General features: G+C 47.2%; 62 protein-coding genes (1 of these 62 cut by a window edge). 44 read left to right on the forward strand and 18 right to left on the reverse strand.

Going from position 1 to position 56496, the window contains the following annotated elements:
- Window positions 1-5: 5 nt before the first annotated feature.
- Complete coding sequence (locus ACZ44I_RS03320; RefSeq protein WP_464548777.1) at window positions 6-377, reverse strand: asparagine synthase-related protein; 372 nt, start codon at window positions 375-377, stop codon at window positions 6-8.
- 50 nt (window positions 378-427) lie between these two features.
- Window positions 428-1543 carry a glycosyltransferase gene (locus ACZ44I_RS03325; RefSeq protein ID WP_464576575.1) on the reverse strand — a complete coding sequence of 372 codons (1116 nt, stop codon included), beginning with the start codon at window positions 1541-1543 and terminating at the stop codon, window positions 428-430.
- A 134-nt stretch (window positions 1544-1677) separates the two neighbouring features.
- Between ACZ44I_RS03325 and ACZ44I_RS03330 the strand changes: the two genes are divergently transcribed.
- The 5 genes from ACZ44I_RS03330 (at window position 1678) to ACZ44I_RS03350 (ending at window position 5494) form a co-directional block, all read left to right on the forward strand.
- Entirely contained in the window at window positions 1678-4308 is a 2631-nt protein-coding gene (locus ACZ44I_RS03330) for an oligosaccharyl transferase, archaeosortase A system-associated (protein ID WP_464548774.1), read from the forward strand.
- Between the two features lie 176 nt (window positions 4309-4484).
- Complete coding sequence (locus ACZ44I_RS03335; RefSeq protein ID WP_464548772.1) at window positions 4485-4730, forward strand: DUF4258 domain-containing protein; 246 nt, start codon at window positions 4485-4487, stop codon at window positions 4728-4730.
- Complete coding sequence (locus ACZ44I_RS03340) at window positions 4727-4927, forward strand: DUF2283 domain-containing protein (RefSeq protein WP_464548770.1); 201 nt, start codon at window positions 4727-4729, stop codon at window positions 4925-4927. Before ACZ44I_RS03335 ends, ACZ44I_RS03340 begins: the two co-directional genes overlap by 4 nt.
- Before the next feature lie 144 nt (window positions 4928-5071).
- On the forward strand, window positions 5072-5263 hold the full coding sequence (locus ACZ44I_RS03345) for a type II toxin-antitoxin system Phd/YefM family antitoxin (protein WP_464548769.1): 192 nt from the start codon (window positions 5072-5074) through the stop codon (window positions 5261-5263).
- 6 nt (window positions 5264-5269) lie between these two features.
- A complete protein-coding gene (locus ACZ44I_RS03350; protein WP_464548767.1) occupies window positions 5270-5494 on the forward strand; it encodes a type II toxin-antitoxin system RelE family toxin in 225 nt (74 codons plus the stop codon).
- Window positions 5495-5497: 3 nt separating this feature from the next.
- Here the strand turns inward: ACZ44I_RS03350 and ACZ44I_RS03355 are convergent, their stop codons facing one another.
- The gene (locus ACZ44I_RS03355) at window positions 5498-5692 is read right to left on the reverse strand and encodes a hypothetical protein (RefSeq protein WP_464548765.1); all 195 of its coding nucleotides are present in this window, start codon (window positions 5690-5692) and stop codon (window positions 5498-5500) included.
- A gap of 8 nt (window positions 5693-5700) precedes the next feature.
- Window positions 5701-6135: a nucleotidyltransferase domain-containing protein gene (locus ACZ44I_RS03360; protein ID WP_464548763.1), complete on the reverse strand. Its 435-nt coding sequence runs from the start codon at window positions 6133-6135 to the stop codon at window positions 5701-5703.
- Between the two features lie 97 nt (window positions 6136-6232).
- Here ACZ44I_RS03360 and ACZ44I_RS03365 point away from each other — a divergent pair, with 97 nt between their 5' ends.
- From ACZ44I_RS03365 to ACZ44I_RS03490, 26 genes are all read left to right on the forward strand, one after another.
- Window positions 6233-6595 (forward strand): hypothetical protein, encoded by a 363-nt coding sequence (locus tag ACZ44I_RS03365; protein WP_464548761.1) that lies wholly within the window; start codon window positions 6233-6235, stop codon window positions 6593-6595.
- A 133-nt stretch (window positions 6596-6728) separates the two neighbouring features.
- Window positions 6729-7379 (forward strand): acylphosphatase, encoded by a 651-nt coding sequence (locus ACZ44I_RS03370; RefSeq protein ID WP_464548760.1) that lies wholly within the window; start codon window positions 6729-6731, stop codon window positions 7377-7379.
- Window positions 7380-8034: 655 nt separating this feature from the next.
- The gene (locus ACZ44I_RS03375) at window positions 8035-9861 is read left to right on the forward strand and encodes an ABC transporter ATP-binding protein (RefSeq protein ID WP_464548758.1); all 1827 of its coding nucleotides are present in this window, start codon (window positions 8035-8037) and stop codon (window positions 9859-9861) included.
- 186 nt (window positions 9862-10047) lie between these two features.
- Window positions 10048-11520: a sugar phosphate nucleotidyltransferase gene (locus ACZ44I_RS03380; RefSeq protein ID WP_464548756.1), complete on the forward strand. Its 1473-nt coding sequence runs from the start codon at window positions 10048-10050 to the stop codon at window positions 11518-11520.
- A gap of 79 nt (window positions 11521-11599) precedes the next feature.
- Window positions 11600-12646 carry a GDP-mannose 4,6-dehydratase gene (gmd, locus tag ACZ44I_RS03385; RefSeq protein ID WP_464548754.1) on the forward strand — a complete coding sequence of 349 codons (1047 nt, stop codon included), beginning with the start codon at window positions 11600-11602 and terminating at the stop codon, window positions 12644-12646.
- A 17-nt stretch (window positions 12647-12663) separates the two neighbouring features.
- On the forward strand, window positions 12664-13764 hold the full coding sequence (locus ACZ44I_RS03390) for a hypothetical protein (RefSeq protein WP_464548752.1): 1101 nt from the start codon (window positions 12664-12666) through the stop codon (window positions 13762-13764).
- 124 nt (window positions 13765-13888) lie between these two features.
- Window positions 13889-14839, forward strand: a complete 951-nt coding sequence (locus tag ACZ44I_RS03395; RefSeq protein ID WP_464548750.1) for a GDP-L-fucose synthase family protein — start codon at window positions 13889-13891, stop codon at window positions 14837-14839.
- Entirely contained in the window at window positions 14836-15015 is a 180-nt protein-coding gene (locus ACZ44I_RS03400) for a hypothetical protein (RefSeq protein WP_464548748.1), read from the forward strand. Before ACZ44I_RS03395 ends, ACZ44I_RS03400 begins: the two co-directional genes overlap by 4 nt.
- A gap of 99 nt (window positions 15016-15114) precedes the next feature.
- On the forward strand, window positions 15115-16527 hold the full coding sequence (locus ACZ44I_RS03405) for an AAA family ATPase (RefSeq protein ID WP_464548747.1): 1413 nt from the start codon (window positions 15115-15117) through the stop codon (window positions 16525-16527).
- Between the two features lie 370 nt (window positions 16528-16897).
- A complete protein-coding gene (locus tag ACZ44I_RS03410; RefSeq protein WP_464548745.1) occupies window positions 16898-17188 on the forward strand; it encodes a hypothetical protein in 291 nt (96 codons plus the stop codon).
- Between the two features lie 442 nt (window positions 17189-17630).
- Complete coding sequence (gene pseB, locus ACZ44I_RS03415; protein ID WP_464548743.1) at window positions 17631-18632, forward strand: UDP-N-acetylglucosamine 4,6-dehydratase (inverting); 1002 nt, start codon at window positions 17631-17633, stop codon at window positions 18630-18632.
- Window positions 18633-18718: 86 nt separating this feature from the next.
- Window positions 18719-19402 carry a pseudaminic acid cytidylyltransferase gene (gene pseF / locus ACZ44I_RS03420; protein ID WP_464548741.1) on the forward strand — a complete coding sequence of 228 codons (684 nt, stop codon included), beginning with the start codon at window positions 18719-18721 and terminating at the stop codon, window positions 19400-19402.
- A gap of 8 nt (window positions 19403-19410) precedes the next feature.
- Window positions 19411-20346 (forward strand): SDR family oxidoreductase, encoded by a 936-nt coding sequence (locus ACZ44I_RS03425; RefSeq protein WP_464548739.1) that lies wholly within the window; start codon window positions 19411-19413, stop codon window positions 20344-20346.
- Window positions 20347-20386: 40 nt separating this feature from the next.
- Window positions 20387-21463, forward strand: a complete 1077-nt coding sequence (locus tag ACZ44I_RS03430; protein WP_464548737.1) for an N-acetylneuraminate synthase family protein — start codon at window positions 20387-20389, stop codon at window positions 21461-21463.
- Window positions 21456-22001, forward strand: a complete 546-nt coding sequence (locus ACZ44I_RS03435) for a GNAT family N-acetyltransferase (RefSeq protein ID WP_464548735.1) — start codon at window positions 21456-21458, stop codon at window positions 21999-22001. Before ACZ44I_RS03430 ends, ACZ44I_RS03435 begins: the two co-directional genes overlap by 8 nt.
- A gap of 43 nt (window positions 22002-22044) precedes the next feature.
- Entirely contained in the window at window positions 22045-22746 is a 702-nt protein-coding gene (locus ACZ44I_RS03440) for a formyl transferase (RefSeq protein ID WP_464548734.1), read from the forward strand.
- Window positions 22739-23428: a PIG-L deacetylase family protein gene (locus ACZ44I_RS03445; RefSeq protein ID WP_464548733.1), complete on the forward strand. Its 690-nt coding sequence runs from the start codon at window positions 22739-22741 to the stop codon at window positions 23426-23428. Before ACZ44I_RS03440 ends, ACZ44I_RS03445 begins: the two co-directional genes overlap by 8 nt.
- A 21-nt stretch (window positions 23429-23449) precedes the next feature.
- Window positions 23450-24574 (forward strand): class I SAM-dependent methyltransferase, encoded by a 1125-nt coding sequence (locus ACZ44I_RS03450; protein ID WP_464548731.1) that lies wholly within the window; start codon window positions 23450-23452, stop codon window positions 24572-24574.
- Between the two features lie 37 nt (window positions 24575-24611).
- Window positions 24612-25190: an N-acetylneuraminate synthase family protein gene (locus ACZ44I_RS03455; RefSeq protein ID WP_464548729.1), complete on the forward strand. Its 579-nt coding sequence runs from the start codon at window positions 24612-24614 to the stop codon at window positions 25188-25190.
- Window positions 25191-25362: 172 nt separating this feature from the next.
- A complete protein-coding gene (locus tag ACZ44I_RS03460) occupies window positions 25363-26919 on the forward strand; it encodes a hypothetical protein (RefSeq protein WP_464548727.1) in 1557 nt (518 codons plus the stop codon).
- 116 nt (window positions 26920-27035) lie between these two features.
- Window positions 27036-27818 carry a glucose-1-phosphate cytidylyltransferase gene (gene rfbF, locus ACZ44I_RS03465; RefSeq protein ID WP_464548725.1) on the forward strand — a complete coding sequence of 261 codons (783 nt, stop codon included), beginning with the start codon at window positions 27036-27038 and terminating at the stop codon, window positions 27816-27818.
- A 3-nt stretch (window positions 27819-27821) separates the two neighbouring features.
- Complete coding sequence (locus ACZ44I_RS03470; protein WP_464548723.1) at window positions 27822-28847, forward strand: radical SAM/SPASM domain-containing protein; 1026 nt, start codon at window positions 27822-27824, stop codon at window positions 28845-28847.
- Window positions 28844-29803 (forward strand): hypothetical protein, encoded by a 960-nt coding sequence (locus tag ACZ44I_RS03475; protein WP_464548722.1) that lies wholly within the window; start codon window positions 28844-28846, stop codon window positions 29801-29803. The genes ACZ44I_RS03470 and ACZ44I_RS03475 overlap by 4 nt, the downstream gene beginning before the upstream one ends.
- A gap of 93 nt (window positions 29804-29896) precedes the next feature.
- A complete protein-coding gene (locus ACZ44I_RS03480) occupies window positions 29897-30676 on the forward strand; it encodes a class I SAM-dependent methyltransferase (protein ID WP_464548720.1) in 780 nt (259 codons plus the stop codon).
- Window positions 30677-30709: 33 nt separating this feature from the next.
- Window positions 30710-31837: a glycosyltransferase family 4 protein gene (locus ACZ44I_RS03485; RefSeq protein ID WP_464548719.1), complete on the forward strand. Its 1128-nt coding sequence runs from the start codon at window positions 30710-30712 to the stop codon at window positions 31835-31837.
- A 93-nt stretch (window positions 31838-31930) separates the two neighbouring features.
- Window positions 31931-32851, forward strand: coding sequence for a glycosyltransferase family 2 protein (locus ACZ44I_RS03490; RefSeq protein ID WP_464548717.1), 921 nt, complete (start codon window positions 31931-31933; stop codon window positions 32849-32851).
- Between the two features lie 32 nt (window positions 32852-32883).
- Here the strand turns inward: ACZ44I_RS03490 and ACZ44I_RS03495 are convergent, their stop codons facing one another.
- The 4 genes from ACZ44I_RS03495 to ACZ44I_RS03510 form a co-directional block, all read right to left on the reverse strand.
- On the reverse strand, window positions 32884-33978 hold the full coding sequence (locus tag ACZ44I_RS03495) for a DNA topoisomerase IV subunit A (protein ID WP_464551660.1): 1095 nt from the start codon (window positions 33976-33978) through the stop codon (window positions 32884-32886).
- A gap of 218 nt (window positions 33979-34196) precedes the next feature.
- Window positions 34197-34412: a type II toxin-antitoxin system HicA family toxin gene (locus tag ACZ44I_RS03500; RefSeq protein WP_464548715.1), complete on the reverse strand. Its 216-nt coding sequence runs from the start codon at window positions 34410-34412 to the stop codon at window positions 34197-34199.
- A 6-nt stretch (window positions 34413-34418) separates the two neighbouring features.
- Window positions 34419-34637, reverse strand: a complete 219-nt coding sequence (locus ACZ44I_RS03505; protein WP_464548713.1) for a type II toxin-antitoxin system HicB family antitoxin — start codon at window positions 34635-34637, stop codon at window positions 34419-34421.
- A gap of 129 nt (window positions 34638-34766) precedes the next feature.
- Window positions 34767-35033 (reverse strand): hypothetical protein, encoded by a 267-nt coding sequence (locus ACZ44I_RS03510; protein ID WP_464548711.1) that lies wholly within the window; start codon window positions 35031-35033, stop codon window positions 34767-34769.
- 206 nt (window positions 35034-35239) lie between these two features.
- On the opposite strand from ACZ44I_RS03510, the gene ACZ44I_RS03515 reads away from it, so the two are divergent.
- The 5 genes from ACZ44I_RS03515 (at window position 35240) to ACZ44I_RS03535 (ending at window position 38948) form a co-directional block, all read left to right on the forward strand.
- On the forward strand, window positions 35240-35452 hold the full coding sequence (locus ACZ44I_RS03515) for an antitoxin VapB family protein (RefSeq protein ID WP_464548709.1): 213 nt from the start codon (window positions 35240-35242) through the stop codon (window positions 35450-35452).
- Window positions 35449-35844: a type II toxin-antitoxin system VapC family toxin gene (locus ACZ44I_RS03520; RefSeq protein WP_464548707.1), complete on the forward strand. Its 396-nt coding sequence runs from the start codon at window positions 35449-35451 to the stop codon at window positions 35842-35844. The genes ACZ44I_RS03515 and ACZ44I_RS03520 overlap by 4 nt, the downstream gene beginning before the upstream one ends.
- Window positions 35845-36233: 389 nt before the next feature.
- On the forward strand, window positions 36234-37652 hold the full coding sequence (locus ACZ44I_RS03525) for an RNA-guided endonuclease InsQ/TnpB family protein (protein WP_464548705.1): 1419 nt from the start codon (window positions 36234-36236) through the stop codon (window positions 37650-37652).
- A 200-nt stretch (window positions 37653-37852) separates the two neighbouring features.
- The gene (locus ACZ44I_RS03530; protein ID WP_464548703.1) at window positions 37853-38086 is read left to right on the forward strand and encodes a hypothetical protein; all 234 of its coding nucleotides are present in this window, start codon (window positions 37853-37855) and stop codon (window positions 38084-38086) included.
- A 217-nt stretch (window positions 38087-38303) separates the two neighbouring features.
- Window positions 38304-38948 carry an acylphosphatase gene (locus tag ACZ44I_RS03535; protein ID WP_464548701.1) on the forward strand — a complete coding sequence of 215 codons (645 nt, stop codon included), beginning with the start codon at window positions 38304-38306 and terminating at the stop codon, window positions 38946-38948.
- A gap of 52 nt (window positions 38949-39000) precedes the next feature.
- On the opposite strand, the gene ACZ44I_RS03540 is transcribed toward ACZ44I_RS03535, so the two are convergent.
- Genes ACZ44I_RS03540 through ACZ44I_RS03550 form a run of 3 tightly spaced genes read right to left on the reverse strand, consistent with a single transcriptional unit; the run spans window position 39001 to window position 42336 of the window.
- Window positions 39001-40803, reverse strand: coding sequence for a DNA topoisomerase VI subunit B (locus ACZ44I_RS03540; protein ID WP_464551659.1), 1803 nt, complete (start codon window positions 40801-40803; stop codon window positions 39001-39003).
- The gene (hisS, locus tag ACZ44I_RS03545) at window positions 40790-42013 is read right to left on the reverse strand and encodes a histidine--tRNA ligase (RefSeq protein WP_464548700.1); all 1224 of its coding nucleotides are present in this window, start codon (window positions 42011-42013) and stop codon (window positions 40790-40792) included. The genes ACZ44I_RS03540 and hisS overlap by 14 nt, the downstream gene beginning before the upstream one ends.
- A 14-nt stretch (window positions 42014-42027) precedes the next feature.
- Window positions 42028-42336: an ABC transporter permease gene (locus ACZ44I_RS03550; RefSeq protein ID WP_464548698.1), complete on the reverse strand. Its 309-nt coding sequence runs from the start codon at window positions 42334-42336 to the stop codon at window positions 42028-42030.
- A 43-nt stretch (window positions 42337-42379) separates the two neighbouring features.
- Between ACZ44I_RS03550 and larB the strand changes: the two genes are divergently transcribed.
- The 3 genes from larB to ACZ44I_RS03565 are packed head-to-tail and all read left to right on the forward strand — an operon-like array spanning window position 42380 to window position 44038.
- Window positions 42380-43150, forward strand: coding sequence for a nickel pincer cofactor biosynthesis protein LarB (gene larB, locus ACZ44I_RS03555; RefSeq protein ID WP_464548696.1), 771 nt, complete (start codon window positions 42380-42382; stop codon window positions 43148-43150).
- Window positions 43147-43653: a nicotinamide-nucleotide adenylyltransferase gene (locus ACZ44I_RS03560; RefSeq protein WP_464548695.1), complete on the forward strand. Its 507-nt coding sequence runs from the start codon at window positions 43147-43149 to the stop codon at window positions 43651-43653. The genes larB and ACZ44I_RS03560 overlap by 4 nt, the downstream gene beginning before the upstream one ends.
- Before the next feature lie 31 nt (window positions 43654-43684).
- The gene (locus tag ACZ44I_RS03565; protein WP_464548693.1) at window positions 43685-44038 is read left to right on the forward strand and encodes a hypothetical protein; all 354 of its coding nucleotides are present in this window, start codon (window positions 43685-43687) and stop codon (window positions 44036-44038) included.
- A gap of 724 nt (window positions 44039-44762) precedes the next feature.
- Here ACZ44I_RS03565 and ACZ44I_RS03570 read toward each other — a convergent pair.
- Complete coding sequence (locus ACZ44I_RS03570) at window positions 44763-45362, reverse strand: ATP-binding protein (protein ID WP_464548691.1); 600 nt, start codon at window positions 45360-45362, stop codon at window positions 44763-44765.
- A 35-nt stretch (window positions 45363-45397) separates the two neighbouring features.
- On the opposite strand from ACZ44I_RS03570, the gene ACZ44I_RS03575 reads away from it, so the two are divergent.
- Window positions 45398-46816, forward strand: coding sequence for an RNA-guided endonuclease InsQ/TnpB family protein (locus ACZ44I_RS03575; protein ID WP_464576578.1), 1419 nt, complete (start codon window positions 45398-45400; stop codon window positions 46814-46816).
- On the opposite strand, the gene ACZ44I_RS03580 is transcribed toward ACZ44I_RS03575, so the two are convergent.
- The 3 genes from ACZ44I_RS03580 to ACZ44I_RS03590 all read right to left on the reverse strand — a co-directional run bounded on the left by ACZ44I_RS03580 (window position 46794) and on the right by ACZ44I_RS03590 (window position 49070).
- The gene (locus ACZ44I_RS03580) at window positions 46794-47207 is read right to left on the reverse strand and encodes an ATP-binding protein (RefSeq protein ID WP_464548688.1); all 414 of its coding nucleotides are present in this window, start codon (window positions 47205-47207) and stop codon (window positions 46794-46796) included. The two genes, ACZ44I_RS03575 and ACZ44I_RS03580, sit on opposite strands and share 23 nt — an antisense overlap.
- A 269-nt stretch (window positions 47208-47476) precedes the next feature.
- Window positions 47477-47797 (reverse strand): hypothetical protein, encoded by a 321-nt coding sequence (locus ACZ44I_RS03585; protein ID WP_464548686.1) that lies wholly within the window; start codon window positions 47795-47797, stop codon window positions 47477-47479.
- Window positions 47798-47903: 106 nt separating this feature from the next.
- Window positions 47904-49070: a redox-regulated ATPase YchF gene (locus tag ACZ44I_RS03590; RefSeq protein ID WP_464551658.1), complete on the reverse strand. Its 1167-nt coding sequence runs from the start codon at window positions 49068-49070 to the stop codon at window positions 47904-47906.
- Window positions 49071-49107: 37 nt separating this feature from the next.
- Here ACZ44I_RS03590 and ACZ44I_RS03595 point away from each other — a divergent pair, with 37 nt between their 5' ends.
- Together ACZ44I_RS03595 and ACZ44I_RS03600 are read left to right on the forward strand one after the other, a co-directional pair.
- Complete coding sequence (locus ACZ44I_RS03595; protein WP_464548684.1) at window positions 49108-49698, forward strand: pyruvate kinase alpha/beta domain-containing protein; 591 nt, start codon at window positions 49108-49110, stop codon at window positions 49696-49698.
- Between the two features lie 3 nt (window positions 49699-49701).
- The gene (locus ACZ44I_RS03600) at window positions 49702-50535 is read left to right on the forward strand and encodes a DUF7847 domain-containing protein (protein ID WP_464548682.1); all 834 of its coding nucleotides are present in this window, start codon (window positions 49702-49704) and stop codon (window positions 50533-50535) included.
- Between the two features lie 330 nt (window positions 50536-50865).
- Here ACZ44I_RS03600 and ACZ44I_RS03605 read toward each other — a convergent pair whose 3' ends face one another.
- A complete protein-coding gene (locus tag ACZ44I_RS03605; RefSeq protein WP_464548680.1) occupies window positions 50866-52065 on the reverse strand; it encodes a TIGR00297 family protein in 1200 nt (399 codons plus the stop codon).
- 100 nt (window positions 52066-52165) lie between these two features.
- Here ACZ44I_RS03605 and ACZ44I_RS03610 point away from each other — a divergent pair, with 100 nt between their 5' ends.
- Window positions 52166-54763: a valine--tRNA ligase gene (locus ACZ44I_RS03610; protein WP_464548678.1), complete on the forward strand. Its 2598-nt coding sequence runs from the start codon at window positions 52166-52168 to the stop codon at window positions 54761-54763.
- On the opposite strand, the gene tmk is transcribed toward ACZ44I_RS03610, so the two are convergent.
- Both tmk and ACZ44I_RS03620 read right to left on the reverse strand, forming a co-directional pair.
- The gene (tmk, locus tag ACZ44I_RS03615; protein WP_464576616.1) at window positions 54720-55343 is read right to left on the reverse strand and encodes a dTMP kinase; all 624 of its coding nucleotides are present in this window, start codon (window positions 55341-55343) and stop codon (window positions 54720-54722) included. The genes ACZ44I_RS03610 and tmk overlap by 44 nt on opposite strands.
- Window positions 55331-56002: a HisA/HisF-related TIM barrel protein gene (locus ACZ44I_RS03620; RefSeq protein ID WP_464548677.1), complete on the reverse strand. Its 672-nt coding sequence runs from the start codon at window positions 56000-56002 to the stop codon at window positions 55331-55333. The genes tmk and ACZ44I_RS03620 overlap by 13 nt, the downstream gene beginning before the upstream one ends.
- A 43-nt stretch (window positions 56003-56045) precedes the next feature.
- Between ACZ44I_RS03620 and ACZ44I_RS03625 the strand changes: the two genes are divergently transcribed.
- Window positions 56046-56496, forward strand: the 5' portion of a protein-coding gene (locus ACZ44I_RS03625) for a (5-formylfuran-3-yl)methyl phosphate synthase (protein ID WP_464548675.1). It continues 242 nt past the right edge of the window; only the first 451 of its 693 coding nucleotides appear in the window; the start codon lies at window positions 56046-56048; the stop codon falls past the right edge of the window.

The following is a 56496-nucleotide window of genomic DNA, read 5'->3' on the forward strand; positions in this document are numbered from 1 at the left end:
GCGTGTTAATCATGCGGGTACATGTCAATACACTGCCTGAGCCAGAGTTCGGTGCAGATGATCCGCCAGAGTTCGCCTGAATAGGATGAACGTCCATCAACGAAGTCACAGTAGCTTGCATGTACTTCATCTGCATTCCAGTAGGGGCGTGATCTGAATGAGGGGGAGGTGAGGATCTTTAAAATTTCAGGCTGCATTGCCCCCCTCATCCAGACTTCCTCCGGTGTTGAGAAGCCACGTTTGTCCATCCGGCACCTGATCGCCTCAGGCAGAAGTCCTTTTGTTGCCTTTCTCAGGATATATTTTGTAATGCCCCCCCTGATCTTCTGATCTTCAGGAATTGATGCGAGGAATTCGACAAGGCGGTAGTCGAGCAACTGGATCCTAGAATTGTTGAGATAGTCATCTCACTCTCCTCTCAAAACGGTTATTGTTTCTTTGATGTACTCTCCCATACCCGCATATCTTTCCCCAGATTCAAGAGTCCTCTGAGGAGGTATGCCTGGTTTGTTGCAAAGGATGTAATGAGATTGCTCTTCCAGAAGAGGCTGATTGCGATAAAGACAGCGATCAAGGAGATTGCAACAAGCGGGTTCATAAGGAAGAGGCCTATGATAAAAAAGGTAGATCCTGTGAAGAAGAGCGCAGGGGTCAGAAGATACATGAAGATCCTGAGTGGATAAAAGAAGCGTGAGAATGGCCGCTTCTGTTTCAGGAGATCCATATTATCAATTGTCGCTTCGATCAGGTGCGTTGCCCTTCGTGTCTTCTGACGATACTGGCTCCGGAAGTCGTCAGGAATCGTCTCATAAACAACTGCTTCTGTTTCATAGACGGCTCTGTACCCCTGGCGTATTGCTTCCAGTCCGGTATTTGCATCGTCTGCACCTCTTCTCTCATCTATACGGGGCACCAGGTCTTTCTTCAGGGCTATCAGGGCACCATTTAAGGTATAGGTCGAATCCACTGCACTCTCCCAGGCACACATCCGTCCATAGAAGTTCCTGTATGTTCCCTCTATCTTTGATGTCCGGTATGCATCACCCGGAACCGGCCTGAGATCACCACAGACTGCTGCGATCGTCTCATCACTCATGAGACGTGCGATCAGTATGCTGAGGGCGTGTTTCTCGAATATGACATCCGCATCTGTTGTCACCAGAATCTGGTGGCGTGCTGCCTGTATTGCCCTGTTGATCGTCCTGTTCGCTCCCATGCGGCTCTCATTTCTGAGGATTCTGTATTCGATCTCTTCCTCCCTGCATGCTTCTTCTGCTAATGCGGCTGTGTCATCAGATGAACAGTCGTCGACAAGGATTAATTCGTAGCTTTCGAGAGGATAATCTGATGCCCTGATGTTGGCAATCCTCTTCCTGATGACTGCTGCTTCATTATAGGCGGGGATCAGGATACTGATATCGGGGAGTTTTCCTCTCTCCGGGATGGGTTTACATCTCTTCCCGAGATGAATTCCAAAAAGAAAAATGAGATACGGAATAGCCGCAATGAGGATGAGAAAAAGACCTGTGAGCAGCAGAATCATGATCATATTCTTTCCGGTGTGATATTAAGGATATGGAAAGCAAAGACGAAAACCGGATTTGAGGTGGAATTGGTCGATACATTCGCTAATGATATCATATCTATTTATTATTCTGGGATGCATAGATTGATCTGATGCCACAGGAGTTAAATAATAATTTCAAACAACAACAGATGATCAGGTATTCTTTCATTGCCATCTGTCTGATTGCCTTCTCTCTCTTTATATTCTGGTCGCGAACACTGCCGGTTGCTGCAATCGTCACGGCTGACTGGGTGAATCTGCTTGGAAACGATCCCTGGTATAGTCTCCGGCAGATAGAACAGATCGTGACACATTTCCCATCATACTCGTGGTTTGACCCGATGACGCAGTTCCCAAATGGTCAGCAGGTTGCCTGGGGCCCTCTCTACCCGATAATGGCTGCCTTCCTCTGTATCCTGATGGGTGCATCCACCCGTCCTGAGATGATGTATGCTGCATCATTCCTCTCCCCACTGATGGCTGCTGCAATGGTTCCGGTGATGTATGGGCTTGGCGCAAAGCTTGTTGACTGGAAGACGGGACTTGTGTCTGCTGGTTTTATCTCAATTGTGGGGGGCCAGTATGCGTACCGCTCACTCTTTGGCTTTGTGGATCACCATATTGCAGAGACACTTTTTTCAGCGCTTTTCTGCTTGTGTTTTATCATAGCGTTGATGAAGCTGAAGGAGAGCGGGGTGCGCCTTACAGATCTAAAGAGCCTGAAGAATCCGGTTCTGATCTACCCGGTGCTTGCGGGTTTTGCGTTTCTTCTTGGCTTTTACAATATGTCGACAATGGTGCTCTTTGCTTTTATTGTCGCGGTATATACAACCATTCAGGCTGTTATAAACCATATCCGAAAAGAATCATCTGACTATTGTATCATTACGAATATCGTCACATTTCTTGTGGTGATTGTAGGGGTCATCCCCTTTGGTATTCAATTTTCGGGTCTCTCATTAATTACCTATACAGCAGGACATATTGTTGCATTTTTCCTTCTGATTGTCGGATCCCTTCTCCTTTTTGCGATATCCAGACTCCTTTCTGACCGCGAATGGTATTATTATCCATTATCGCTTCTTGGGGTTTTTGTCATTGCATTGGTGATCGGTTTACTTGCTCTGCCCGATCTTGTCCGTGGATATCTCGGACATTTTTCACATGTTTTTGGTATGGGGGCAGAAGTCCTGACAATCCAGGAGGCGATGCCCTGGCAGTTTGCAAATGCTGTCTCTGTCTTTTCATGGGGCTGGATCCTTGTCGCTGTTGGTATTCTGTATCTTCTGTATCGTATCTGGAAACAGAATGATGCTCCGGCACTTTTTACCTTAATCTGGTTTGCCCTGATCTTCCTTGCAACCACCCGGCAGGTTCGCTTTGAGTACTATCTGGCTGCAAATATCGCACTGATGGCCGCTCTTGCAGTCGGTGCTGCCATGCAGATCGGTGGGCGTGATCTCCTCAGGCTCACTGGATTAGAGAAGTTCCTGACACCAAAAGAGCAGGCTATACCCCCTGAGGTATCTCCTGAGGTTTCTGTGGATGGGAGAAAGAAAGGGAAGAAACAGAAGAAGCCACAGAAGATAGTCCCCAAAGCAGAAAGTACAAGCCCTCTCCGCTCCGGTCTTCTTGTTGGAACGATTATTATTGCCCTTCTTTTTACATGGTCGGGGGTATCTGCCAATATTAATCTTGGTTCAAATATCGGGGGAGGCATGAATTCTGACTGGAAAGCTGCCCTCACCTGGCTTGGCGAGGACTCACCTGACCCGGGGGTTGATTATTGTGCAACCTTTGCTGCATCGGATCGTGAAACATTCGAGTATCCTCCTGAAGCATATGGAGTGATCTCGTGGTGGGATTATGGCCACTGGATCACTTTTGTCTCAAAACGGATACCACATGCAAACCCCTTCCAGGCAGGTGCGGGCACAGCAGCTGACTTCTTCATCGAGACAGATGCTGATGCGGCATCTGCGCAGCTTGATGAACTCGGAATCCGGTACATCATCACCGACATCGAGATGACAACCGGCAAGTTCTGGGCGATGACAACCTGGCATGATCCGGTGAATGCGACTGCCCCATTCCAGAAGCGGATGCTCTATCAGGAGTCTGAGGGCTCATACTCACAGGTACAGCTCCAGCGGGAGAGCTATTTCCAGACGATGATCCAGCGGCTCCATGTCTTTGACGGATCAGCGGTTACTCCAAATGAGATACTGGTTGTACAGTCTGCACCGGCATCTTCGCTTGGGCTTGGTGCGGGCTCAACACCTGTGATCATCGGTATTGGTGAGACGAAGTCGGTCGATGAGGCATGGGCCTACATCGCCGAGTTTGAGAAGACAGCAGCTCCAAACCACAGTGCGGAGATCCTCACCCCCGAGATGTTTGTTTCTTCAACCGAGCTTGACGCCCTCCAGCGGTTCCGGCTTGTCTATGAATCACCCACAAATGTCCTGAGCGGCGGCGATATCCGCTACGTGAAGATCTTCGAGTTTGTTCCCGGTGCAACAGTGCAGGGTGAGGGAATGATCGAGGTGCCGATCAAGACAAACACCGGAAGGACATTCACGTACCGCCAGGAGAGCCGGGACGGAGTCTTTGTGCTGCCATATCCGACCGAGGCCGGGCCAAATGATGTGGTTGTTGCGACAGGGCCGTACCGGATTGTAGAGACGGGGCAGGAGATTTCTGTGCCGTACCAGGCGGTGATGGAAGGGATGAGGATCTGAAAGAGGGGCTCTCCCAATTTTTTCAGGGTAAGAAAGGTGGTTAGGTTTATCCGTCCTCGATTCTACGATATTGTCAATGGAGGCTTATGATGATCTGTGCGTGGATCGATGAATGGCACTGATCGAGAAGGAAATGGGAACCGTTATACATATCATAAAAATCGCTATTGTTTATTATGGTTGACAACCAGATATTCTCAAAGCATGCTAAATCCATGATGCATGAGCGGATGATTCAAGAAGAATGGGTGTTGAATACCTTACTCTTTCCCGATAGAGTTGAAGAAAGAAGGGAGGATGAGGTGCATTATCTTAAAGAGATTCCAAATGCAAAGGGAAAAGTACTTCGGGTCATTATAAATCCTAAGTTATCTCCCCATCGTGTTATTACACTATTCTTTGACAGGAGGGATGCGCAATGAAAGTAACAATCGACAAAGAGGCTGATGCTATATATATGCGACTGTCTGATGCCATCATTAAGGATTCAGAAGAGATCAAGCCGGGTGTCATCCTCGATTACGATGATGAGAATAATCTGATCGGAATAGAGATCCTCAATATCTCTGAGCGTGTGCCTTCCGCCACACTAGCATCGGTTCAGCTGGAAACTGCATAAATCTACCCCTCTCTTCTCTTTACTGGGAGTGGTTGGATGCAGGTAGAAGTTGATTTACTGTGTTCATGATGGGTATGTCACCCCTCAGATTCCTGCGGAATGTGGCGATTGTCAGCACTTATATAATTCCCGAATCCTACTTACATGAAGAGGGAAACAACGATGGGTGCAGTCAAAGAACAGTTTATTGTTGATGAGCGGGGAGATCGTATTGCAGTCATCCTGCCTCTTGAAGAGTACGAGCAGTTGCAGGAAGATCTCCACGATCTTGCTGTGGTGGCAGAGAGAAGAACTGAATCGACAATCACACTTGAAGAACTGAAAAAGCGGCTCTGAATCGTAATGGGACTGTATGAAATTCTCTTAAAGAAAAGTGTTGAGAAAGATATAGCGAGTGTACCACGCAAGAGTATATCACGAATCCTGAATGCGATCGAAGACCTTAAGCGAAACCCGATGCCACACAGTTCCCGCAAGCTCAGCGGTTCGGTATCCCTTTATCGGATCCGGGTTGGTGAGTATCGCATACTTTATGAAGTATGTCCTGAAAGAAACAGGTTACTATAGTCTTTATCCGTCATCGCCGCACTGCATACCGCGATTTCTGATGCAAGCTTCGATGCGTTTGTATATCCCATCTTTCATCAGGCCCATGTCAAGAAAATCTTCAAAGGATCTTGGCAGATGTTTCTTCACAAGCAGTACGCTCCCCTCCATTTCGATGAGTTTTGTCCGTATCAGTGTGTCCCTGACAGTACCACTCATTTCTCCCCTCATACCATCGCCTCTTTTCCGATATAGTCGTAGAAACGGTGTTTGAAGATATCAAATTCTTTGATCGTGTGATACGCTATGTCATATACAAAACGCATATCCTTTGCATAGAGGAGGCGGCCTTTGATAACCTCAATTCTGATGTAGAGCGGGAGGTGTGAAAAGATCTGGATATCAAACCGCGAATCAGAGAGCTCTTTTATACATGCAAACCGGAATCGTTCGGCCTGATTTGTATCTCCATCATACCAGAGGCAGAGATCGATATCCGAATCATCCCTTGCCTGCCCTGCTACAACTGATCCATAGAGGAAGATGAACCTGACGCGATCAAAGCCATCGATAGCTTCTATGCGTTTGACAGCTTCGCGTGCCTGGTCTTCTGTGGGGGGGGCATGTCCGATCTCATATGTACAATGGGCATTCATCATCATATGTATTGGTTTTGGATGGGTGGTGGATATGTTGGAGAAGACTTTGGAATGAATCGAAGAGTACTCATATGATACAATCCCAGTTCTGGTACCAGACATGCAGCAGATTAATCATCAGAATTATGATCTCGTCTTCAAAGAGGCCTTCTCTCTCTTTGAGATCCGCTTCCTGGACTTTCTTGGGATTGATCTTCCACATATCACCGGGTTTATGGAGACGGAAATTCCAGAGGTGGAGACACATGATGACATGATGGATCTCACCTTCCGGCTGGAAGATAACACCATCCTCCATCTGGAAGAAGAGACTCACCTATCACGGGATGATCTCGTCCGTTTTGCACATTATGATCTCCGGCTCTACAACCGGTGTAAGACGATGATCCATACGATTGTGCTGACCCCCTTCACCGGGTCGAAGGGTGTACAAAGTATAAATACCGGGAGTTTACGATCATAGCAGCAGAAAGCCAACGACTTTATTCGTGGGAGTATGTCAGATGAAGACGTGGTCAATAACGTGCTGGCCGTGATGTGAAGCCATCTTGTGTGTGATAGAAAAGCCTTTGAGTTATGAAAACTCAATGCTGATTATGGATTCTCATACCTTCTCCAGATATTCAATACAGGTTTCAGGAGCGGTACAGAGGGTTGGCTATCGGCATATTGTTCAGAATATTGCCCGAAAATTACATATTACCGGGTATATCGAGAACCTTGAAGGATATGATGTGCATATCATAGCAGAGGGGCGTGTAGACGATCTTGATGCATTTATCCAGGCTATCAGGAATGTGGAATATCCGGTAGAAATTGAAGAGATTTGTACCGTGAAGGAAGATTATAAAGGAGAATATTCTTATTTCACGGTAATCAGAGGCTCTCCGGAAGAAGAACTTGCAGAGAGATTTGATACTGCAATTGCTATCTTTTCACGGATGGAGAGGAAACAGGATATCTCCCTTGAGAAGCACGATACATCCATTTCATTGCAGGGAAAGACGATCGATCTGCAGGAGAAGACGATCGGCTTACAAGAAAAGACGATTGGCCTTCAGGAGAAGACGAACAGCCTACAAGAAAAGACGATCGGTCTGCAGATAGAGACGCTCACCGAAGTGAAAGGAATGAGAAGTGATCTCGATAACCATCTCAATAAGGAGATCTCTGAGATGCGTATGGAATTAAAGGAGATCAGGACGGCATTGATAAATTATGGAATTATGAATGCGGCAAAGTCCTGAGAATAATACAATAATCTCTCACCTTATCTCTCCAGGCGAAAAACACTCCTCAATGCCCCTGCCTTTTCCTGCTCCAGTGAAGGGGATCCTCATGGCCAACCGAACGGGGCTCGCCGCCCCGCCGAGAGGATGGAAGCGTTCCCGCGCCCCAACTCCTGTTATTGGGTCTCTCCCTAACCAACTACAGTTTCTCATTCACTGTCGCTTGTGTGCAAAGGGATCTGCTGTGAGGATGACACCACAATATCCAGCTGACATTTGCTCAAGAATCAAAGAATTTGGTGATCAGAAATTTGGAGAAGAGTCGATATATTGAGGTTGCCAGAAAACTCGGCAGACCAATTCCCGAGGAAATTACCGATCCGTCGCACGCAGAGAATGCCGGAATCTAATCCTTGACAATCTAATCCCCTCATCAGATTTCCTGAGTATAGGGCCGGACTGTTTTGCTCGCAATACTATCGCAGGCTAGCCTGTCACCTGAGGAATTCCGGAAATTGTTATATAAGAACCAGCATTGAAGCTTCTTTTCGGATTCGGTAAAGATTGTGCACCCTGCCCGGATCCGGATGATTGATCAGACTCTCTCTTCCATTCAATCGAATACTACATACGTCTGTCCGTCAAACACTGAGGAATTAATCGGGGATCATCCGTGTCGACCATCAGAAATGCAATCAACATCCTCTACTACCTCTTCGCCCCCTTCAAAAAGATGCTTGCACTGTATCTTCTGGCAGTCATCGCACTGGCGGGACTGGAAGTATTCCGGGTCTCACTCGTCTACCCGATCATCAATTACGGGCTAGATGTTGAGAACCAGCACCGGCTGCTTGATACGTTCTTTGATCTGATCCTTCCATCATCGGTGCATCCTTTCCTTGCATCGGCACTGCTGCTCCTTTTAACAACCGCATTCATCGCCGTATTTTATGGGGTCGTTGCCTACTCGGGGGCCTATGTCTTTGCAGCGGTGCGGGATTCGCTTGACCGGCGGATCTTCTATCGCCTGATGGGTAATGATTACAGTTATTTTGCAGCAAAGAAACAGGGGGATCTGCTGTATATCGGGCAGGGGGCGGTGACAGAGTCCGGCCTGGCGATTAACCAGTTCATGGAGTTTGTCAAGAACTCCCTGATGGCACTGCTGTACTTCCTGTTTATCATCTATCTCTCCTTCTGGCTCTCGATAGCACTGGTGATTCTCGGAGTGATCTATGCATATCTTATCAGGCAGCAGCTCTTTACCCGTCTCTACCGGAACAGTTCAGCATTGAATACCGCACTTATGCAGAAGTCGGTTGCCTACCAGGAGTTCATCTCCGGGATCAAGACGATCTTTATCACGGGATCGCATTCTTTCTGGGCTGAAAAATATGATGCTGCTGTTTCAAAGCTCAGGCAGGCATACACCTTTGTGACAGCCCTTGGAAAGCTTCCATCCATCATCAATGATTTTCTGATGTTCTCGGTGATTGCAATTGGTGCTCTTGTCCTCTATATCTCAACAGGCGGGGATTTCCTCTCGTATATTGGTCTCTTTGGAACATTCATGCTCGCGTTATATCGCCTCGTGCCAACAGCAAGCCAGGCACAGACTAATCTCACCTCAATGGTTCAGTACCTGCCTGCCCTTGAGCTCGTGCATGCTGAACTCATTCAGGAAGAGAGTGAGCGGGAGAAGAAGAGGGGGCGGGGCGGTGGCCTCCCCTTCTCTTTTGAGAGATCGATTGCATTTGAAGGGGTAACATTCCGGTACCCGGATGCGGCCGGGGATACGATTTGTGATCTCTCGTTTGCAATTGAAAAGAATACCTCGGTTGCCATCGTCGGAGACTCCGGATCCGGCAAGACCACGATCGCCAACCTCCTTGCTCTCCTGTACTCTCCTGATTCCGGCAGGATCGCAATTGACGGGGTGGATATCAACGAATTCGACCCCACAAGCTATCTCCGGTCACTCGGGTACATCGGCCAGGAGACCTTCATCTACAATGATTCGATCAAGGAGAATATCCGGTTTGGCCTCGACTGCACCGATGAGGAGATCATCGCAGCAGCAAAACGTGCCGATGCACATGAATTCATCATGCGATCTGATCATGGCTATGATACGATCATCGGCGACCAGGGGATGAAGCTCTCCGGCGGTCAGCGGCAGCGGGTCGCGATCGCCCGGATCATTCTGCGGGAACCGGAGATCCTGCTGCTGGATGAAGCCACGAGCTCGCTTGATAATATCTCCGAGAAGCGGATCATCGAATCTGTCAAGCGGCTTTCTGAGAATATGACGGTGATCACGATCGCCCACCGTTTATCGACGATCCAGGATGCCCATGTCATCCATGTTCTGAAGGCAGGAAGGATTGTGGAGAGCGGGAGTCATGAGGAGTTGTTGGAGATGAAGGGGGAGTATTATCGGTTGTACCTGGGGCAGGAGGAGAAGGAGAGTGGGGAAGAGTCTGGGGATGAAGAGGAGTGATCGGAGAGGTTCTTTGTGTGGTGTTTTCTGGGGATACAGAATCTTATCAAAGCACTTATCCTCCTCTTTGCCCATAGTATGTGAGTGAGATTATCAGCGTATGATTCTGTATGGTTGTGATGGATGTGATGCTTGTGATGGGTGTGTTTGTTTGTTGCTCATAGGGATCCAGAGTTGTATTATCTCATGAAAACCCTCATCCTCGCCGGTGGTAGCGGCACCCGCCTCTTCCCCCTCTCCCGCGAGCAGTTCCCCAAACAGTTCATCAGGCTCTTCAACGGGGAGTCTCTCTTCCAGAAGACGGTGAAGCGGCAGCTGCTTCTCTCTGCGGCAACAGACATCACCATCATCACAAACCGCGATCACCAGTTCCTGATCCGCGATCAGCTCGCCGATATCGGGTGCGACTGCCCGGTTCTCACCGAACCTGTGGGGAAGAATACGCTCCCTGCGATCTACTACGGAGTGAAGGTGCTTGTTGAGAGTTGTAGAGACGCAACTGATGATCGTATCGCGGTCGTCTCCTCCGATCACCTGATCGAACCCGATGATGCGTTCCTTGCTGCTTTCCATGCAGCCGCCCGCCTGGCAGATCGGTATCTTGTCGTCTTCGGGGTGCGTCCGGGATCCCCTCATACCGGGTACGGGTACATCCGCCCCGGCTCCCCGCTTGGTGATGACGGGTATCTCGTCGATTCCTTTGTAGAGAAGCCGGATCGTGAGACTGCCGGGGAGTACTGTGCCTCGGGATACCTCTGGAACAGCGGGATGTTCGTCTTCACCCCCTCCCTCTTCCTCTCCGAGGCAGAGAAGTATGCCGGCGAGGTTGTTTCTGCTTTTTCAGATCTTTTGGTTGATGAGGCATATGCGAAGGTACCGAAGATCTCAATCGACTACGGCATCATGGAGAAGACAGATCGTGCCGCAGTTGTTCCCTTCTCATCAGGATGGAATGATCTCGGCACCTTCGATGCCCTCTATGACGCGTTCCCAAAGAATGGAGATCAGAATGCTGTCCGGGGCGAGCATCTCGGGATCAAGTCAGAACGGAACCTGATCATCGGCAACCGGCTGATCGCGACCGTCGGCATCTCCAATCTTGCGATCATCGAGACAAAAGACGCAATCCTCGTTGCCGCCCGCGACCAGGCACAACATGTCGGTGATATCGCAAAAGAGCTGAAGGAGCAGGGGGACGAGCGTGCCCTCCACCACATGCAGGTTCACCGCCCCTGGGGGTCCTATACGACGCTCGAAGATGGGGATGCCGAACATGCTCACGAAGCCAGCAGGAGTGGCGGCGGCACAGGCGACAGCAGAATCGAGGGGAATTCCGCCGGGACACCCGTTAGCAAAGGCGACAGCGGTGGTACCTACAAGATCAAGCGTGTCTCGGTTCAGCCGGGTCGCCGCCTCTCGCTCCAGATGCACCATCACCGGAGCGAGCACTGGGTCGTCGTCAAGGGAACCGCCGAGGTGACGATCGGCACAGAGACTTTCCTCCTGAAGAACGGCGAATCCACCTATGTCCCTGCAGGCACGGTGCACCGGCTCGCCAATCCGGGGCTCCTGCCACTTGAATTGATCGAGGTGCAGATCGGGGAGTATACGGGTGAAGACGATATTGTCAGGTTTGAGGATGATTTTGATAGGGTGTAAGATTATATCTTTAGCATAGGGATCTCATGATCTTACCTCTGCATAATTTCCATTACCAATACTGCATTGAGGAATAATAATGACAAAAAAAGCATTTATCACCGGCATCACCGGTCAGGACGGCTCATATCTCGCAGAACTCCTTTTGCACAAGGGATATGAGGTGCATGGCCTGGTTCGGCGATCATCGACATTCAACACGAGCAGGATCGATCCGATCTATGTGGATCCGCATGATCCGGACGCCCGCCTCTTCCTCCATTTTGGGGATCTTGCCGATTCAGAACAGATCTCAAATATCATCTATAATATCAGGCCCGATGAGGTCTATCATCTCGGCGCCCAGAGCCATGTCCGGGTGAGTTTTGATACCCCTGAGTATACCGGTAATGTCACCGGACTCGGCACCACCCGTCTCCTCGAAGTGCTCAGGCGGAGCAACAATGATGTCCGGTTCTACCAGGCATCCTCAAGTGAGATGTTTGGATCAGCAAAACCCCCGCAGGGTGAGGAGACACCTCTCTGCCCCCGGAGCCCCTATGCCTGCGCCAAGGTCTATGCGTACTGGATGGCGAAGAATTACCGGGAGGGGTACAATATGTTTGCCTGCAACGGAATCCTCTTCAACCATGAATCCCCTCGCCGTGGCGAGACTTTTGTTACAAGGAAGATCACCCGTGCGATCGCAAAAATCCTTGCTGGCAAAGAACAGTACCTCTACCTCGGAAACCTTGATGCCCGTCGTGACTGGGGTTTTGCGCCGGAATATGTCGAGTGCATGTGGCGGATGCTCCAGCAGGATCATCCAGATGATTATGTCGTCGGCACAGGCGAGACCCATTCGGTACATGAATTCCTTCATGAGTCATTTGCCTATGCCGGGTTGGATGTGGAGGAGCATGTCAGGATCGATCCCCGGTACTTCCGGCCGACCGAGGTCGAGGTGCTGATTGCCGATCCCAAAAAGAGCGAGACGAAACTTGGCTGGAAGCCGAAGGTGACATTCCCGGCCCTTGTCCGGATCATGGTCGACTCGGATCTCCGGGCTGCCGGGCTTGAGCCGATCGGGGAGGGCGACGAGATGATTGCCAGGTTCTTCCCCGAGAAGTGGTGGCGGGCTGACTGAGATCGCATGAAGATTGCATGAAAGCACCTTCGATCTGCTACTTTGTGAGCGATTACGGGATGGGGCATGCAGCCCGGAGCATCGCCGTCATCCGGCGGATACTGGCAAAATGGCCTGATGCCAGGATTACGGTAAAGACTGATGGTCCACATGATTTTATGCAGACGTCCCTGCCATCATGTACCCATAGCAGAACGAAAAATGATATCGGTGTCGTGCTCGATACAGAACGGCCAACCGTCAACAGGGAGGAGACAGCAGTCCTCTTATCTGACTGGATCCGATCCTGGGATGCGTATATCAGCCGGGAGCAGGAGTTCTGCAGAAGTGAGGGGATCAATTGCATCATCTCGGATATTGTCCCACAGGCATTCCCTGTTGCCAGCAGGCTTGGGATCCCCGGGATTGCGATCTCAAACTTCAGCTGGCACTTTATCTTCAGTTCACTCTTTGGAGAGACTCCTGAAGTGAAAACACTCCATGGTGCCTATGCTCTTGCCGATACTGCACTGATGCTCCCTTTTCATGAGCCGATGGAGATCTTCCCGGTAAGAAAGGAGATCGGGCTCATCTCCCGTGAGGTGACGATCTCCTCAGATCAGATCCGTGAGCAGCTTGGCATTGGCCCCGATGAACCGCTCATCTACCTCAGCACCGGGGGCCGCCTCCACCCGGCTGTCCTTAAGACTGTACAGGACGCCATTGATGCCGGAATCCGGGTGCTCGTCTCCTCACATGCTGCGAGCGGACTTCGCGGTGTTTGTGTAATCCCAAACGATGAGATGGAGACACAGAACTATCTGGCAGCATGCAACCTGATCGTCACCAAATGCGGATACAGCACCATCTCCGAGGCGGTTTTCGCCCGCGTCCCCCTTCTGCTCTACAGAAGAGAGGGTTTTTCTGAAGATCCGGCCCTCATATCGGCGGTGGCAGCTCGCGGCTATGGCCGGGAGATTCTTTGGGAGGAACTCTGTGCTGGTACCTGGTGGCGGGAGTGTATCGGATCAGATAAATATGGATGGATGCAAACTAACGGTAATGAGACGTCCTCATCAGGGATTCCTGCATCCGGTGCAGATGATGTTATTTCAGTACTACATGATTTCTTCGAGTAGGTTGTTTTAGGTTGAGATGTCAGAAACCGGGAGGAAGAAGATGATGGTAAGAGAATTCGGGTTAGAGGATGCCGGTGGAACCATCAGGGGATAGTATGATTGTGGTTATGATTGGGGTTGCAAGATGACATTCTGGGAAGGTAAACAGATCCTCCTCACCGGTGGCGCCGGATTCCTCGGCAGCTATGTTGTTGAGCAGCTTGGAAAACACGGTGTGTCGAGGGATCAGATACAGATCCCCCGGAGCAGGGAGACTGATCTCCGGATCTTTGAGAACTGTGTTGATGTTGTGTCCGGGTGTGATATCGTCATCCATCTTGCCGCAAAAGTTGGCGGCATCGGCTTCAACCAGGAGAACCCTGCCACCCTCTTCTATGATAACGCGATGATGGGCATCCAGCTGATTGAGGCGGCACGGCAGGCAGGCGTCTCGAAGTTTGTCACCGTTGGGACAGTCTGTGCATACCCGAAGTTCACACCTGTTCCCTTCAGCGAAGATGATCTCTGGGACGGCTATCCCGAGGAGACGAATGCCCCGTATGGACTTGCAAAGAAGATGCTCCTTGTGCAGTCCCAGGCATACCGGCAGCAGTATGGATTCAATGCGATCTATCTCCTGCCGGTGAACCTGTATGGGCCCGGCGACAACTTCGATCCCGCAAGCTCGCACGTGATCCCGGCCCTCATAAAGAAATTTGTTGAAGCAGAACAGGATGGACGTGACGAGGTCGAAGTCTGGGGCACCGGGGCGGCCTCCCGGGAGTTCATCTATGCAGCAGATGCCGCCCGTGGGATTGTCCTGGCAGCAGAACAGTATAACAAGCCTGACCCGGTGAACATCGGATCCGGGATGGAGATCTCAATCCGGGATCTTGTCGACCTGATCGTCGAAGCCACCGGCTACTCCGGCCAGGTCCGCTGGGATGCCACCAAGCCGGACGGCCAGCCCCGGCGGTGCCTGGATACGAGCCGGGCAAAACAGGAGTTTGGGTTTGCAGCTGAGATGGCGTTTCCGGAAGGTATTCGGAGGACTATTGAGTGGTACCGGGAGCAGCTGGCGGGGAAGATGGTTTGAGCTTCCTAACATTTGGTGGCAACTACACATACGATCAGATCACCGGGGTCGCCGAGCGTGTCAACACACATGCTTTCATCACCTCCCTCCGTGACGGCTACGACTCAATCGTCGGCGACCTGGGGGTGACGCTCTCCGGAGGGGAGAAGCAGCGGATTGTGTCAATGTCGGTTTAATTTCCCCACTGTCGTCGGTTCATCATTCTCCCTCACCCCCCAATTCACTTTCACGACGCACGGTTCATCCATTATTACCTGGACAGCGTTCTTTATGGTATGAAATCAGAAAGCAGTTCGCAGATTGTCTCACGTAACTTCACCTTTTCCGAAAAACCGCTCTTTAAGGACGCCGATATCCTCGAATGCGACCACATCCCCGACCAGGTGCTCTTCCGCGATGCCGAGCTCGAGGAGCTGGCATTCCTGATCAGGCCGGGGCTCCGGGGGCAGCGGCCGGCGAACATCCTCTGCCGGGGGCTCCCCGCCACCGGGAAGACGACCTGTATCCATCACCTCTTTGCCGAACTCAGGGAGGTCTCACATACCCTGATCCCGGTGTACGTGAACTGCCAGCAGAACAGATCAGCATTTGCAGTCTTCTCAATAATCTACCGGGAACTGGTCGGCCATGCCCCCCCGAGCTCCGGCATCCCGCTCAGGCGGCTGATGGATGCTGTTGCAAAGGCGCTTCAATCAAAGAAGGCGATCCTCCTGGTCTGCCTTGACGATATCCACCACCTGATCCATGAAGGAACCGATACCCAGATCCTCTCCTCGCTCCTTCGGATCTATCTCGACTATCCCGGCTGCCGGGCCTCGGTCATCCTGGTGGAGAGCGATCTCGCACTCGATATCTCCCGCAGGCTGGATCCATCGGTCTTCTCAAGCCTCTGCTCAGAAGAGGTCTTCTTCGCCCCCTATTCAGCCGCCCAGATCCGGGGCATCCTGAGGGAGAGAGCACGGCAGGCGGTCTATCCGGCGGTGATCTCACCGGAGATCCTTGATCTGATCACTGATATGACGGCATCAACAGGGACGGGGGATCTCCGGGTGGGGATTGATCTCCTGAAACGCTCCATCCTCAGGGCAGAGCGAACCGGGCGGCCGGCCGTCACCGAAGAGGATGTTGCCGCCGCCTTTGGGGATGCCCGCACAACCCACCTCCGGGGCCTCGTCTCGGTCCTCACCGAAAAGGAGCGGAGGCTCCTCTCGGTGATTGCCGGGATGGTCGAGGAGGGAGAAGAGGCTGGCAGGAAGGAGTATGGGGAGCCGGTGCCCCCGACCTCGGGGAGGCTCTATTCCCGGCTCCTTGAGGTGATGGCAGCCGAGCAGTCGGAGGAGCAAGAGCGAGCCATGGAGCAGGGAGCGATGGGGCAGGTAGTCATGGAGCAGCGAGACGGAGAGCCGGTGGCATGTGCCGAGCCCGAACCGGGATATTCCACTGACAAAGGTCCAAACGGAGAGGTTGGAAAGGATGGAAAAGATGGCCGGAGGGAGGATGAACTCCATCATCCCGCCCCCCGGCTCCCCGCACCCACCATCTCCTATACCTCCTTCTACGAGCAGCTCAGATCGCTTGCCACCTATGCTCTCATCAGGATCTCGGTTAGGCAGGCGAAGGGGAGGACGAGCGAGATCACGCTCCGGTACCCGGCGGCTGATGTGAAGAGGATCTGTGAGGGGAGGTGAGGGGGGTGGGACGAAGGCTCTATGCCACCCTCTTCATCATCTCTTTCAACTCCACTGATGAGGCTGTTGCACGAACTCCTCACACATGAACGATCAAATTAATGCTTCAATATTATATTTATTATGTATGGAAACAACAAACCATTATGCCTGAGAACTATAATCACAGATATTTTCCCCCCACACAGAAGCTTCTCCTTCCGGTCGATATGATGGATTGGCTCGATGACAATGATGAAGTCTTTATTTATCACGAGCTCTTGCAAAACCTCGATCTCAGCACATTCTATACGAAGTATCGGGAGGACGGGATAGTATCCGTAATCCCCTGTAAATTTAATTAAGGCTCTCTCCATGGAGAGAACAGAAGATGAGCGATATTTCAAAGGACTGTATGTATCCCCATGAACTGCAACGGATCTGTTGGGGCCACAGCACATTGGTACCATGCATTGCTGGTTTAGTCGCTGCATGGGCAGACGCGCACCTGAAAGAAAGAGGTGAGTGGATGACCAAAGAGGCGGTAGCAAAACAGATTATGGGTGCTAAACTGGTCACGGAGGCAGGAAAGAAGCTGTATGGAATGAGAAAGTATATGATCGAATCAATATATGGGATTATCAAAGAGAACCGGAAGTTTTGTGCGTTTCTTACCTGTTGATTGGATGGTGTCAATTGTGAATGGACACTTGTGAATCTGGTGCACAATATAAAACTGGGTATCAGGAAAGGGATAGGATCGTTCTTGAACCAAAGACATTCTGGATTGAACCAAAGACATCCTGGAGGTGGCGTAGCGATAGCTGGGTTATAGGGGATAATTTCAGAGAATGTGGATTAATGTGGATTGTGTGGCAGAGATATAGAGATCCTTTTAGTGGAAAAAACCTGTATTGAGAGGGATTGAGGTGTGAACCAGGAGAGCAAATTGAGATAGTGTTGAATGTCACACTGACGATAAAGGTGATGAGGGGTGAATATTGTTCTCAGAAATGATGATTTGAGGATGGGGATACAGCCTCTATTTTCCCTCAAGAATTATTGTTAAGGAGATACAATGATAGAAGTAACCTGTATCTCAATTATAACTGGATGTAATACTCATGTTCACCAACAAATCAATCCTCATCACCGGGGGCACCGGCTCCTTCGGCAAGCAGTTCACCAAGACTATTCTTGAGCGATATGATCCAAAGAAGGTGATCATCTTCTCCCGTGACGAGCTGAAGCAGTTCGAGATGAGTCAGGTCTTCGACCAGGACTGCATGCGCTACTTCATCGGCGATGTCCGGGATCGCGACCGCCTGACAATGGCGATGCGGGGAGTGGATTATGTCATTCACGCTGCCGCCCTGAAGCAGGTGCCTGCGGCTGAGTATAACCCCATGGAGTGCATCAAGACAAATGTCTATGGTGCGGAGAATGTGATCCACGCGGCGCTTGCCAATCAGGTGCTGAAGGTGATAGCGCTCTCGACCGATAAGGCGGCAAACCCGATTAATCTCTATGGCGCAAGCAAGCTCGCCTCGGATAAGCTCTTTGTAGCGGCAAATAATATCGCCGGACAGGATCCGACCCGGTTCTCGGTGGTGCGCTATGGAAATGTGGTTGGATCACGGGGATCGGTCGTGCCGTTCTTCAAGAATCTCATCCAGAATGGCACAGATCATCTCCCAATTACTGATGAGCGAATGACCCGGTTCTGGATCACGCTTCAGCAGGGGGTGGATTTTGTACTGAAGGGCTTTGAGCGGATGCAGGGAGGGGAGCTCTTTGTGCCGAAGATTCCATCAGTTCGGATTGTTGATCTGGCGACTGCCATGGCACCGGATCTCCCCAAGCGGATCATCGGGATCCGGCCCGGGGAGAAACTGCATGAGGTGATGTGCCCCGGGGATGATTCGCATCTCACGCTTGGGTTTGATGATCACTATGTGATCCGGCCAACAATCCAGTACTCCTACAAGGTTGATTTTACGACAAACAAGCTGGGAGAGACAGGCAGTCCGGTTGATCAGGACTTTGAGTACAATTCAGGGAAGAATCCGCATTTCCTCACGATTGATGAGATTAAGCATATCAATCATATCTCAGGGTTAGAATGATCCCATACGGACGGCATTAATAAAGATGAATGTGATTATATGTTATTAATATAAAAATAAATTATTTATTTGGTTCAGGTGCAAATATGAGACTTGCAGTAATCCCCGCTCGAGGAGGTAGTAAACGAATACCTCATAAAAATATTAAAGATTTTTGTGGTAAACCGATACTTGCCTGGTCAATTGAAGCTGCACTGGGTAGTGGTTGTTTTGATAAGGTAATTGTATCCACAGATGATATTAAAATTGCTGAAGTAGCTCGTAAATATGGAGCCGAAGTTCCGTTTTATCGCCCACCTGAATTATCAAACGATTATATTGGGACGATCCCCGTCATTCACCATGCAATTGATTGGTATTTGGAACACGGTATAGAATTTGAACAGGTGTGTTGTATTTATGCAACGGCCCCCTTTGTTACCTCACTAGATCTTCGAGAGGGGCTAGCCCTGTTACAGAGCAATGCATGTGATTATGTTTTTTCTGTTACAAGTTTTCCATTTCCTATTCAACGAGCTATCAAAATAAATGATAATAATAGAGTTGAAATGTTTCAACCTGAACATTTTAATACCCGTTCACAGGATCTTGAGGAGGCATATCATGATGCTGGACAGTTCTACTGGGGTAACGCACAAGCTTGGAGGGATGAAAGGATTGTATTTTCAGAAAGAGCTATCCCGTATATTTTGCCTCGTTATAGGGTGCAGGATATAGATACACTAGAGGATTGGTTGCAAGCAGAACGTTTATTTGCGGCATATCATTAGTTTTGGCGATGAACTTATTCAACGTGAGAAAAACAATGAAATTATTCATTACAGGGATAGCAGGATTACTGGGAGGAAATATTGCATATTTGCTCTCTGGATGTCATCTTATTGAAGGAATTGATCGCAATCAAATCGACATTCCATCAGTCCATATTCATAAGATTGATCTACGCAATTTTGAAAAATTAGCAGAAATTATCAAAACATGTAAACCTGATGCTGTTATTCATTGTGCAGCGGCAACTAATGTTGACTGGTGTGAAGAAAATCCTGATGAAGCATTTGTTTTGAATACGGTTATTACGAAAGAATTAGCAACAATTTGTAATAATTATAATATTCAGCTAGTATTTATCTCGTCTGATGCGGTCTTTGATGGTTTTTCGGAGGATCTGTATATTGAAACTGATCCAGTTAATCCATTGAATATTTATGGTAAAACCAAGGTTGAAGCTGAGAATGAAGTCCTCAAATATCAACATAATTTGGTTATAAGAACGAATATATATGGTTATAATATGCGTCAAAAATTGAGTATTGGGGAATGGATACTTAATTCCTTAAAAAATGATGAAATCCTGACTTTATTTAATGATGTGTATTTCTCTCCGATTCTTGTGAATGATTTAACTTTTATAATCGAAAAAATGGTTGAAAAGAAAGTTCATGGGCTTTATCATGTGTGTGGAACAGGATCAATTTCTAAATACGAATTCGGAAAAAACCTACAGAAAACCTTTGATATTCAAACTGGAGAGATTATTATGGGTTCGGTTGAGGATTTTGCCTTTAAGGCATGTAGGTCGAAGCATATGGGTATGAGTAATGAAAAGGTAAAAAAAAGCCTGAATATATCAATTCGATCCCCATTAGAAAGTCTTCAGGAATTTAAACGCCTTTATGATTCTGAATACGAAAAAACAATAAAATGTCAACCATGATCCGTTATGATGAATACTATTGGGAGAATATAGTGATATTATGAATCAACCTGTAATTACGCTTGGTAATAAAAAAATATCTCATAATACTCCTCCGTACTTTATTGCTGATATTGCAGCAAATCACGATGGAGATCTGGATAGGGCTTTGAAACTTATTGAACTGGCCAAAGAGGCTGGTGCAGATTGTGCAAAATTTCAAAATTTTTCAGCTCCAACAATTGTGAGTAAAAGAGGTTTTGAATCAATTGGAAAAAAGCTCTCTCATCAGTCTTCCTGGAATAAATCTGTGTATAATGTGTATCAGGATGCGAGCATACCTATTGAATGGACACCTTTATTAAAAGATAAATGTGATGATGTTGGAATTGAGTATCTTACTACACCCTATGATCATCATTCAGTAGATGCCACAGATCCATTTCTCAATGGCTATAAAATTGGATCAGGGGATATTTCATGGATAGATTTTCTCGAGTACGTTGCAACAAAAAATAAACCCGTTCTTCTCGCAACTGGGGCTTCAGCGATTGATGATGTTGTCCGTGCAGTAAATAGCATTTTAGCTGTTAACCCTTTATTAATTCTTATGCAGTGTAATACAAACTATACTGCAAATCCAGAAAACTACAAATATGTTAATTTAAATGTGCTGAAACAGTATCGAATATTATATCCTCAATGTATACTTGGTTTATCTGATCATACCTTTGGACATGCCACTGTATTGGGGGCAATTACTCTTGGTGCTCGTGTTATCGAAAAACATTTTACTGACGATAATTCACGTACAGGTCCTGATCATAAATTTTCAATGAATCCAGCTACCTGGCGGGATATGGTAGACAGGTCGACAGAGTTATTTATGTCACTTGGGGATGGTAATAAAAAAATTGAAGATAATGAACAAGAATCGTTCATTGTCCAGAGGAGGGGTTTGTATTATAAACAGAACCTTGAGGAGGGTCATATCCTCTCATCAAATGATGTAATTCCACTTCGACCATTCAAAGAAGAAGGAATACATCCTTATCAATTAAATGATATTGTTGGTAAAAAACTCAATCAGAGAGTATATGAAGATCAATATATCACTTGGAGTGAATTAGATGATTAAGGGAGAGAAAATTTATCTTGAAGCAATTGAAAGGGATGATTTACTTCAGTTAAAAGAATGGAGGAATCTTCCTGAAATTAAGATGAATTGCCGGGAATACCGGGAAATTAACACTTCAATGCAAGAGATTTGGTATGAATCGAGAGTTTTAAACGATCCATCAACTATAATGTTTTCCATAAAGAATATTGAATCCCAGGAGTTGTTGGGCAGTTGTGGATTATGTTATATTAATTGGGTTCATCGACATGCAGAAATATACCTTATCATCGGTTGGAATGGATCATATATTGATGATTGTGGCTATGCACAAGAATCAAGTAAATTATTATTAGATTATGGTTTTAATGAACTTGGTTTAAATAAAATTTGGGTTGAAGTTTTTGATTTCGATAATAAAAAAAAGAGATTTTTTACTGAAGCAGGTTTTAAAATAGATGGAACTTTAAGAGATCATCATTACTTTGAAGGTTTATGGTATAATTCTATAATATTTTCTTTATTAAGCAAGGAGTGGGTAAGTAATAGTTTAGTATGATTTTTATTTTAATCGATAAAATGATTAGATTGGGAGTATATACATGAATAGTGATTTAAAAAATAATAATATTGTTGTCGCGTCACCTCATTCTCGTAATGATATTCTGGAAAACAACCTCCGTGATTATTTGAAGAACTATTATATAATCCGTCTACGAACTCCTGAAGAGTTAACAATAGAGAAAATTAAAAGAATAAATCCAAAATTCCTTTTTTTTCCTCATTGGTCATGGAAAATCCCTGAGGATATCTATAATGAATATGAATGTGTAATTTTTCATCCAACTGATCTCCCATACGGTCGTGGTGGAACCCCAATACAAAATCTCATTTTATATGGCCATCAAAATACGCAAATATCCGCATTAAAATGTATCGAAGAATATGATGCCGGTCCGATTTATTGTAAATGTCCTCTTTCCCTCCACGGTACTGTTGAAGATATCCTTCAACGTGCTTCATCGATTATTGAAAAAATGATTATATATATTATACGTCATCATCCTCGGCCAGTAGAACAAAATGGAAAACCAGTAATCTTTAAACGTCGAAATCCAAGTGAAGGTAATCTATCAGAATTAGATGAATTAAATCTGGTCTATGATTATATTAGAATGCTTGATGGAGATGGTTATCCAAAAGCCTTTTTAGAAACAAGTTTTTTCCATTTCGAATTTTTTGATGCAACAATGTCTGAGAATGAGATTAGCGCCAAGGTTTACATCAGGAGGAAAGATGACTAAAACGATTGCAGTTATAGCTGCTCATCCAGATGATGAAGTCCTTGGGTGTGGTGGAACCCTTGCCCGATTGGCAATTAATCATAATATTGTAATTCTTTTTATTTCGGAAGGGGAAACAGCACGAGATAGATTTTATAGCGATGTAAATATTGATCGTCTTGCTGCGCGTAATGCTGCTTCAGAAAAAGCCTGCAAGATTCTTGGATGTAGTTCTGTCACAGCATTAAATTTTCCTGATAATCGATTGGATAGCTTTGATCGCCTTGATATTATCAAACATATCGAGGAATTTATTGCTCAGCATAGCCCTTCAATGGTTTTTACACACCATGCCGGAGATGTCAATATCGATCATCGGATTGTGCATGATGCGGTGATTGCGGCATGCCGCCCCCAACCGGGGTGCCCAGTGAAAGAGTTGCTCTTCTTTGAAGTGCCATCATCAACAGAATGGAGACCCTCCTGTTCTGATCAGATGTTTGCCCCGGATGTATTCTATGATATAACTGGCACTCTTCCCACAAAACTGGATGCTTTGCAGGCATATGAAAAGGAATTACGGCCATTTCCCCACCCCCGCTCTCTAAAGGCTGTCGAGGCCCTTGCCACCTGGAGAGGTGCAACTGTCGGAGTAGAAGCTGCTGAGGCATTTATGATAGGGCGGATTGTATATAAATTATGAAACATTCGATGGAGAATCATTATGAAAAAACAATGGGTTAGGACAACACCCTTTGAACCATCTAATTCGAATCAAGATGAATCATGGGTATATTTGGATTCTGAAAGTGAACAAAAATTTGATGTTAATGTACAGTTTAATAAACCAATTGATATTACTTCTTTAAAGATTAATATTTTAAAGACGTTCTCTGAAAATGTAAATCAAATAAGAATAACGAGATCCTCTCTTTTTGGTGATAAAACTGATATGTATCAGGTTGAATTTTGCCCAATTTGTAATTCTTGTGTTTCTAATTCTCGAGAAAAAATGAATATCTATGGAGCTGTTTATGTCCAATGTTCAATATGTCACCATATTTTCCTCAAGGAAAGACCGTCAAAAGCGGAGTTAGATGATTTCTATTCCAAGGATCTGCATTACCAGAGGACTTATTCAGATAAAAAAACATTAGAAACTCGAATTGCTCAGGTTGCACAACCAAAAGCAATTTGGGCAATACAACAATTCGAAAGAATTTATGGAAGAAAACCAAGCTCTATTTTAGATGTTGGAGCTGGAAGTGGTCATTTTGTTCAGGCATGTCGAAACTTGGGTCTCAAAGCTGAAGGAGTTGAGATTAGTGAACCTGGCAGGATGTTTTGCAAAGAAAACTTTGGGTTTGATTTGATCAATGTTGATTTTCTTGAGAAATATAATATATTTTACGATTATGAACTAATTACCTTTTGGGGAGTCATTGAACATGTGCCAAATCCATTAGATATGCTAAAAACCGCTTCCATGCTACTATCTGGTAAAGAGGGACTGTGTATTGCAGAAGTACCTCGATGGAATAGTTTTAGCACTACAGTTCAGAGTGTTTTTTCTGATAGTATTATTCGGCATCTGGATCCACTGGGTCATATTCATTGTTTTACCGATTCGTCTTTATCAACAGCATTTGTAGACAGCAATTTTGATATTATTGCCGCATGGTATTTTGGCATGGATGCTTATGAATTAGTTACTCAATTGACTCATAAGTTGGGTGATGATTCTGTAATACAATCCCTGCGTGAATTCATCCCACTATTTCAAAACACATTGGATATGGCTCGATTGTCAGATGAAATGGTAATAGTGGGAAAGTCAAGGTTTAATTAGTTAACGCATGTTTTAGATCTAATAAGATGGTAAATGTATGTATTCATCAATCGCAGAACTCGATGAGGCGGTCCGCACCGCCCGCGATGCCGGGTGCCAGGACATAATCCTCCTCAAGTGCACGAGCACCTACCCCGCAACCCCCGAAAATAGCAATATCCTCACCATACCGCACATGCGCGAGCTCTTCGGCTGCGAGGTCGGGCTCTCCGATCACACCCTTGGTATCGGCGCGGCGGTGGCGGCGGTTGCCCATGGTGCAACAGTGATCGAGAAGCACTTCACGCTCAGCCGCGCCGATGGAGGGGTCGATAGTGCTTTCTCGATGGAGCCTGCCGAGCTCCGGATGCTGGTGGAGGAGACGGAGCGCGCCTGGCAGTCGCTTGGCGGGGTGGTGTATGGGCCGACTGAGGCGGAGAAGAGATCCCTGATGTTCCGGCGTTCGCTGTATGTTGCCGAGGATATGAAGGCCGGGGATGTCTTCACGCGGGAGAACCTGCGGTGCGTCCGGCCGGGGCTGGGGCTTGCGCCGAAGTATTATGAAGTTTTATTGGGGACGCGGGTTAATAGGGATTTGAAGAAGGGTGAAGCGGTTGAGTGGGGGATGGTTGGATAATTTTTTATGTTGATAAAAATGTTGGAGCTATATGTTCGTTTAGAGGTTAAAAGTTGGAAAGCGATCAATTGGTGGATTTAAACAATTTTGAATAATTGGTTCAATGATAATAAATAATATTAATTGGATAATTGATTGAATTTATAGTTGTTTGTTTGAGAAGAGAGGGATAATGACTCAATTGAAAAAAATGCTAATATATACTTCATTTCCATATTTTCCAAGACTGGAAACGGAACTTGAAATTGTAGATAATTATCTTGCTAAAGGATATGATGTTGTGATGATTTCTTGTATGGGTGATTTGGCTTTATGTCCCGATAATCAAAAAATACGAAAAATAAAATGTATGTGTTGTCACTCCCGTCTTAAAGCTGGTTATAATTGGTTAAAATCTGAAAAGGTTGTCTTAAAAGGAATCCGGTTTATCAATGCTGCTGATCAAAAGGTGATCGATGATGTGCTTTCATGTTCAATTAACTCTTGGGATGATTTAAAATCTATTGATATTGGTGGTAGTGATGTTGGACTAGCTGCTTTTAGCGAATTGGTATCACTTACAAGAAATCCAAAACCTCCATTGAGTGAAAAAAATAGAGATATGGCGAAAAAGTTATTGAATAATGCGCTTATAGTGCATTTTTCAATTAAAAACCACATTTTAAAAGAAAATCCTGATGTTTTTATCCTTTTTAATGGACGGATATCTGCATATCGACCCGCATTAAGAATTGGACAATATTTTGGTATTGATACAAAAGTTTTTGAGGTTAGTTCAAATTATAGAAAATATATACTGATTGATAATACCTACCCTCATGATTTAATAAATATGCAAGGTTATTTCAAAAAAACATTTGATGCTTCTAAGGATAATGAGGCACAGAAGCAAATTATTGCCAATGAATGGTATAATAATAGGATTGGGGATCTCAGCGGAAAAATAAATCCGTTTGCATATAAGCACAAAAGGGGATCATCCGAATTAAATGATGTAAGAGATTTTTCTGGATTAAAAGTTGGCATTTTTATATCCAGTGAAGATGAATTTGTTGCAATTTCTGAACATATAAATCCATTTTATGTTGATCAAAATCATGGTATTGAAGAAATATTAAATGGGTTAAAAGATGAAAATATTTTATTTATTATACGGGCTCATCCAAATCTAAAAAAATTATTTAATGATCAAATTATTGAATTAAATGCGATCGTTAGAAAACGATATAATGTCAAATATATTCCTCCCTCTTCAAAAATTAGTTCTTATGAACTTATTGAGATCTGTGATATCATTCTAACATTTGGCAGCACTATTGGCATCGAGGCAGCTTATATGGGAAAACCCTCTATATTAATGGGTGTGTCTTCTTATCGGGGGCTGGGTGGGACAATTGAACCAGAATCGCATGATGAATTATTAACTATATTAAAGGAGAGTGCAGAACTTGGACATTTGCCGAATAAATATGAAATTCCTCGAGATATTGTTAAACGTGCATGCACTGTATATGCATATGGATTGCTTGAATCAGGTGTTCCCCATAAATATCAAAAACTGACCTCTCATAGCAAAATATCCTGGATAGAAAAAGATGGCGTGAGAACTTATATCCGTCCTAATGTATTATGTAGAGTGATTAATGGGATTGATTGGTACGTAAAATTACCACTCAGGGTTTTAAAAAGGACATTTATTTTCATTAAGATAAAATTATTCTTTGGATAATAAGTTATTTGGGGTGTTGTTAATATTATAATACTAATGATGTTGGGTGTGAAAAAGAATGTTTAATACTTGAATTGAAACATTTGTTGTATATATTGATTTATAGTGGTTTAATTATGACACTCAAGGCAGTTATTCTTGCAGGTGGTTTAGGCACCCGATTAAGTGAAGAAACAGGATTTAGACCAAAACCTATGGTTGAGATTGGAGGTAAACCAATTCTTTGGCATATTATGAAAATATATTCGTATTATGGCATTAATGACTTTGTAATTTGTCTTGGTTATAAAGGATATATGATTAAGGAATATTTTAAAAATTATTGTTTTCATCAAAATGATGTTGTCATAAATTTAAAGGATAATTCAATAAAAATGATCAAAAAATGTTCGGAACCATGGTCTATTACTTTAATCGATACCGGTGAGTTGGCAATGACGGGTTCGAGAATAAAAAAAATTAAAAAATTTATCGGGGATCCATTTTTATTAACATATGGGGATGCTGTTGCAGATATCAATATTAATGATCTTATAAATTTTCATGAATCGCATGACGGGATTATTACTATGACGGTTGTACATCCTGAATCAAGATTTGGTGCAGTGGATTTAGGAGATGATAATAAAATCAGACAATTTCGAGAGAAATTCCATGGCGATAACACTCAACTTGTGAATGGAGGGTTTTTTGTATGTAATACAGGAATATTCGATTACTTGCCTGATGGTGAAAATGTTGTATTTGAAAAAGAACCATTAGAAAATCTTGCAAAAGACGGTAAGTTATTTGCTTATGAACATCAAAATTTCTGGAAATGTATGGATACATTACGAGATAAAACCGAGTTAGAAGAGTTATGGTATTCCAATCCTAAGTGGAGAATTTGGAAGGAGTAATTAATGAATAACAATAAGTCAAAAATTGATTTGCGACCAAATGAATTAACCGGGATTATTGGTCGTGATTCTATGGATCTTTTACGAGATCTCATTGGTGTTCATAGATGGGATGAATATAGATTATTATATGATCAGCTTAGTAGATTGGAAGTGGAAACTGATTTTCCTATACAACTTGATTTTGAGTTAAATGCATCATGCAACTTAAAATGTCCAATGTGTCCCCTATCTGCAGAAACAAACAAAGGGAAAGGAAGAAATACTTGGTTTGAATTTGATGATTATAAAAAGATTTTAGATGAGGGTATAACAAAAGGGCTGAGGGCGGTAAAATTAAATTACATTAATGAGCCTTTTATCAGGGATGATATTGTTGATTTTATTGATTATGCAAATAAAATTGGTGTGGTTGATATTTATTTAAGTACAAATGGCCTTCTTTTGAATAAAACAGTTATGGAACAATTCATAAAAGCTGGATTAACGAGAATTCAAATCTCAATTGATGCAACTACAGAGAGTACATATAATTTAGTTCGTCCTGGAGGAAACTTTGAACGTGTAATAAATAATATTGAGACTCTTATTAATATAAAAAAGAAAATGTCCTCTTTGACTCCATTAATTAGGGTTAATTTTGTTCGTACCGAATTAAATGAGAGTGAGTTGGAATCATTCGTTGATTATTGGATTGATAAAGTAGATATGATAGGTATTCAGGAGATGGTCAAACCTCCGATCAGCAGTAAAAATGTTGGAAGTAAAACCACTCAAGATAAAAGACAAATTGGATTTAAATGTTCATTTCCGTATAAACAGTTGGTTATTAATAATGAGGGAGATATATTGCCCTGTTGTACATTTTATGGCGAACAATTAAAATTAGGGAATATTAAATCTAATACAATCTCTGAGATTTGGAAATCTGATAAAATAAAAAATTTGAGAAAGATTCACAAAGAGGGACAATATTATTTAAATGAAGTGTGTAAAAAATGTGTTGAAGATTCAGTTATAGGTGATTGAATATTTTATCAAATGATACAACCTATCCAGTAAATGGATTTAAAACACCTGTTTTATTTCTTACATATTGCAGACCTGAAACAACAATCTTGGTTTTTAATGTGATTAGACAAATTAAACCTGAAAAATTATATTTAGCTCAAAATACTCCTGATAGGGATGATTTTGAGAATAATAAAAAATGGCATGTCGTCCGTAAATTAATTGAATCTGTGGATTGGAATTGTGAGGTTCACCGATTATATCATAATGAACATCTTGATATTAAGTCGTCTATCTGCTCTTCAATAACCTGGTTTTTTGAAAACGAAGAGATGGGAATAATCCTTGAAGATGATTGCGTACCTGATATAAGTTTTTTTCAATTTTGCCAGGAACTCCTGGAAAAATATAAGGACGATGATCGAATTGCTATGATTAGTGGAAATAATTTTCAATTTGGAAGGAAAGTTGATAATTATAGTTATTATTTTTCCCGATATACTCATATTTGGGGTTGGGCCTCATGGCGGCGTGCATGGAAGAACTACGATCCAAATATGATGTTATGGCCCGAAATACGTAGTAACCATTTACTAAGGTATTATCTAACAAAAAGATCTATTTATCAATATTGGAAAAAAATTTTTGATAAATGTTATAAAAACGACATTTTAACATGGGATTATCAGTGGTTATTTATGAGCTGGATACAAAACCAACTTACAATTTTACCTTGTAAAAATTTAGTTACGAATATTGGATTTGGTCCTGAGGCAGTTCATACGAAAGGGAAAAGTGGGTTGTCAAATATGAAAACTGAAAAGATGATATTCCCTCTCATACACCCAGAATATATTATGCCTAATATGGAAGCTGATCTTTATACTGAGAAAAAACAATTTTCTGGCGGGAACATTTTATTGAAATTGTTGAAGAAAATAAAACAATTATACTTTTCCTTAGGTAATAATTAAAAAAAAGCTGGTTGTCTGATGTGGGGTGAAAATATATAGTCTCTTTAATATTGAGACTATTACGTTTATAAAATTTCGTGTATTGTGATCTCTATGAGAAAAAAATGTAAGATTTGTGGAAACGAAATGGATAATGTTTTTTCTGCTCGAGTTATCAATAAATACTCAACATTATTCTACCAATGTCCGCAATGTAAATATTTATGTCCAGATAACATCGTTTGGTTAGATGAGGCTTATAAAAAACCAATTAATGTTTCAGATACTGGTCTTTTATCCAGAAATATTTACCTTTCGAAAATAACGTCATGTTTAATATTTTGTTTTTTTGCAAAATCCCGTAGGCATTTGGATTATGGAGGTGGGTATGGTATTTTAACTCGTTTAATGAGAGATATTGGATTTGATTCATTTTGGTTTGATCCTTATACTCCCAACCTTTTTGCCCAAGGTTTTGATTATATTCACAATTTAAAAATTGATGTACTGACATCATTTGAGAGCTTCGAACATTTTATCAATCCTATTGACGATATTGAAAAAATACTTGCCATTTCAAGAAATGTAATCTTTTCAACACAATTACTCCCCTCGCCAACGCCAAAACCTGGCGAATGGTGGTATTATGGTCTGGAGCACGGACAGCACGTTTCATTTTACTCTCATGATACATTAAATTTCATAGCTAAAAATTTTAATTTAAATGTCTATTCGTATAATAATGTGCATATTTTTACAGATAGAAAAATAAATAGTTTATTATTTATGATTTTGATAAATTCATATTGGTTTGTATATCCAATAATTTCATTGATTTTAAAAAGTAAAACAATTGATGATATGGAGAGTCTTAAACAAAGGGGGAATATCTAATTGAAAATATTATATGATCATCAAATTTTTTCTATGCAGAGATACGGTGGAATATCACGATATTTTTGCGAATTGATGAATGAATTATCACTAGATGCCGATCTAAATATCTCTCTTGGTCTTCGTTTTTCAAATAATGAAAACTTACTTGCACAGGAGTCTTTGAATAAATATTGGTCTAACAATATGTATGAGGATTCACATTTTCTTAATTTTATAAACAAGTGGAATTGCTTGTGCAAAAATTCAATTTATTTAAGATTAATTAATCTTCATGAATCCACCCACATTTTAAAAAAACAGAACTATGATATCTTTCATCCAACCTATTATAATCCTTATTTTTTAAAACATCTTAAAAATACACCATTTGTTCTGACTGTTCATGATATGATTCATGAGCTCTATCCCGATTACTTTTCATATTTTGATAGATCTAAGAAATGGAAAAGACAGTTAATTCAAAGAGCTGATAAAATTATAGCAATTTCTGAAAGTACAAAACAAGATATTATAAAACTATATGATATTGATTCAAATCTTATCCATGTTGTTTATCACGGTAATCCATTGGAAAAAACAGTAAAATGTGTTGATGGAAATAATGAAATAGATCCTTCAATAATTAGTAAGAGATATATTTTATTTGTTGGTAACAGAGAGGGCTATAAGAACTTTCGTTTATTTTGTGCTTCGATTTCTCAGTTACTAAATAAAGAAAAAAATTTGTTTCTCTACTGTGCAGGCGGTCAAACATTCACTCCCTCGGAAAAGAAATTATTTGAAGAATTAAATATAAAATCCAAGGTGTATCATATCAGACCAAATGACTGTATTTTAAAACAATTGTATAAGAATGCTGAAGCTTTTGTTTTCCCCTCCCTCTACGAAGGCTTTGGTCTTCCAATACTTGAAGCGTTTTCTTGTGGGTGTCCTACTATCCTAAATAATACAAGTTCATTCCCAGAGATTGGTGGAGATGCAGCAATTTATTTCGATACAAATGATCAAAGTTCTCTTAGTCATGCAATAGAAGCTATTTTGTATGATATAGAGTTTAGAGATAAATTAATAATGAAAGGACTTGAACGAGCCAAAGACTTTAGCTGGAGTAAATCTGCAAAGCAAACAAAAAAAGTATATGAAAGTATTTTATATTGATTTATTTAATTTCAAATTATATATTTGAATACTTACCCTTATTCCACAACCCTCAATAGGAATCTGTATCTTTGTGTAAAGAGATTCTTGAGTATGCGTTGCCCAACCCTTGCCGATCTCCCATCTCCCCCGGAAGGCAGAACCGGCTGGCCGTGGACAGAAGAGACGCCTCAGCTGCCTGATGTTATGCCGGATGGGAAGCCATGGCCGAAGATAAGTATAGTTACACCATCATTTAATCAGGGTGTATTTATTGAGGAGACGATCAGATCGGTGCTCCTGCAAGGCTATCCGAATCTTGAGTATTGTATTATGGATGGTGGAAGTACTGATGATACAATCTCAATTATTAAAAAATATGAAAATTTCCTCTCCTGGGTTTCCCAAGAAGATGGGGGGCAGGCTGATGCGATTGCGAAAGGATTTGATCGATCATCTGGTACAATACTTGCCTGGATCAACTCCGATGATAGATACCTGCCTGACACCTTCAGAAAGATAGCTGAAGCTTTCAATAATCATAATGCGAATTCAGTTTTTGTTCATGGAGATGTCCGTGTTATTAATGAACATAGTGAATATCTCTATACCATAGTTGCAGCCCGACCAAATCGTTTCCTGACGGTTAATACCGCTTTGGGCAAATGGCCTCAGCCCGGGTGTTTCTGGAGAAAAGATACTTATATCAAGGCTGGCGGGGTTGATAAAAATTTTAGATTTTGTATGGATCTGGATCTTTTTATTCGTCTTGTCAATTATGGTGACACACAATATCTTCAGGGTGGACCGCTTGCAGATTTTCGGCTTCATCAGGACTCTAAAACAAGCACATTATCAGACATTGAGAACCGGGAGAAACAGATCATCATCCAAAAATATGGTTCACCTTTTTTCTCGAAACTGTATCCCCTTCTTTTATTGGGATGGATCGTCTGGATGGGAAGGCGAGTTTTTGACGTAATGGAACAAAAGAAGGCTGAATATAGGTTGAAGAGATGCAAAAAGGATTATTAAAATATTCTGATTATTTTCAATATCAACACTTCTCACACAACCCCCATCTCCTTCAACCTCCTCGGCAGGTACTCTCCCGTCACAAAATCCAGCCCCCTCGCCGCAAATGCCTGCTGTTCCGACTTCAGCCCCATCGAGAGCTGGAGATTGATCTGCTCGCGCCAGTAGTCTGTCGCAAACCGGGGGTCGGTCAGCTCCGCCTTGAGTGCGGCGATGTCCTGTTCACTGAGGGTGTCGGCGGGGAGATCGTAATCCCTGATGTCTGAGGGCTGGACGCCGACAAACTGGGCTGCCGGGGTGGCCAGGAGATCAGACATATGCGCACTCTTGATCGAGCCGTAGGCGATCGAGGCATAGATCCGGTAACTCCAGGGGTCGCCGTCTGTGAAGATAAGAACCGGGAGTTTCAGCTCCTCGTTCAGCCTCTTCAGCATCCGCCGGGTCGACCGGGCCGGCTGCCCCTTCAGATGGACGAGGACACAGTTGTACTCCTCGTCAAAGCCATTCTCCTGGAGACGGGCATACATACCGCCGGTCTCCATCGCAATGACAAACTTCGCGTCATGATCGATAAACTCGACACTCCCGACATTGTTTGGGATCGCATACCCGGCCTCCCCGACATCATCCCGGCAATGAATCTCGCGGGCACCACGGCGGGTCGTCTCCCGAATCCTGACCGGCCCGAATATCGTCGCCCCATCCTCCTCAGGCCGGAGATGGAATGCTTCGCGTTCGAGTGCGGTGACAATCTCTAGATCCTCGACGAGATAGTTGCTCTCGTCCTGGGCAGTGAACTTCGCCTTCTTCCAGGACTCCGAGATATAGTACATCTCCCTGAGTGTTGATGAGCGGTTCTCTGTGAGCTGCCCTTTCAGAAACCCGATCACATAGGCCATCTTCAGGAGATGTGTGGCACCCCGGGCAGTTGAAGCAGCCCTTGTGCTCTCCTTCTCCCCGTACTTCCAGACCTCGGTCGCATCATCATAGGTGATATTCTGTTTCGTCCGGGTCGGCAGCCGGATAGAGGGGATCTCGCCATCTGCGATCTGGTCGTACCACTGCTGTGCAATCTCAACGAGGCGGCCGATTGTGTGTGTGTTCTTCTTCTGATCGCTCTCTGGAATTTCTTTCAATGTGGGTTCCTCTGTAGTAAACGCTCTTAAAAACCTATTGTCAACGGGTGACAATCAACGGTATCCATAAGTAATGGCTTTTTGGATTATAATGTGCCAACGAGTATATTGTATGCGACATCCTGAATTAGTACCACCCATTATTTTACTGGTTCCTGATGATACTCTGAATCATTTCATATATGATTGCTGAATTAGCAAGCAATTTCTCAACTGAATTCCTCAATAGGAATCCCAGTATCCCGTGATATTGTGGTGACAATTTTTGGGTGAATAATTGCTCCTGAATGAACAGGAAGAACTACCCTGATCCCATCAGAATTCTCGTATATTCTGTGACTTCCTCTCTGACGAATCATTTTGTATCCATATCTCTCGATAACAGAGGAGATCTTTCTGGCATCAATACGAGGTGTACGAACCATGAAATACTACACTGTTACATCGATGGTTGTCAAGCTGATCTGCTCGCTGAGTGGAATCTTCTGGCCTGATGCCACAATCTCTTCAAGAATCAGGTGTAGCACTTCCTGTATATTTGTGAGGACCTCCTCGTAGGTATCACCCTGCGCATAGCATCCCTGGATTGCTGGTATATGGGCATAATAGCCATCGTCGTCCTTTTCAATGACAACACCAAAACTGGTCATGATAATTGATATCTTCTTTCTCTAGAGTAATAATCTTTTGTCTGGATGGAAAATAGTTCGTATTTATGTCATAAAAGCCCGTATCTTTCTTGTATGCGCCCCTCCGAAAAGATCCTGATAACCCTTTCACTAGTAATATTCCTTGCATCGATTCACAATCTTTGCATCATCAAGGAAATATATATCCGGCTCATCCTGAAGAAACTGGTGTAGGGAGTGGCTCGATAGCTTCATCATTCCTACCACTTCATGGTGTAAAAGCAACTCATGGAGCATCTGTTTTATCTCTGAAGGCTCTTCTTTGATGAACTGGATATCTGGTTTCATTGATGGATCACTCGGGCATTTCCCATAGCCTGACAATAATGGTGATTTTTTCCACATAAAGGTCTTCATTGAACCTTGACCCACTCCGACTCCGCGGGGGGGCACTGCTCAATCCCCCGCTTTTGTCCTCGGGGTGGGCGATCCAAATGGTCACCGAGCGGTGCTGCTCGCACCGCCATGGGGATTAGGGCGCTATCGCGCCTGAAATGACTTATACTTGCCACTCTCAGTGCTAAGGTAAAATATTTATATAATCGTGTTTAATACACAATATTATGAAGACGATCACCATCCGTGAGGACACCTATTATATGCTTAGGCAGATGAAAGAAGAGCATGATAGTTTCAGCGATGTGATAGATCGTCTGCTGACCTATAAAACAGGGAATATCAGGAAGTTCGCCGGTGCTTTGAAGAATTCAAAGAACCTTGATACACTGAAAGCAGAGATTCGGGTGATTCGCGAGTCGGCAAAGGAAAGAATATGATACTCCTTGACTCATCTTTTCTTATCGACTTTTTCAGAGATGAAAAATACACATCGTTCATTCCGGAGAATGAGATCCCTGTTGTTTCTGTCATCTCGTATTATGAGATAATGTCCGGGGCCAAGCGTCTTCGTTCAAAGAAAGAAGAAGAATTCTTTCAGAGATTGTTTGCTGAAATTGAGATTCTGGATTTTTCTCTTCCAGCAGCTCACTATGCGAGTGCCATCTCGGCGAGGATGAAGGCTGCAGGAACTCCTGTGAACGCGCTTGCTATTTTGATTGCAGGTACAGCCTGTGCCTCCAATGTCGATCAAATCATCACGGCTGATAAGGATTTTGAAATAATTGCACGCTTTTCAGATCTGCAGGTTATTCGGTATTCTGATATATAAATTATATTGTCATAATATTTTTGACTCTTCTCCAAAATTCTGATCGCTTGTGTTTTTCCAGAATTCTTAGGGACGTGGGAAAAGATCCCGGATAGAGATCCCGATGCAACAACCGGATCATTGAGGGTAATTGAAGCAGGTGCGGCGCGGGTACCGGGGGGCTGGGGCACGAAAACCCGGCATAGGGAGACGGAATCCCTAACGGAGCATCTGCAGTAGTTCTTCTTTTGGGATGGCATTCCACTGAGATACCTTTCCGAGAATATCATTCAGTGTGCCCCTTGCAATTTCATCTCAAAGGGCGAGGAGACCCCGGTATTCATGCCGTGGAGGAATCGCCCATAATTGAACCATAACCCATATCCTGTAGTACAACCCATATCCATCAAATGGTAATTCGAACGGTGTCAAACTATCTGCGACTGTCACAACGACAGTATCATATTATTGACACACTCGCATACCATTCAAAGAATTTGTACAATGTTGCATTGTACAATACCCGGCAGCATTACTTCGAATATTGCGAAAATGCTCTGGTTTTCCAAACTGTTCGACCGGATATTGCATCCAGCATCACTATCTGTATCGGTTCCTTTCTCCCCTATACCCGGAAGAAAGACTTTCCCTACAAAGATGTTTCAAATTATGTCCAATCACGCCAGAATGAGAACTATCCGCTGCTCCATAGTGATGTTGCTCAACAGACGATCAGGAGTGTTGAAGAAGCGTATATCTCGTATTTTGCACTCATGCGGATGTACCACTGTGGCGAACTCAGCAGTCAACCACGACCTCCACGCTATCTGGAGAAGGATGGACGGTACAAACTGGCATTTCCTGCATCGCATATCACGATGCAAAACGGCTATGTCACTCTCGGCATGTCACGGATGTTTAAAAAACGGCATGGATTAACCGGGAAAGAACTGACATTCAAAATCCCTCCACAGATTCAACCAAACCAGATCCGTGAGGTGACCATTGTGCCACACCATAACGGGAAGGTATACACGATCGAATTTGCGTATACGGTTCCCCTTCAACCAACCCATCTTAATCCTGACCATTATCTTGCAATTGATCTCGGCGTTACCAATTTTGCAACAATCGTTGACACTGCTACCGGGACTGCCTCGATTATCGATGGTACGTATCTAAAATCAATCAACCGGTGGTACAACAAAGAAAACGCCCGATTACAATCGATTAAAGATAAACAGGGATTAACCGAGGAGTTTACGCACCGCCAGTCACGCCTCCTCATCAGACGAAATAACAAAATCAACGAAGCAATGAACCGGTTCGTCGCCTATCTCATCAGATTTGCATGTGATCACGAAATCGGTACCATTATTGTGCCACGATGGGATGGGATCAAACAAGAGATCAATCATGGTGCGAGAAACAACCAGAATTTCGTCCAGATCCCCTATGCGAAATTTCGACGAAAATTACAGTCAAAATGCGAGCTGTTCGGGATACACTTTGACGATTCCCATGATGAACGGTACACATCTCAGGTTGATGCCCTGGCACTCGATCCGATCCAGAAACCATGGTATGGAAGATGCCGTCGTATCAGCCGGGGACTGTATCAGAGCAGTTCCGGTATCGTGATCAATGCGGATGTCAATGGTGCGTTAAACCATTTGAGAAATGTAGCTGGTGATTCGGTTATGACGCCGATAATCAGTAGCGGTCGCGTCAACCGACCGGTACGAATAAGGCTCAACTACGAGCAACCTTCGTGCAGATTAAATTGCAATGTCTGTGGTAACACCGCTATTGCAAGCCACGCTCTTTAGGGCGGGGTAGTTGACCAACCAGCTCCTTGCAAACCGTCATCACTTCCCGCTGACCAGGGAAGAATATCTGCATATGGTCGAGACGGCGAAGATCGCTTCAAGGAGGCGCTCTGGTTCGCCACCGATGCCGGAGTGGGGAAAGGATTGAGTTGAGTTGAGTTGAGTACTGGGCGTTTTGAGCACATGAAGATTTGATTAAGGTGAAACAGATGGAAGACGAGTCTGAAGATGAGTATTATTCAGAGACGTATGACAGTTCCCACGATGGAGCAGAGAGAGAAAAGAGAGAAGCAGCGGAGTATCCTTTGACCGGAAAAACAGGCAACATACAGAAGTTTGCCGGAGGATTGAAGCATGCAAGGCATGCAGGGGTACTTGATCTGCTGAAAGCAGAAACCAGGGAGATCCGGGAGTCTGCAAAGGAAAGGCTGTGATTCCCGTGACCTCTGTTTCGTATCGATTGTGTCAGTCACAAAACATTTTTCTGGCTCGGGCATCTTCAGATTCAGGTTATTTCAGATTCAGGCAATTTCAGATTCAGGTTATTTCTGGCTCAGCTGACGCTGAATCGATGTAATTATGCTCAATTTTAACATCTCTGCTCCCCGGTCGGAAGAAACTATTTTATCTTCTTCTTCCATAGTAGGTACAATGAAACGTTTTGTCGCTATTGCGAAGGGGCGTGTCCAGCGGGTTGGCTATCGGGAGCATGTCTACAATGAGACATTTGAAACAGATATCTCCGGGTATGTAAAAAACCTGGAGACCGGAGAGGTGGAGATCGTTGCAGAAGGGAAAGAATCAGATCTGCTGGAGCTGATCAACCGGATTAACATTATCCAGCGCCCCATCGCTGTCAAATCGTTTACCGTCAAATGGGAAGAGCCCACAGGAGCATACAGCGACTTTGAGATCATCAGGGGAGATATCCAGCTGGAGACATTTGAGCGGATGGATTATGCCGGGAATGTTCTGCATAGTATGGATATGAAACTTGACACCAGCCTCAACAAACAAGATCAGACTCTGGATAAACAGGATCAGATGTTGAATAAGCAGGATCAGATGTTGGATAAGCAGGATCAGATGCTACATAAACAGGACCAGATGCTACATAAACAGGACCAGATGCTCGAAAAACAAGACCTGATGCTTGAGGTTGGAAAAGAGACCCGGGATGAGATCACGTCCCTCAGGAAAGATACCCGGTCATATCTAAATGATGAATTCAAGGAGATCAGAAAGGAACTCACCTCCATTAAGGATGCCCTCACCCGTGCAGGAATACAGGTCTGAAATATTTTATATTTTTATACTCATATCCAAGTATCAACTCTCTTTTCCCCACTCACTCCTCACAATCCATCACCACCATCTTCGACTCATCCATCCCCTGCACCGTCAGGCTCCCGCCCCCGGCACCCGGATATGCCGTTGTCCACGAAGCAGCGGGCTCCACCGTGACCCGCCAGCACTTGGTCACCTCGCCGTCGAGATCAGATGAAAAGTCCGGGGCAATCGTTGCACCCTCACCCGTATCAGGAGAGATATCATAGAGGGTCAGTTCAATTGGTTTTGTGGTGTGATTGTCTATCCTAATCTGCACCTTCCCGTCAAGGAGCTCCCGTTTCACGACAACCCGCCGCATGATCCGACCCTCAATAGCGGCAGTCTCGGGAACCGGCTTCTCCACAATCTCTGCGACTTTCCGGGCGATATCAGGGATGATTGCACAGACTGCACGGGCACGATCTTCTGCGATCCGGTTCCGATCCCTCCGGGAGAGGAAGGCTTTCAGGTCGCGGCCAAGCTCCTGGAGTGCAAGAACGATCTCTTTTTCGATCTCCGGAATCGAAGCGACTGCATCCTTGCTCTCACTCGTAAACGGAACATTCGTTGAGGCGATATGCACAAGGATCAGGATCGGCCCTATCGGGAGGCCGGACTGTGCAATCCCATAGCTCTTCCAGTTCACTGCTGCAACCGACTGGGTGATTGCACATGCTCCCTGCTGATACAGCAAAGGCACCCGGTTGGCAAACCGCAGTATCCGGGCTGCACCATCTGCCTCAAGCCGACCGCCATATCCGATTGCCGCCTCCACCACAAACGAATGGCCAGAGAAGACACCCGGTGCCCGGCTCCGTGACTTCACAAAATCGAGTGCAAACTCCTTCTCAAGGCCGGAGAGGATCAGATCTTCACCGATCGGGGAGAGGCAGGTAGATGCCGGGGGCGCCGGGATCTTGGTCTCCTGCATTGCTGTGAGGAGTTTCTTCAGATCAGCGGGTTCCAGCTTCGAGACAGCCGCGGTTCCTTTCACCCCTGCAAGAGATAAAATCTCTGCTGCCGTCTTCTTCCCGACACGGGAGAACTCCTTCTGAAGAAAGAGATCCACCGTCATCTCACTGGCAGCAGCCATCCGTTTCAGGATTCCAAACTCGATCCCATAGGGGTGTGGCTTGATCGACTGCGGGCAGGGGGGCGCCTCCCCGGAGACCCGTTCAAAGGTGGAACTCTCCCCATCGATCTCGACCCGGAACCGGGCATGGGGATTGACAATTGAAGTATACTTCAGGTACTCAAGCAGCCTTTTTTTTGCCGAGATCGAGCTTGCAAACTCAAGCTCGATCCTGGTGCCATGCGGAAGTGACCAGTCGATCTCCTCGTGAGAGAGCACATCCGGCTCATTCGTCTGGGTTTTGATCATCAGCGTGAACCGATGCGCCTTTGTCTTCGCACTGGTGCGTGATATCACTGTTGCGGGGATGCCGCTTGTCAGCTGCGCATACAGAACCGCAGCCGAGATCCCGATCCCCTGCTGCCCCCGGCTCTGCCGCACCTGGTGAAACCGGGATCCATACAGGAGCTTTCCAAAGACAAAGGGCACCTGCTCGGGCATAATGCCGGGGCCGTTATCCTCGACTGCGATCGTGAATGTCCCGGATTCGGTCTTCCTGATGATCACAAGGATATCGGGGAGGACTGCTGCCTCCTCACAGGCGTCGAGTGCGTTGTCGATTGCTTCCTTCAGCGTGGTGATAATTCCCCGGATCGGGGAGTCGAACCCGAGGAGATGCTTGTTCTTCTCAAAGAACTCCGCAACACTGATGCTTTTTTGTTGCTTGGCGAGCTCCTCAGCGAGTACCACTGCCAACCACCCCGGCAACAGCCTCCTCAAGAGATATGGTCTGCTGGCTGCCGGATGCGAGATCCCGGAGTGTCACCATACCTGCCTCAGCCTCCCGGCCGCCGATCACAGCCACAAAATCTGCATGTTTTGCCGCCTGCGAGAGCTGTGCAGAGAGGCTCTTTCCCATCAGATCAGCAATCGTCCGGATCCCGGCATTCCGGAATGCAGCAGCCACCGTGATCCCAAAGATCCGCCCCTCGGGGGTTGCAGCAACTGCAACTGTTGTCGGCCTCTTCACCTCATGCTCCCCAAGAGAGACCATCACGCGGTCAAACCCAATAGCAAACCCAACAGAGGGTGTCTCTTCGCCTCCGAAGAGGTGGGCAAGGCGGTAGGCTCCCCCACCCATGATCTGGTTCTCTGCACCGAGATTCTCGGCAAATGCCTCGAAGACAGAACCCGTATAGTAGTCGAGGCCGCGGGCGATCCCAAAGTTCTGAACATACTGCACCTCATGTGCATCAAGTATAGCGAAGGTTTCGCGGATCCGCTCCTCTTCAGGGATGCTGCCTGTGATCGCAAATGCATCATCCAGTGTCTTCGACTCGATGAGCGCTGTTAAGGATCCGGCCAGATCTCCTTCCAGCCCCAGTTCATCAAGTGCTCCATAATCACGTTTGTCAAGGCAGGCACGGATCTTCTTCCGGAGATCCGGTTCAAGATCGGCAAGCAGGCTCCGCATCATCGCAAGATCGCCGATCCGCAGCTCAAAGGATACTCCGGTAGATTTCAGGAGATCATAGCCGACTGCCATCACTTCGGCATCGGCCATCGCAGAATCTGCGCCGACAAGCTCGATTCCAAACTGCCAGAACTGCCTATAACGCCCCTTCTGCGGCCGTTCATACCGGAAACAGTCTCCAAAATAGTACCAGCGAACCGGCTTGTTCAGCACCTTTGCCTCATTCACATACATCCTGAGGACCGGAGCTGTCAATTCGGGACGGAGCGCAAGGTCGCGGCCGCCTTTATCCTGGAATGCATACATCTCCCCGATGATACCCTCACCGGACCGGAGGGTGAAGAGTTCGAGATTCTCAAACACAGGTGTGGAAACCTCACGATACCCCCAGCGGGAGACTGCCTCCCGCATCGTCTCTTCGATCTTCCTTCGTGCTTCCAGCTCATCGGGGAAGAAATCCCGTGTCCCTCGTGGTTTCTGGATCATGATATCTCACCTACTTATTGTCTCTTCTTTGTCTTCACTGCGCCGAAGAACCGCTCCAGGTTCCCTTCGCTGGTCCATACCTTCTCCCGTTCATCTCTTCCCTGGAGATAGAGTGCAGCAAGCATAAGACCTACCCCGAGAAACGGCTGGCCGAAGAAGGCAGAAGCAATCCCAACAGAGGCAAGAGCCATCCAGATCACGCCCCGCAGTGCTGCCTTCCGGTAGAGTGGCAGTCCGGTTCTCCCGTAGATTCTGAGATCACGCATCCAGAGAAATATCACAACTGCGGCTCCAAAACAGGTGACAAGAAAGAGGATATCCATACAATGAACTTATTATGCGCCTCGTCCCTTGATAATAGTGACCATGCCATTGAATGCACGTATCCTGAATCTCATGGAAGAGGTGAGATCCGGGAGATGCTCCCCAGAAGAAGCCGCCGATCAGATCAGCGGACTCCGCCTGGAGGAGATCGCAGGGGTCGCCCGGCTTGACCTCGGCAGATCGATCCGCTGCGGGATCCCGGAGGTGGTGCTGGCTGAGGGGAAGGATACCACACATCTCATTGAGATCATGAGGCGGTACGTGGAAGCATCCGGCCGGTGTGTTGCGAGCAGAACAACACCTGATCAGGCTGATGCTATCAAAAAAGCCGCACCCGATCTCACCTGTGAGTACTATCGTGATGCACGGATCGTCATCCTCTCGAATGGAACCGAAAAACCAGTCAACAGCGGCACAGTCGGGATCATCACCGCAGGGACTTCGGACATCCGGGTGGCAGAAGAGGCGCGGATCATCGCAGAAGAGATGGGTTGCCGAACCCTCACCGCATATGATGTCGGTGCTGCCGGGATTCACCGCCTCTTCCCGGCACTCCAAACCCTCCTTGACGCAGACGCATATGTCGTCTGTGCAGGCAGGGAAGGCACGCTCCCCGCAGTTGTTGCAGGGCTTGTTGCCAGGCCGGTGATCGGGGTGCCGGTATCGGTCGGGTACGGGTATATGGGCAAAGGCGAGGCGGCACTAGCCAGCATGCTCCAGTCCTGTGCGGTGCTTACTGTTGTGAACATCGATGCAGGCTTCACCGCAGGTGCATTTGCCGCACAGATCGCCTCAGGGGTGCAGAGAGAATGAAACGCGGTTTTTATATCGGGCGCTTCCAGCCATACCATAACGGCCACCAGGCGGTGCTGGAAGGGATCGCAGAGGAGGTTGACGAGATCATCATCGGTGTCGGGAGCGCCCAGCTCTCCCATGATATGCAGAACCCCTTCACCGCCGGAGAGCGGGTACTGATGATCACCCGCGCGCTAGAGGGGATCGGATCTCCGTTCTATGTGATCCCGATCGAGGATCTCAGGAGAAACGCCCTCTGGGTGGCCCATGTCACCTCGATGACTCCCCCGTTTGATATCTGCTATACCTCAAATCCCCTTGTGATCCAGCTCTTTAAAGAAGCATCAATTGCGATCAAGTCACCTCCGATGTACCTCAGGGAGACCCTCTCCGGAACGGCGATCCGGCAGAAGATGCTCAATGGAGATGACTGGGAAGAGTATGTGCCGCGAGCAGTTGGTGAAGTGATCCAGGAGATCGATGGCGTCTCCCGCCTCAGGACGATCGCAGAAACCGATTGAATATCAATACGAAGCACAAACAATGGTATCAATGGCACAGAAAAAACCAACCCCCCCCTTCGCAGAGACAATCAACCGGTACTGGTATCTCACGCCGGGTGTCGCCATCATCGGTGTGATACTCACCGCGCTTGGCATCACCCTGCCCCTTCCCTTCCTTGCAGCACCAGGTATCTGGGGATGTATCATCGCATCCTTCCTCCTGCTTGGGATGGCATTTGCCGATCCGAGGCGCGATCTCGTCTCGATGTTCACTCCGCTGTATGCAGTGATCTTCTTCATCCTGCCAAGCGACATCCCACAGGAACTCCCGCTGATGGTGCTCTTTACCGTGACGATCATCATCCTGACGGCGAGGCTTCAGTGGCGGATCAGGAAGGGATAGACACTACCTCTTTTTTCTGCCTCTTCGCAATTTTATGTGGGTAGTTTGAAGCAGTTGTGGCGCGGGTATCGGGGGGCGGGGTGGCGAGGGAACGGGATGCCAGAGATGATAAACCCTTGCTCATCAGAGCAACCTGAAAGGCGATTCTTCGAATCGGGTTTTATCTGCTCTGGCAGCCCCCGAAACATTCCCGCCCCTCCCGCGCTGCAATCTGCGGTCAGCCAGTTCAACCTCCCTGCGAAGCACTTGTGGACGGGAACGGGGCGGTGGGGCTCTTTGTGGTTCTCTCCCTCGATCAAGGTTCTATTCGGCATATTTGGTAACCAATCTCAAAGAGGCAGGAATTCAATTTTTTTTCACCGTCCATCATTTCTTGATATCCAGCGCCTGAGGGAGCAGATCCTGATGAATGATTCAAACACCTGATAGCCAGATGAATGACTCGATCCCTATTAAAATCCATACCGATCAGCGAAGAGCCTCCTTTCTCATATACGGAGGGAATCCATGATCCCATGGCTGTTCAATATGAGAATTTCCTAGCCGGAAGAACTGATATTCTTTTTCCGGCTACGTGAATATCCTCTTCCTGGTCCAGCGTCAGAATATATCCGCAATCAAGCTCAAAAAACTCCATCGCTTCTACCAGTCCTTCGATCTCCCGCCTTTTATTCTGGGTGGTCAGGCAATAGCAGACCTGTATCGCCTTTGTGATCTTTGTCTTCTATTTAACGAGAAAATCGCATTCACCCTTTTCACGGAAATAGAAGAGTTCCCGATACCGCTTCCTGAGCTCAAGGAAGACATGGTTCTCGAGGAACCTGCCATGATCGTCTGGGAACTGTATTGAATTTGCACGAATAAGCCCGTTATCTATGGCATATACCTTCTTTGGGTTGATCTGCCTGCTTTTCTGGGAATAAGAAAACCGTGGCAGGGTGAAGATGATGTATGCATCTTCAAGCAGCTCCACATATGATGCGATGGTGGTAACCGATCCAATTGCAGAAAAAATCTTCTGTATTTTTGAGAGCGTGAACTCCCTGGCACTATTTCCCAAAAGATAGACTGCAATTTCTGTTACTATCCTCGGGTTTTTTACGGGGTTCCTGAAGATGATATCCCGCGCAATGATATCCAGCAGAAGATTCTGGAGGACTTCATCCATTCCTGTTCTCAGGAACTCCGGAAAACCGCCGGAAGCAAGATAATCCTGAAACGATACTTTCGAGTCATCACGTTCCATGTAATCCAGGTATTCATCTAAAAGGGCGAGGAGACCCCGGTATTCATGCCGTGGAGGAATCGCCCATAATTGAACCATAACCCATATCCTGTAGTACAACCCATATCCATCAAATGGTAATTCGAACGGTGTCAAACTATCTACGACTGTCACAACGGCAGTATCACATTATCGACACCCTCGCATATCATTCAAAGAATTTGTACAATGTTGCATTGTACACTACCCGGCAGCATTACTTCGAATATTGCGAAAATGCTCTGGTTTTCCAAACTGTTCGACCGGATATTGCTGCCAACGTCACTATCTGTGTCGGTTCATTTCTCCCCTATACCCGGAAGAAAGACTTTCCCTACAAAGATGTTTCAAATTATGTCCAATCACGCCAGAATGAGAACTATCCGCTGCTCCATAGTGATGTTGCTCAACAGACGATCAGGAGTGTTGAAGAGGCGTATATCTCGTATTTTGCACTCATGCGGATGTACCACTGTGGCGAACTCAGCAGTCAACCACGACCTCCACGCTATCTGGACAAAAATGGCAGGTACAAACTGGCATTTCCTGCATCGCATATCACAATGCGGAATGGATATGTCACTCTCGGCATGTCACGGCTGTTTAAAAAACAGCATGGATTAACCGGGAAAGAACTGACCTTCAAAATCCCGCCACAGATTCAACCAAACCAGATCCGTGAGGTGACCATTGTGCCACACCATAACGGGAAGGTATACACGATCGAATTTGCGTATACGGTTCCCCTTCAACCAACCCATCTTAATCCTGACCATTATCTTGCGATTGATCTCGGCGTTACCAATTTTGCAACAATCGTTGACACTGCTACCGGGACTGCCTCGATTATCGATGGTACGTATCTAAAATCAATCAACCGGTGGTACAACAAAGAAAACGCCCGATTACAATCGATTAAAGATAAACAGGGATTAACCGAGGAGTTTACGCACCGCCAGTCACGCCTCCTCATCAGACGAAATAACAAAATCGACGAAGCGATGAACCGGTTCGTCGCCTATCTCATCAGATTTGCATGTGATCACGAAATCGGTACTATTATTGTGCCACGATGGGATGGGATCAAACAAGAGATCAATCATGGTGCGAGAAACAACCAGAATTTCGTCCAGATCCCCTATGCGAAATTTCGACGAAAATTACAGTCAAAATGCGAGCTGTTCGGGATACACTTTGACGATTCCCATGATGAACGGTACACATCTCAGGTTGATGCCCTGGCACTCGATCCGATCCAGAAACCATGGTATGGAAGATGCCGTCGTATCAGCCGGGGACTGTATCAGAGCAGTTCCGGTATCGTGATCAATGCGGATGTCAATGGTGCGTTAAACCATTTGAGAAATGTAGCTGGTGATTCGGTTATGACGCCGATAATCAGTAGCGGTCGCGTCAACCGACCGGTACGAATAAGGCTCAACTACGAGCAACCTTCGTGCAGATTAAATTGCAATGTCTGTGGTAACACCGCTATTGCAAGCCCCGCCGTTTAGGGCGGGGTAGTTGACGATAGGAGAATGGAAAGAGCTCGATCCGGAGATTTCTTCCTGTCAGCTTTGTCCCGAGCTCCCGGCTCAGGAGCGATGCATTCGATCCGGTGATCACCACCCTTTTCTCATTCTCCAGAAGATATCTGACATATGATTCCCAGCCTGCGATGTTCTGAATCTCGTCAAAATAATAGAGATCAGCCTCATGAAACTCCTCGGAAAAGGCTTCCTCCAGCATTTCAATATCTTTGAGTTCAAACTCAGCAAGCCTGGGATCCTCAAAATTCAGGTAGTAAAACTCCTCCTCCCTCTTCATCGACTGGACAAGAAGCGTGCTTTTTCCGCACCGCCTGATTCCGGAGATAATAATGGCAAAATTCTGAAGGGGCTTCACTCGTACAAGATCCTGCCGGATAACGCCGGACTTTGCGCCTCCCCATTGCCTCTCTCTGGGATCGTAAGATCTTTCTGAGCTCGCTCTTCAGGATCATGATATACGATACTACTCATGTAAAATGATAAATCTATCCATTTCAAATGGACACTATTGATCAATTCAAATGGAAAGAATTGATCATTTGAACCGGACAATCTTCCCCCTTATTAATCAGGATAAAGAGCAGGCTCTCTCATTGGAAAAAAAGACTGTATAATGCCCTTTCTCTAAAACGAGTCGAGTGAGACCGAGCCGAACTCGTCTGCAAGCTGCCTGACATTGGTGACGCCAAATGCAGTCTGGACAACTTCGAGATCGAGGGAAACAGCTGCATCCACCATATAATCCAGAATATCGATCGAGAGTTCCTTCTTCTCCCGTGACTTTCTCATCTGGTCCAAAAGAAATGTGATTTTGGCGGGATCTTCGCTTTTGAGCTTCGCAAGCGTCACCACGCACATTGAGATCCTGGTGAGGTTCCTGTCAGTACCGGTGATCGTATCGAAGAAGTTCTTGAGCACCTGTGCCTGATAGACCTCGCCAGCCATACGTAATAACTCCTTTTCATCCAGCTAATATAAGGCTTGTGTATGATCTCCGGGCTCATCGCCCTGATGCGGGTCTTCACCCGCAGAAAATCCCTGTTTCCTTCACCTACTTTGCCGCACTCACGATCCGGATGATATCTCCGTCTTTTAGTTCGGTGGTATCCTTGATCCGCATCTTTGTCCGTGCATCAATCGCATGCAGGAACCCCTTCCCGATATCGGTATGCACCCGGAATGCGAGATCACGGGGATTTGATCCCTTCTTCATCAGGAAGGCATCGGGGAGCACCCGGTCCTTTCCATCGGTGAAATGGGTCTCGTCCTCAACCGGATAGACGACGATCATCTCCAGTGTCGAGAAGACCGCATGGTTGACTGCCTGCTGAACACCGGTTCCATTCAACCGCTTCATCTGATCCCGGATCATCGCAAGCCCCTTCTTCTGCTGTGGTGTCATCTGAACAGACTCACTCTCAGTAAAATCAGAATCTCCCGGAAGATACCGGATCAGGCCTGCTGCGGCGGCGTTTCGAAGCGCAAGCTCACCTGCCGCCGTCGCCCGGATCATCTCAGGCGGCAGTGATTTCAGCATCTCGTCAGTTGCCATATCGGCCTTGTTCAGGAGTACCACCATCGGTTTGTTGATCGAGACGAGTGCATCAGAGAACCGGCAGAGGGCATCCGCATCTGCCTTGAAGAGATCCACCTCGGTTGTATCAATTGCTGATCTGATATCCTCTGCTGATATCGACAGTCCGGCAAGCGCATCAGCCAGATGCTCGATCAGCGCCGGTTCCTTCCCCTGCGCAGCCCGGGCGAGGCGAGGAAGGTGTTTTTCGATAATACCTGAGACCCACATCGCCATCTCATATCGCAGGAACCGGACATCCTCCATCGGGTCATGGGATCCGGGGTCGACCGGGTTCCCTTCGGCATCGGTACTTCCGCTGGCATCCACTACCTGAATGATTGCATCGGCCGATCTGAGATGATCAAGGAACTGGTTTCCAAGCCCTTTTCCAAGATGCGCATCCGGGACAAGCCCTGCAACATCCACAAGCCCCACCCCGATGAACCGGACTCCATCAGTACACTGGCCGCATTCAAGCCCAAGCTCCCGGCATGGGCAGGGTACGCGGGCATAGGCGACCCCGTGGTTTGCATCGATGGTGGTGAACGGGTAATTTGCGATCTCGACATCGGCGAGTGTCGCCGCCTTAAAAAATGTCGACTTTCCACAGTTTGGTTTTCCGGCAAGTGCAAGCGTGATCATCGTAATTGACATGTACGACCGATGCATATTAACATGCATGGGCTATATCACACGAGAAACTGCATACTTCGACGCCCCCGGACCACAGAACACCGATGACTGTATCCAGCTCTGTGTAGCACGGGCAGAAGAGGAAAAGATCAACACAATCGTCCTTGCAAGCACCTCCGGCGCGACCGCTCTCTCTTTCCAGAAGGCGGTGAAAGGCACAGGGATCCGTCTTGTTGTGGTGACGCATGTTGTGGGCTTTTCAGAGCCCGGTGTCTGGGAGTTCTCAGAAGATGCAAAAGCATCGCTTCTCGCAGACGGCCATACAATCGTCACCGGCACGCATGCCCTCTCAGGGCTTGAGCGCGCCCTCTCCCGGTCCGCGCGGGTCGGAGGCGGCTCCCGTTCAGAGGCGATCGCAGAGGCGCTCAGGCGGGTTGTTGCAGTCGGGCTGAAGGTCGCCGTTGAATGTGTACTGATGGCAGCAGATCAGGGTGCAATCGGGATCAGTGAAGAGGTGATCGCAGTCGGCGGAACTATAAGCGGTGCAGACTGTGCCGCGGTGATTCGTCCGGCGCATACCTCCTCCTTCTTTGATCTCCAGGTGCGTGAGATGATCGCGATGCCGAGGAACCGGTGATCCATGATCCGCGAGGCATTTTTTGAAACATTCGGGCTGTTGAAGCGATTCCCTCTCCTCTGGATTGGAGGATTGATAATAGGTGCAGTTTCGGCTGGGGACATTTTTGTCGGAGGCATGGAATCTCCTGCAACGGGCAGTATCCAGATCCTTTCATTTCTGCTTCTCCCCTTCATCATCGCCGGGAGTTACGGCATCATACGGGAGAAGAAAGGAGATCCCGCCACGTTCCTCAGGTATGCAACCGGGTACTATTTCCGGGTCCTGCTGCCGTTGATCATCATCATCTTTGCAGCATTGGTGACGATCTTTCTGGTCATGATCCCAATGGCGATCATGGGAGGGGGCCCGACTCCGGATATGATCTTCTTCATCGCAATGGGTGTGACCATTCCGTTCATGCTGCTGACATACTTTTACGACTGCTTCGCGGTCTTCTCAGATGAGAAGATCTTTGACTCGATCCGATCCAGCATCACCATTGTCCTCTACCGGGCATGGAAGATCCTCCTCTTCATAGTAGTGAATATTGTCGTCCTCGGAACCCTCCTCTTTGGCCTGTCATTTTTCTGGATGGGGCTCCTCTGGGAGAAGATGAGCGGGATCGCCGCAATGGATCCCGAGGTGCTCAGCGCAATGAGCGGTGAAGAGGTGATGGCCCTCCTCGGCCCTGATGCCCTCTTTGCAACTGCAGTCATCCTCTTCATCTGGGCGCTGATCGCAACGCCCTTCACCATCGCCTTCAAGGCAGCCTTCTTCCAGCGGCTTGGAGAGGTGCCTCAAATCGAGCAGCAGGTCGGTGTCTATGATGAGAAGGGGCGCTGGTATAAGTACTGAATTGAGCCGGCATTGCTGCTGAATCAGATTCAAAGAATAGCCTGATCGCTATTTCATATGGGTGGTCTGGCAGCCCACAAAGCCTTCCCGCCCTCCCCGCGCTGCATCTGCTGCCACCCGGTACAACCTCCCTGCGAAGCATGTGAGGACGGGGGGGGCGGTGGGGAAAGCGCCTGAGTGAACAGATCTTAATGAATGATTCAAACATCTGAATAGCCAGATGAATGACTCGTTCCCAATTTTAAACCCAAAACAGATCAACGAAGAGCCAAAGAAAAGACGGGGGTAATACCTCTCCCCGCTTTTTATTGGATCTGGTTTTTTAGCTTCCTACACCAGCAGCAGCACCATTACCGCCGCAGACAACCCCCCGCCGAAGGTGGCAAGGAGGTTGGTGCCCGCGTTTCCTATGATCCCCCGGTTCTCAAGAGTCGCACCGATGACGCTGTCGATATTGGTCCCGAGGAATCCTGCGAGGATGCAGATGAGGAAGACAGGGAGCGTAATGATCTGAAGGCCAAAGGCGATCGCCGCAATAATGAGGGAGCCAAGGAGCGATGCCGCCTCGCCTTTTACTGTGACCCCGCCATTTGTCCCCTCAGGAACCTGCTTCAGGGTGGTGATCATATAGGGCCGCCCCCCGGTCACCCCGATCTCGGAAGCGACGGTATCTGCGGTAGCCGTTGCGATGCTCCCGACAAAGAGGGCGGCCCAGAGGGGATCTCCTGTCAGGCCGAAGATGACGGCCGCCCCGGTGCCCACCAGCCCGTTAGAGAATGCATTCTTGTAGCCCCGTGCCCCGCCCCGTTCCTGTTCGACCCCCATCGTCTTCTTCCGGGCATACTGGAACCGGGTGCTTGCTGATCCGATGATGAAGAAGGCGAGCATCACCAAAAACCAGCGGACATCGGCAAAGACGATTAATAATACTCCTATGAGGGCTCCTGAGAAGAGGCCGGAGAGATCTGCCGCACCGACACGGAAGGATGAATATCCGAAAATAAGCGCGATCGCTGCGGCAAGGAAGAGGAGCAGAATATCTACCTGGAAATCGAGCTCGATGAAGAGGAAGATCGTCATGGCAACACCGAGCATGATGATCATATAGGCATCTTCCCGTCCTTCGAGGATTGATCTGAGCATCAGTGCAACGAGCACCCCGATGATCAACACCAGCGGCTCGATACTCCCAAGATATGCCATCACGAGAAGAGCACCTGCGAATGCCCCGGCGGTATAGTGGATGTAGGCACGTCTTCCTCCTCCTGCTGCCCGGTATGCCAGTTCGCCGAGGGTGACGATTGCAACTGTTGCCCCGAATGCAACAAGAGGGAGGATCCCGATCCCATAGAGGAAGGCTGTTCCTCCCAGTGCAAGTGAAATATACCGGGTTCCCCGGATCAGGTAGAGGACAGCTGAGAAAGAGATGACAAAGATTGCAAAAAGCCATGCTGGCTGAACGAAGGGGGAGACAAGTATCCCCAGAATGGCAATGAGTGTTGCTACCAGAAGCCGTGGCTGATTCTGCATGGATAAAAAGAATTGGTGATTTGTGAGAGAAGAAGGTTCGCACGCTTCTTCAAAACAGAGTGCGAACAGTATATCAGATGACGCAGACAACCTGTTATAAATGTCGTCACCCGAGGATCTTAAAAAAACCTATGATTATGCCGAGGTTGAGCGGCGATGGCTCGATCAATGGCGTGATGAAGATTTTTATTTTGACTGGGAATCAGCAGAACCACGATATATCATCGATACCCCCCCTCCCTACCCGACAGGCCGCCTGCATATCGGGCATGCACTGAACTGGGTCTATATGGATATCGTTGCCCGCTATAAACGGATGCGCGGCTTTAATGTGATGTTCCCCCAGGGATGGGACTGCCATGGCCTTCCTACAGAAGTAAAAGTTGAAGAGATCCATGGGATCACAAAGAATGACGTTCCCCGGGAAGAGTTCCGGCAGATGTGCCGCGATCTCACCCGTGAGAACATTGAGATGATGCGCCATTCCCTCCGGCTGATGGGCTTCTCGGTCGACTGGAGCAACGAATACATAACGATGGACGAGTCGTACTTTGGCCTCACCCAGGCATCGTTTCTGAGGATGCTACAAGACGGCTACATCTACCAGTCCGAGCATCCGGTCAACTTCTGTACCCGCTGTGAGACTGCGATTGCCTTTGCAGAGGTTGCCTACACCGAGAACACCACGCTCCTCAACTATTTCGACTTCGATGGCGTTGAGATCGCAACCACGCGCCCCGAACTCCTTGCAGCATGTGTTGCGGTTGCTGTCCATCCTGAAGACTCCCGGTATGACGGCCTGAAGGGAAAGACCCTCACTGTTCCGATATTTTCTCATCCGGTACCGGTGATCGAGGACGAGGCAGTCGATCCGGCATTTGGATCAGGTGCTGTGATGATCTGCACCTTTGGGGACAAGCAGGATGTCGTCTGGTGGAAATCACACAACCTCGACCTCAGATCCGCAATCGATCAGAAAGGGTCAATGACCGCTCTCTGTGGAAGATATGCAGGAATGACGGCGAGAGAGTGCCGGGAAGCGATCCTCTCGGATATGAAGGAATCCGGTATTCTGAAACGGCAGGAGGAACTGCCCCAGCGGGTCGGCACCTGCTGGCGTTGCCAGACGCCGATTGAGATCCTCTCGGCACGGCAGTGGTTTGTGAAGGTGAAGCCCGATGAGATCATTTCGTCAGCCAAAGCGATCAACTGGTACCCCGAACATATGCTGACCCGGTTATTGAACTGGACACACCAGATGGAATGGGACTGGTGTATCTCAAGGCAGCGGCTCTTTGCAACACCGATCCCGGTCTGGTTCTGTGAAGGATGCGGTGAGATGATCCTCCCGGGTCCTGAGGATCTTCCCATAGACCCGACCGTCGATTCACCAAAACAACCATGTCCGAAATGTGGATCAACGAACTTCACCGGAGAGACGGATGTTCTTGACACCTGGATGGACTCATCCATCTCCCCGCTTGTGATTACAAAGTGGGATGGGAAGACCACACCTGCTGCCTATCCCACCCAGCTCCGTCCCCAGGGTCATGATATCATCAGGACATGGGCATTCTATACCATCCTCAGGTCAGTTGCCTTAACCGGAGAGAAGCCATGGGAAGGAATCATGGTCAACGGCATGGTGCTTGGGGAAGACGGGTTTAAGATGTCAAAGTCCAGGAATAATGTCATCACCCCGGACGAGCTGATCGATCGCTATGGTGTCGATGCCCTCCGCCAGTGGGCAGCAGTCGGTGCGGCGATGGGATCAGATATCATCTTCTCCTGGAACGATGTCATCGCTGCATCACGGTTCCAGACGAAGATGTGGAATATCGTCCGCTTCTCGCTCACGCAGATCAGAAAAGATGCACCGACCTCTGCTGAATCACCCGCAGAACTCGCAGATCGCTGGCTCCTCTCAAAACTCTCAGCAACTGTTGAAGAGGTGACCAACGCACTTGACGCATACCAGTATGATCGGGGATTGAAGGCGATCCGGGACTTTGCATGGTCGTCATTGGCAGACAACTATCTCGAACTCGTCAAGGGAAGGCTCTACTCCGATCTTCCATCCCGTGCCGGTGCCGTCTTCACATTAAAGACAGCACTTGACACCCTCTGCCGGCTGCTTGCGCCATATACTCCATTCTTTGCAAGCGAATGCTACCACCACCTTGCAGGAGGCCGGATCATCGACCAGAAATGGCCTCATCTGGATTATGCAGATACCGGGGCAGAAGAGAACGGCAATCTCCTGGTCTCTGTCGTCGCATCACTGAGAAAATACAAGCACGATGCCGGTCTTGCCTTGAATGCGCCGCTTGGGCACGTGACCATCTATACCCCCGGCATCGAAATCGATGATGGCGGAGATGCCGGGAGGTGCACGAATGCGGAGATCGAATGGAAATCGGAAGAGCCGCATCTTGATCGCGTCCTCTCGGACATCACCTTCAATATGGGAATTATCGGGCCCACGTTCAGAAAAGAAGCAAATGCCGTGATGCAGGCGATCCGGGCGCTCCCGCCTGAAACACTTGAAGCAGGTATTGATTCTGTGATGGTGAATGGATCAGAGGTCAAAATTCCCGAGGGTGCATACACCCCGGTCTTCTCCTATGCAATCGGGGGAGAAGAGGTGGATCTCCTTACTGTCGGGATTGCCCTGATGGCGATCCGCACACACGCCTGATCTCATCTTCTACAAAGGAGGCGATCGCCTCCATCTCCTCTTCTGCATCAATCAGAACAAATCGCTTTGGCTCCGCCTCTGCACGGATGAGATACTCCTGCTGGACTGCGGCGAGCACCTCTTCCCGCTCGAAATGCTCGCGCCGGCCACCCCTGTCGATCCTTCTGAGTGCAGCAGCCGGGGGGATCACCAGCAAGAAGGTGAGATCCGGGGTGAGGGACCAGCCATCATGGAGGGCGGTGAGCCACCCGCGGGGATCCGGAACCACCCCTTTGAGTGTCACCTGCTGGTAGGCAAACCGTGAATCCGTGAACCGATCTGAGATCACCACTCTCCCCTCTGCAAGAGCGGGGCAGACAATTGTTTTCAGGTGCATCGCATGATCGGCAACAAAGAGCAGGGCTTCTGATATCGGATCTTCTTCTTTCGCAATCGCCTGCCTGACCGCTGTTCCGATCCAGGTGGCTCCCGGCTCACGCGTGAAGAGGCAGTTCTGATCTGATAATGATCCTTTGAGTCTCTCTACCAGGGTGCTCTTCCCTGATCCGTCAATTCCTTCGATTGTTATCAGCAGAATGATCCCCTCCTGATGAGATCCAGTGGCACCTTCCCGGTATGGATCGCAGTTGCGATGATCGCCCCGTCATATCCGGCTGCGGCGAGTGTTTCGAGATCTGCAGGGTCCCGGACCCCCCCTCCATAGAGGAGCGGCAGGTCTGTCCATGATCTGATCCGCTCTGCCCCGGCGCGATTGATCCCGGACTCGCTACCGACTGCTGAGATATGCAGGAAGATGCAGCCCGAGAACCCCCATTCCTCTGCGCGGGAGAGGATCTCTTCAGGCTCCTCTCCACCGGGAATAACGCGTCCGTCTTTCACATCCACGCTCAGGTACCCCCGTGAAAAACCGGCGAGATTGCTTCCTGCGGTCTCGGTGCCGATGACATTTGTGATGAAGGGTGCATCAAGCATATCTGTGGGTCCCCGGCACCCCCGGTCAATATAGCAGCGGGAGACGAGATCTGAGAGCCCAAGCACCGTCTCGTCATGTGATCCAAAGCCTCCGATCCGGTCAAGATCGGCAATATAGACCGATCGTGGCCGCACCGCTTCGATATATCCCCGGGGCTCTGCTGTCGGTGAGACACCCCAGGTGAGGGGGGCATATTCAGAGCGCCTTCCTGCTCTCCCGTGAACCACCTCTCCCCCCTTGAGATCCATTGCACAAATGAGCTCCATGATATAACGCAATCACTATTATCATCGGAGATCATTAAGTTCTATGGAATTACTTGTCAGCCCGAGTTCTTTGGAAGAGGCCAGACTTTCTCTTTCTGCTGACATCGTCGATGTAAAACGCCCTGCTGAAGGATCGCTTGGTGCAAATTTCCCCTGGGTGATCCGGTCCATCAAAGAGATCGCAGGAGAAAAGCCGATCTCCGCTGCTATCGGCGATTTTGCTCCAAAGCCCGGAACAGCCGCACTTGCGGCATATGGGGCCGCCTGTGCCGGAGCCGATTTTGTCAAGATAGGTCTCATGTTTTCGGATGCAGAAGATGCGCGCCAGGTGATCCGGGCCGTTGTTCAGGCTGTCAAACCCGAATTTCCGGAAAAGACCGTCGTCATTGCGGCATATTCGGATTATGAGCGGCTCTCGACGATATCCCCCTTTGACATGGCTGCAATCGCCGCAGATGAGGGTGCCGATGTATCGATGATCGATACAGGACTAA

This window comes from Methanocalculus pumilus (genome assembly GCF_055382585.1).

Bases quoted from the DNA above. Each gene is read 5' to 3' on its own strand.
- ACZ44I_RS03325 (WP_464576575.1), bottom strand. From the start codon at position 1,543: ATGATTCTGCTGCTCACAGGTCTTTTTCTCATCCTCATTGCGGCTATT.
- ACZ44I_RS03330 (WP_464548774.1), top strand. From the start codon at position 1,678: ATGCCACAGGAGTTAAATAATAATTTCAAACAACAACAGATGATCAGG.
- ACZ44I_RS03335 (WP_464548772.1), top strand. From the start codon at position 4,485: ATGGTTGACAACCAGATATTCTCAAAGCATGCTAAATCCATGATGCAT.
- ACZ44I_RS03340 (WP_464548770.1), top strand. From the start codon at position 4,727: ATGAAAGTAACAATCGACAAAGAGGCTGATGCTATATATATGCGACTG.
- ACZ44I_RS03345 (WP_464548769.1), top strand. From the start codon at position 5,072: ATGAAGAGGGAAACAACGATGGGTGCAGTCAAAGAACAGTTTATTGTT.
- ACZ44I_RS03350 (WP_464548767.1), top strand. From the start codon at position 5,270: ATGGGACTGTATGAAATTCTCTTAAAGAAAAGTGTTGAGAAAGATATA.
- ACZ44I_RS03355 (WP_464548765.1), bottom strand. From the start codon at position 5,692: ATGAGTGGTACTGTCAGGGACACACTGATACGGACAAAACTCATCGAA.
- ACZ44I_RS03360 (WP_464548763.1), bottom strand. From the start codon at position 6,135: ATGATGATGAATGCCCATTGTACATATGAGATCGGACATGCCCCCCCC.
- ACZ44I_RS03365 (WP_464548761.1), top strand. From the start codon at position 6,233: ATGCAGCAGATTAATCATCAGAATTATGATCTCGTCTTCAAAGAGGCC.
- ACZ44I_RS03370 (WP_464548760.1), top strand. From the start codon at position 6,729: ATGGATTCTCATACCTTCTCCAGATATTCAATACAGGTTTCAGGAGCG.
- ACZ44I_RS03380 (WP_464548756.1), top strand. From the start codon at position 10,048: ATGAAAACCCTCATCCTCGCCGGTGGTAGCGGCACCCGCCTCTTCCCC.
- gmd (WP_464548754.1), top strand. From the start codon at position 11,600: ATGACAAAAAAAGCATTTATCACCGGCATCACCGGTCAGGACGGCTCA.
- ACZ44I_RS03390 (WP_464548752.1), top strand. From the start codon at position 12,664: ATGAAAGCACCTTCGATCTGCTACTTTGTGAGCGATTACGGGATGGGG.
- ACZ44I_RS03395 (WP_464548750.1), top strand. From the start codon at position 13,889: ATGACATTCTGGGAAGGTAAACAGATCCTCCTCACCGGTGGCGCCGGA.
- ACZ44I_RS03405 (WP_464548747.1), top strand. From the start codon at position 15,115: ATGAAATCAGAAAGCAGTTCGCAGATTGTCTCACGTAACTTCACCTTT.
- ACZ44I_RS03410 (WP_464548745.1), top strand. From the start codon at position 16,898: ATGAGCGATATTTCAAAGGACTGTATGTATCCCCATGAACTGCAACGG.
- pseB (WP_464548743.1), top strand. From the start codon at position 17,631: ATGTTCACCAACAAATCAATCCTCATCACCGGGGGCACCGGCTCCTTC.
- pseF (WP_464548741.1), top strand. From the start codon at position 18,719: ATGAGACTTGCAGTAATCCCCGCTCGAGGAGGTAGTAAACGAATACCT.
- ACZ44I_RS03425 (WP_464548739.1), top strand. From the start codon at position 19,411: ATGAACTTATTCAACGTGAGAAAAACAATGAAATTATTCATTACAGGG.
- ACZ44I_RS03430 (WP_464548737.1), top strand. From the start codon at position 20,387: ATGAATCAACCTGTAATTACGCTTGGTAATAAAAAAATATCTCATAAT.
- ACZ44I_RS03435 (WP_464548735.1), top strand. From the start codon at position 21,456: ATGATTAAGGGAGAGAAAATTTATCTTGAAGCAATTGAAAGGGATGAT.
- ACZ44I_RS03440 (WP_464548734.1), top strand. From the start codon at position 22,045: ATGAATAGTGATTTAAAAAATAATAATATTGTTGTCGCGTCACCTCAT.
- ACZ44I_RS03445 (WP_464548733.1), top strand. From the start codon at position 22,739: ATGACTAAAACGATTGCAGTTATAGCTGCTCATCCAGATGATGAAGTC.
- ACZ44I_RS03450 (WP_464548731.1), top strand. From the start codon at position 23,450: ATGAAAAAACAATGGGTTAGGACAACACCCTTTGAACCATCTAATTCG.
- ACZ44I_RS03455 (WP_464548729.1), top strand. From the start codon at position 24,612: ATGTATTCATCAATCGCAGAACTCGATGAGGCGGTCCGCACCGCCCGC.
- ACZ44I_RS03460 (WP_464548727.1), top strand. From the start codon at position 25,363: ATGACTCAATTGAAAAAAATGCTAATATATACTTCATTTCCATATTTT.
- rfbF (WP_464548725.1), top strand. From the start codon at position 27,036: ATGACACTCAAGGCAGTTATTCTTGCAGGTGGTTTAGGCACCCGATTA.
- ACZ44I_RS03470 (WP_464548723.1), top strand. From the start codon at position 27,822: ATGAATAACAATAAGTCAAAAATTGATTTGCGACCAAATGAATTAACC.
- ACZ44I_RS03480 (WP_464548720.1), top strand. From the start codon at position 29,897: ATGAGAAAAAAATGTAAGATTTGTGGAAACGAAATGGATAATGTTTTT.
- ACZ44I_RS03485 (WP_464548719.1), top strand. From the start codon at position 30,710: ATGCAGAGATACGGTGGAATATCACGATATTTTTGCGAATTGATGAAT.
- ACZ44I_RS03490 (WP_464548717.1), top strand. From the start codon at position 31,931: ATGCGTTGCCCAACCCTTGCCGATCTCCCATCTCCCCCGGAAGGCAGA.
- ACZ44I_RS03500 (WP_464548715.1), bottom strand. From the start codon at position 34,412: ATGGTTCGTACACCTCGTATTGATGCCAGAAAGATCTCCTCTGTTATC.
- ACZ44I_RS03505 (WP_464548713.1), bottom strand. From the start codon at position 34,637: ATGACCAGTTTTGGTGTTGTCATTGAAAAGGACGACGATGGCTATTAT.
- ACZ44I_RS03510 (WP_464548711.1), bottom strand. From the start codon at position 35,033: ATGAAGACCTTTATGTGGAAAAAATCACCATTATTGTCAGGCTATGGG.
- ACZ44I_RS03515 (WP_464548709.1), top strand. From the start codon at position 35,240: ATGAAGACGATCACCATCCGTGAGGACACCTATTATATGCTTAGGCAG.
- ACZ44I_RS03520 (WP_464548707.1), top strand. From the start codon at position 35,449: ATGATACTCCTTGACTCATCTTTTCTTATCGACTTTTTCAGAGATGAA.
- ACZ44I_RS03525 (WP_464548705.1), top strand. From the start codon at position 36,234: ATGGTAATTCGAACGGTGTCAAACTATCTGCGACTGTCACAACGACAG.
- ACZ44I_RS03535 (WP_464548701.1), top strand. From the start codon at position 38,304: ATGAAACGTTTTGTCGCTATTGCGAAGGGGCGTGTCCAGCGGGTTGGC.
- hisS (WP_464548700.1), bottom strand. From the start codon at position 42,013: ATGATCCAGAAACCACGAGGGACACGGGATTTCTTCCCCGATGAGCTG.
- ACZ44I_RS03550 (WP_464548698.1), bottom strand. From the start codon at position 42,336: ATGGATATCCTCTTTCTTGTCACCTGTTTTGGAGCCGCAGTTGTGATA.
- larB (WP_464548696.1), top strand. From the start codon at position 42,380: ATGCCATTGAATGCACGTATCCTGAATCTCATGGAAGAGGTGAGATCC.
- ACZ44I_RS03560 (WP_464548695.1), top strand. From the start codon at position 43,147: ATGAAACGCGGTTTTTATATCGGGCGCTTCCAGCCATACCATAACGGC.
- ACZ44I_RS03565 (WP_464548693.1), top strand. From the start codon at position 43,685: ATGGCACAGAAAAAACCAACCCCCCCCTTCGCAGAGACAATCAACCGG.
- ACZ44I_RS03570 (WP_464548691.1), bottom strand. From the start codon at position 45,362: ATGGTTCAATTATGGGCGATTCCTCCACGGCATGAATACCGGGGTCTC.
- ACZ44I_RS03575 (WP_464576578.1), top strand. From the start codon at position 45,398: ATGGTAATTCGAACGGTGTCAAACTATCTACGACTGTCACAACGGCAG.
- ACZ44I_RS03585 (WP_464548686.1), bottom strand. From the start codon at position 47,797: ATGGCTGGCGAGGTCTATCAGGCACAGGTGCTCAAGAACTTCTTCGAT.
- ACZ44I_RS03590 (WP_464551658.1), bottom strand. From the start codon at position 49,070: ATGATCACGCTTGCACTTGCCGGAAAACCAAACTGTGGAAAGTCGACA.
- ACZ44I_RS03595 (WP_464548684.1), top strand. From the start codon at position 49,108: ATGGGCTATATCACACGAGAAACTGCATACTTCGACGCCCCCGGACCA.
- ACZ44I_RS03600 (WP_464548682.1), top strand. From the start codon at position 49,702: ATGATCCGCGAGGCATTTTTTGAAACATTCGGGCTGTTGAAGCGATTC.
- ACZ44I_RS03605 (WP_464548680.1), bottom strand. From the start codon at position 52,065: ATGCAGAATCAGCCACGGCTTCTGGTAGCAACACTCATTGCCATTCTG.
- ACZ44I_RS03610 (WP_464548678.1), top strand. From the start codon at position 52,166: ATGTCGTCACCCGAGGATCTTAAAAAAACCTATGATTATGCCGAGGTT.
- ACZ44I_RS03620 (WP_464548677.1), bottom strand. From the start codon at position 56,002: ATGGAGCTCATTTGTGCAATGGATCTCAAGGGGGGAGAGGTGGTTCAC.